We start from the raw sequence: 54447 nt of genomic DNA, 5'->3' as shown, positions 1-54447 counted from the left end.
TGGTATTGGAGACCCGCCATGCCCAAGAACACCTCCATCACCCTAGGCGATCAGTACGACGCCTTTATCCAGCGGCAGATAGCGAATGGCCGTTTTGGGTCGGCAAGCGAAACCGTTCGAGCCGGCCTTCGTCTTTTGGAAGAGCAAGAGCTAAAGCTGGAGCAACTCCGCTTTGCCATAGATGAAGGGGATATGTCAGGCGATCCAGAGCCGTTCGACTTCGACGCTTTTCTAGAGTCGAAGAAGCGTGGATGAAGCGAACCGTCAGGTTCTCGCCGAAAGCGAAAGCAGATCTCGACCAGATTTGGGATCACTCCCTGAAAGAATGGGGAGCCGAGCGGGCGGAGGCCTATATCCGCACCATTCGCTCAATCATAAATTTGATAGACCAATTTCCGGCGATGGCAAAAAACGCGGAGAATATTCGCCCTGGTCTGTTGAAGTATGCCGTTGGCTCTCATGTACTTTTTTTGCGAATTGCCGATCGATCAATCGACGTTGTACGCATTTTGCATCAGCGAATGGACTACCCAAGGCATCTTTAGAAGGTCGTCCTGATCTTCGTATTGGAATTCGCAAACACCTCGTCCGGCACAAAAAAGTCGCCGGCCAGCGGCCCGGTCGCGCCGGGCGCGTAGACCGAAAAGTCGCTGACGCCCTCGGCGCGCAGCACCTCCTCGTCGATGTAGAAATTGCCTGACGTCTCGCGTGACGGCCGCATGAAGATGGCGCGGGCGGCGTCGGCCATGATGTCTGGCGAACGGCTCATTGCCGCCACCGTCGCGCCGCCCAGAAGATTGCGCACCGCCGCCGTGTCGATGGTCGAGATCGGCCACAGCGAATTGACCGCGATGCCGTCTTTGGCGAACTCGGCGCTCATGCCCAGCGTGCACATCGACATGCCGAACTTGGCCATGGTGTAGGCGACGTGGTTCTTGAACCATTTGGGCTTCATGTCGAGCGGCGGCGCCAGATTCAGGATGTGAGGATTGCTGGCTAACTTCAGGTGCGGAATGCACATTTTAGACACCAGGAAGGTGCCCCGCGTGTTGATCTGATGCATCAGGTCGTAGCGCTTCATGTCGGTCTCCAGCGTGCCGGTAAGCTGGATGGCGCTGGCATTGTTGACGCAGATATCGATGCCACCGAATTTCTCCACGGTCTTTGCTACGGCCTCGGCCACCTGCGCCTCCTCGCGGATGTCGCACAGCATTGGCAGCGCCTTGCCGCCGGTCTGCTCGATCTCTTCAGCCGCGGTGTAGATCGTGCCCGGCAGCTTCGGATGCGGCTCGGCGGTCTTGGCGGCGATCGTCACATTGGCGCCGTCGCGCGCGGCGCGCAGCGCGATCGCCAGGCCGATGCCGCGCGACCCGCCGGAGATGAACAGCGTCTTTCCCTTGAGCGACATTTTTCCTCCGCCTGAACTGGTTCTTTTCACGATCCTTGCCTGTGGCGCGGCGGGATACAAGTGCTTGCCACGGAAGGCGATGGTGACGCTGCGGAGGCTAGTCGGATCATCTGTTGGATTTGGCGGAAGTCCGGTATATATTCTATACAAACAGGTAGAATATAGAATGGCGCTTTCGATCAAGAACATGGAAGTCGAGCAACTGGCGCGCGAACTCGCCCGCCGCCGTCGCGTGTCTGTGACAGAGGCTATTCGTCAGAGCCTCGAGCGTGAAGTGGCGCGCGAACGGCTGGTGCCGCGGGAAGAAACCAGCGACCTGTATCAGAGATTGCTTGCGATTTCCGAAAGCGCCGGAAAAATCCCAAAACGCGAAAATGCGATGACTGACGACGAAATCCTCGGTTACGACGAGTTTGGAATCCCGACGAAATGATCATCGACTCCTCGGTCCTGGTCGCCATTCTGCGTCTCGAGCCAGCGTATGAACGTTTCGTGCTCGCGATCACGCAGGCCAACAGACGGCTGTTGCCGGCCCCAACTTTTCTCGAAACGACCATGGTACTTGCGGGCGGCCGGCAAGATGAAATCCTGGATCGGCTCGACAGCTTCCTGCACACCGCCTCGATCGAAACAGTCCCGTTCACAGCTGACCATGCGGCTGTCGCCCGCCAGGCATTCCTCCGCTATGGCAAGGGCCGGCATCCGGCTGCGCTGAACTTCGGCGACTGCATCGCCTACGCCACAGCGCGGCTCGAAGCCATGCCGTTGCTTTTCAAGGGTGATGACTTCCGGCTGACCGACATCGAACCGGCGGTCTGAGCAATATCAAACCAGCACCAGCCCCTGCCGCATCGCAATGGCGATGGCATCAGTGCGGTTGGCCGCCCCTAGTTTGATCAGGATCGCGGCGACATGGAACTTCGCCGTGTGCACGGAAATGTTGAGCCGGCGTGCGATCACCTTGTTGGGCGCGCCTTCGGCAAGCAGCGCCAGCACTTCCGCCTCGCGGGGCGACAGCGCGGGCCGGGTGGCCTGCTCGTCCGCTTCATCCTCGAACGGCTCGCTCTCGCCGGCATGGAAATCCTCATGCCGTCCGCCCCTGCCATCGCCCGAAACGCGATAGCCGGCCGCCGCCAGCCGTGCCGCCGCGGCGATCAGCAAATCGTCCGCGTCCGTTGGCATGACGGCAAACACCTCGCCGGCAGGCCGTTCGCCGCCGGCACGTCCCGACAGCAGCACGCGCGGCATGGACGTTGGCACGGCATCTCCGCTCCTCTCGTCGACGATGGCGACATCGGCCCTGCCGCCGGCAGCCACCACCGGCAGCAGGTCATCGGAGGCGGCAAGCGAGGCGGCCAGATGCTCGGCGCGCGCGGCATCGGCAAGCGCGACCAGCACCACCAGCCGCCGCGAGGCGGCGCCGTCCGCCATGATCCGATCGCCGGCGAGCGTTTCCATCAATCCTCTCAGCTCAGCGGTTTTTCGCCGATGGTCAATGTCACATCGCGCTGTTCGCCGCCACGCACCACGCCTAGGGTTACAGAAACCCCGGCGCTGTCAGGCCCGAGCCTGCGGATCAGGTCGCGCGGGCCGTGCACGGTCTCGCCGTTCCACGCCACGATGATGTCGCCCAGGGACAGGCCGGCGGCCTTGGCGGGGCCACTGTCGTCGAGGCTCATAACCATCGCGCCCTTGGCGTCGCGGTCACGCACCGGATGCAGGCCGGCGCCGAGATAGCCGCGCGCGACATGCCCCTTTTCGCGCAAGGTGGCAACGGCTCGCTCGATCGTCTCGTAAGGCATGACCAGCGCGCGGCCGCGCGGCCCGAACAACAGCATGCCGATCAGCGCGCCCTTGGCGTCCAGCACCGGGCCGCCCTCGAAACGGCCGCCGGCGCCGATGGCCAGATTGATGCGCCGGTCGATCGTGCCGCCGCGCATAGAGCGCCAGGCCGGACCGACTTCGCCGACCGAGCCCGATACGGCGAGCGCCGAGCCCTGGCTGCTGCCGATGGCTATGGCGATGTTCCCAGGCCGAACGGCATCGGCCCTGGCAAGTACAGGCGTCGTGGCGGTATCTGCGGGCTTCAGCAACGCAACGCCCGTCGAAGGATCGCGGCCGACCAGCTCGGCCTTCACCGTCCCGCCTGAGGCCAGCGTCAGTTCGATCTCCTCGCCCGCCTCGACGGCCTCCTCGGCGGTGACGAAATAGCCGTCGCCCCAATGGAACGCGCTTGCCGTGCGGTGATGGTGCGTGGCGAAGCTCGCCATTGCCGGCGCCGCCTTGGCGGCGAGATCGGCAATGGCTTGAGAAAACGCACTCAGATTGAAATCGCTCATAATGGCCTCCTGGGTTCTTGCATGTCCCAGATATCGCGCGGCAGCACGCTGGAAGGTACTCGCCTGACGGCTAGTTGCCGGTTTGACTGGCCATCTGGTCAGGTCGCGGCGCTTCCGGCCGCTCCGCACATATAGTGCGTGTCGCCCAAAAGTGCTCAGCGGTTTCGGGAGAACGGCACCTAAAGGAAAAAGGCATCGCCACGCCTGAAAACACGGAGCCCTTCCATGGCCCTCGCCGCCGCCAAATTCGAACCCGACGATACATTGCTCGACGCCTATTCGATGACCGTCGCGGACGCGGTCGACCGCATCGGTCCGGCCGTCTGCCGCATCGAGCGGCTCGGCGGCCAAGGCGGCCACGGCTCCGGCTTCGTCATTGCGCCGGATGGGCTGGTCGTCACCAACTTCCACGTCGTCGGCGACGCCAGAACGGTGCGCGTCTCGATGCCCGACGGCGCCTCCAGCGAAGGCCACGTGCTTGGTCGCGACCCCGACACCGACATCGCGCTGGTGCGCGCCGACGGCAGCTTCGTCGATGTCGCGCCGCTTGGCGATTCCAAGCGGCTGCGGCGCGGCCAGATCGCCATTGCCATCGGCAACCCCCTGGGCTTCGAATGGACCGTCACCTCGGGCGTCGTCTCCGCGCTCGGCCGCTCGATGCGGGCCTCGACCGGCCGGCTGATCGACGATGTCATCCAGACCGACGCGGCACTCAATCCGGGCAATTCCGGCGGGCCGCTGGTGTCGTCGGCCGGTGAGGTCGTCGGCGTCAACACCGCCATGATCCACGGTGCGCAAGGCATCGCCTTCGCGGTCGCCTCCAACACCGCCAGGTTCGTCATTTCGGAGATCATCCGCTTCGGCCGCGTGCGCCGCGCCTTCATCGGCATCTCGGCCGACACCGTCAACCTGCCGCGCCGCGCGGCGCTGCTGTCGCAAGTGTCGAGCAAGACGGCGGTGCGCCTGCGCAGCATCGAGAAGGACGGCCCGGCGGCCAGGGCAGGCCTCAAGGAGGGCGACATCATCGCCGCCATCGATGGGCGTCCGGTCACTGGTGTCGATGACCTCGTGCGCATGCTCGACGCCGAACGCATCGGCCGCGAGACGCTATGCACCGTGGTGCGTCGCACCGGCATCAGCCAGGTGACGGTGACGCCGGTGGCGCGGGCTGGCTAGCGGCCTCACCTCCCCGCCGCGCCCTGCGCGTACTGTGCCAGGAATTCCTCGCTGGGCGGGATCGGCTTGATCACGTCGATCAGCACGCCATTGGGGTCTTTGGTGATGAAATGGCGCTGGCCGAAAGGTTCGTCGCGGAGCGTTCGCAGGATCGGCAGCCCGGCGGCAAAAATCCGCTCGTAGACCGCATCGGGATCGCGCACCTCGAAATTGATCAGCAGGCCTGATATGCGCCCCCGCCCCTCCTGCGGGATCGTCTCGTGGTCGCCCTGGACAATGCCGAGATTGACCCTGCTGCTCTCCACGGATTGGAGGTGCACGTACCAGTCGCTTTCAAACAGCGGCTTGAAGCTGAAATGCTCGACATAGAAGCCCGCCGTGCCGGCGACATCGCCGGTCATCAGCACCGGATAATAGCTCGTGGTCTTCATCTTTCCTTCTCCCGTCAACTAACATACAGTCTGCATGTAAATTGAATTAACATACAGGCTGCATGTATGCAACGAGAATCCGCGCACCGCTCCAACCGCGACCGCACCGAGGCGACGCGCGCCGACCTGATCGCGGCGTCGCGAAAACTGTTCACGGAAAAATCCTACGCCGAAACGGGCACGCCGGAGATCGCCGCCGCCGCCGGCGTGACGCGTGGCGCGCTCTATCACCACTTCGCCGACAAGCAGGCGCTGTTTGCCGCCGTGGTCGAGCAGGAGGCGCAGGCAGTGGCCGACGAGATCGATCGCGCCTCCCCTTCCTCGCTGGAAGCCCGCGATGCATTGATCGCCGGCTCGGACGCCTATCTCGCCGCCATGCGCGTGCCCGGCCGCACGCGGTTGTTGCTGCTCGACGGCCCTGCCGTGCTCGGCCGCGCCGCCATGGACGCGATCGACAACCGCCACGGCAACCGCGCGCTGCGCGAGGGCCTGGTTGCGGCGATGCGCGCCAACACGATGACACGACTGCCGGCGGAAGCACTGACCGCGCTGCTTGCTGCTGCGTTCGACCGCGCGGCACTTGCCATCGAGGCCGGCGCCTCGACCGAGGACTATCGCGCCGTTCTCATGGCGCTGATCGACGGACTGTCCCGCGCCTGACGCGATTCATCGTTTCCTTCGAAACAGCGGTAAACCAACGCCCGTCTCAGACCGGCAGCCCGAGTTGCCTTCTCAGGCTTTTGTCGAATGCGGATGCGGGGACGAAGCGGCGCAGCAAACTGACCTGGCGCGCCATCTTTCCCGCCGCATAGCGCTTTTTCGGAGCGGGATCGACCGCAGCGGCCAAGATCGTCGCCGCTACCACTTCGGGCGCATCGCCTTTTTCCATCGATTTCCGCACGGCCATGGTCATGCCGGAGCGCGCGGAGTCATAGATATCGAGCAACTGATCGGGGGCGGCGAGATTGTCCTCGAATGAAGTACGGGTGTAGGCCGGCTCCACCAGCGAAACGCGAATGCCGAACGGGCGCAATTCGTGATCGAGCGATTCGGAATAGCCCTCGATGGCATGTTTGGTCGACGCGTAGAGCGCGAAATAGGGGGCTGGGATGAACCCCTGTACCGAACTCAGATTGACGATTCTGCCCTTCCCTTGGCGTCGCATTGCCGGCAACACCGCGTTGGTCACACGCAAGACGCCGAAGACGTTCACGTCGAACAGCGCCTGGGCCTGGGCGGTCGAGGACTCCTCCGCACCGCCAAACAGACCCATGCCGGCATTGTTGACGAGCAGGTCGATGCGTCCGGCCTTGGCCAGGACGTCATCGACGAGTTTCGCGACAGACGCATCATCGGTCACGTCGCAGGTCAGCATGGTAACGCCGTCGGATTGCTTGGAGGCCGTGCGACGGCTGGTTCCGAATACGCGATAGCCCGCGCTTAGCAAGGCATCAGCCGTAGCGCGGCCGATGCCGGAAGATGCCCCTGTCACCAAGGCGACGCCGGGATTGATCTTGTTCATGGAATTCGCTTCTTTCTTTGAGTTGGATTTGTGTTCTTGAAATGCGGCATGCGCGGGCGCGGTCAGGGGCAATCTGAGCCGGAGGATCCTTCGGCGCTCGCGCTGGATGACTTGTCCGTCCAGCGCCGGAACAACGCACTGGCATTGACCCCTCCAAAGCCGAAGCCATTGCAGATCGCGTAGTCCATCTCCGTTGGCCGGGCTTGGTTTGCGACGAAATCGATCCCGTCGCCGGCCGGATCGGGGGCAGTCAGATTGAGCGTCGGCGGTGCGACCTGATCCCTGAGCGCCAGGATCGTGAAGATGGCGCCAAGCCCGCCGGCCGCTCCCAGCAGATGTCCGGTCGCCGCCTTTGTCCCGCTGACAGCTATGCTGAAATCCGCGCCAAAGACCCTTTTGATCGCCTCGATCTCCCCGGCATCGCCGACCGGCGTGGAGGTCGCGTGCGCATTGAGATGGCGGACGTCCCGTGCCGAAATGCCCGCTTGGCTGATCGCGATCTCCATGGCTCGGCGCGCACCGTCGCCATCCTCGGGACCCGATGTGATGTGATAAGCGTCCGCCGTCGTGCCGTAGCCGACGAGCTCGGCGAGCGGCTTGGCGCCACGCGCGAGCGCGTGGCTCAATGCCTCGACGACCAGGACACCGGCCCCCTCACCCATGACGAAGCCGTCACGCAACATGTCGAACGGACGGGAGGCCTGATCGGGACGGTGATTGAAGGATGTCGAGAGGGAGCGTGCCGCGGCGAAACCGCCGAGACTGACCGCGTTCATGCAGGCTTCGGTTCCGCCGCACACCGCGATATCGGCTTCATTGGCGCGGATAAGACGCGCCGCGTCGCCGATCGCCTGAATGCCGGCCGCGCACGCCGTCACCGGAGCGCCAAGCGGTCCCTTGAAGCCGTATCGGATGGAAATCTGTCCCGCGGCCATGTTCACCAGGAACGATGGCACGGTGAATGGCGACAGACGCCGAACACCGCGCTGATCGACGGTTCTCACAGCTTCGGTTATCGCCGGAAATCCTCCGACACCCGAAGCGATGATCGTCGCGGTACGGGCCTTGTCATCGTTCGAGACTGGTTTCCACTTCGCCTGGGACAGCGCCTCTTCCGCCGCCGCCAGTGCGAAGAGGATGAAGCGGTCTGCCCTGCGCTGTTCCTTCGGGGCCAGGACGGTGTCTGGGTCGAAGCCGGCTTCGGGGTCTTCCTGCAGGGAGGGAACCGTTGCGCCGATCTTTGCCGGCAGGTCTCCCACGACATCGTCCGCAAGCCTCCGGATGCCCGAGCGACCAGCCAAGAGGCGGGACCAGGAAGTCGCCACGTTGGCTCCGAGCGGGCTAACTGCTCCCATGCCTGTAATAACGATACGACGCATGTTTACTCCGGTTGTCATTCTGTTGGATCCCTTCGCGCGACAGCGTCGTGGCGACCACATCGCGATCACCGCTTGTTCATTTCGGCGAATGGCGCGCCGCGAGGTCGTCAAACGTGCGCAGTGCGTACCGGAGCGGAGCTATTCCCGCGAAGCCGCAATTTGCCTGACCTCGCCAGCGGCAGCGCTGAGAAAACGCCGCGACATCTCCTCATCTTTCAGTATGCGGGAGATCGTTACAGCACCCACCATGAGCGACAGCACCGCCATGGCTTTGCGATGGTCTCCCGGTCCCTCGGCCCCAGGTATCAATTGGTCGAGAATCTCGAGGTGAGCCGCGATGCCATCCTGGAATGGCTCTCTCACCTCCTCGCTTTGACGCGCCGCGTCCGAGCCAAGCGCCACCAATGGACAACCCTCGCCCTTCGTTTCGCGATGTCCGGGTGAAAGGTAGAAACCGATCACAGCCTCGAGCGGGTCAGGGCTTGCGGCGGCAGCGGCCGACCATCTCCGGGTCGCGTGCTCCATCGCCCGCCTCGATGCTTGTGCGGCCAGATCGTCCTTGGATTCGAACTGCTTGTAGAACCCACCCTGAGTGAGGCCGGCGCCCTTCATCAGGTCCTTCAGCCCGATGCCATCGAAGCCATGCTCTCGAAAAAGCCGGCTCGCGGCGTCGATCACCGCTTCGCGATTTGCTTCCGCCTGCGCACGGCTCACTCTCATGTCGACCTCTAATTTAGATTTCGTTCGACATTTATATCAGAGATAGAGTTCGATCGCAATCTATTTGAGGCGCCGGGTGCCAAGCCGGCTGCCAACAAGGGAACGGCAATGCCTTGTTGCGGCCTGACGTCCTGGTTCGGCCATCGCCGAGCTCACCCTTGCGCGTTGGACGTTTCCGGCTCTTCCGCGGGCACCTCACCCGGCTCGAACTCGTTGAAGCAGCCAAGCCCGCGCTTGAACCGCTCGATCAGCCAGGCGGCCGCCGGCTTCGGGCTGGTGTCGTTGCGATGCATGGCAAACAGCGGCGAGCGCACCTCGCTGAAGGGTTCAAGGTCGATTTCCACCAGCCGGCCGCTTGCCAAATCGTCTGATATCAGCCAACGCGGCAGACCGCCCCAGCCCAGCCCCTCGCGCATCAGCATGTGTTTGGTGCGCACATCCGTGAGGCGCCAGGTCCGGTAGGCGAAGACCCCGAAATCGCGTCCTTTGGTGCGCTCGGACTGGTCGGTGACGACAAGCTGGGTGTGTTCGCGCACATCCTCGAGCGCCAGCGGCTTCGGCAGCAACGCCAGCGGGTGGCTGGGTGCAGCGGCCAGCACGATCGACATGAAGCCGATGCGCACGAGATGTACGTCGACATCGCCCAGTAAGCCGCCAATGCCGAGGTCGGCCTGGCCGCTGACGACATGATCGGGGATCAGGCCGAGCGTGCCGATATGCAGGCGCAGCATCACGGTCGGAAACTGCGTCTCGAACGCCTTCAGCACCCGCACCAGTACCGACGAGGGCAACGACGCATCGACCGATAGCGCCACCTCGGCTTCCAGCCCGTGATGGTGGCCGTCGACGCGCGAACGCATGCGCTGCAGCACGCCGATCATGCGCCTTGCATCCTCCAGCATCGCCCGGCCGATCTCGGTCAGCTGCGGCTCGCGCGTGCCCTCGCGCTCGAACAGCTTGAGTCCAAGCTGCGCCTCGAGATTGGCGATGCCGTAGCTGATGACGGATTGAGCCCGGTTGAGCTTGCGGCCGGCGGCCGAGAAACTCCCGGTATCGGCAACGGCGACAAGGATCTGCAACTGGTCGAGTGTCGGATTGGGATGCATCGCTATATCTATTTTGTGGATGGATTGTATATAGAATATACCAGTTTATTCGATGGATCGATAGCCCCATATGTTGCGGGACAATTCATTCCACTGGAGAGACCCGCTATGTCCATTCTTCTCGTCACTTCGAGCCCGCGCGGCGCTGCCTCGCACTCGACCCGCATCGCCACCGAATTCGCTGAAAAGCTCGTCGCCGCCGATCCTTCGAACACGCTCGTCGTGCGCGACCTCGTCGCCAACCCGCTGCCCCATATCGATACGGACTATGCGACCGGCATCTACACGCCGGTCGAGGCCCGCACCCAGCGCCAGGCCGAAGTCGTCGGCGTGTCCGACGTTGTGCTCGGTGAGTTGTTCGCCGCCGACACGGTGATCCTGGCCACCGGCTTCATCAACTTCAACATCTCCTCGACGCTGAAGTCCTGGGTCGATCACATCGCCCGCTCCGGCAAGAGCTTTGCCTATGGCGAGAATGGCCCCAAGGGCCTCGTCACCGGCAAGAAGGTCTATGTCGTATTGGCTTCGGGCGGTATCTATTCCGAAGGTGCGGCCGTGCAGTTCGACCACGCCATCCCCTACCTGCGCGGGGTGCTCGGCTTCCTCGGCATGACCGATGTCGACGTCATCCGCATCGAAGGTGTCGGCATGGGCCCTGACGCGGTGACCGCAGCGCTCGCCAAGGCGACCGCCAAGGTCGATGCCGTGGTGGCGGCAAGCCGGGATGTCGCGACAGCCGCCTAGGGGAAGGCTCGAATTGAAGGGCAGACGCTTTGGCGCCTGCCCTTTCTCGCTGTCCAATGGCAGCCCTTCTCGCTCGCTTCGGATTTAGACAGGGCGGAGCGCCCGATCCTTGGCGCGCGGCTTGACGAACCGCCTGGGTTCGCTGACAATCAATGTGAACCAAGGTGAATCGTTGTCATGACAGCTTTTACCGTACGCCTCCCCGATGACACGGCAAATAGGCTGGACCAGCTCGCCGAAAAGCTCGATCGCTCGCGCTCCTATATGGCAGCCCAGGCCATCGAAGACTTTGTAACCCGACAGGAGTGGCAGCTCGCGGAGATAGAGGCCGGATTGGCCGAGGCCGAGCGCGGTGAATTCGCCAATGCCCAAGAACTCGCTGCCGTGATTGGAAAATATATCAAGCCCGCGCGCTGATTGTGGGCCGCAAGACAATCCGTTGGACCAAGCGGGCGCTGCGTCGGCTTGACGAAATCGGCGCGCACATCGAGAAAGACAACCCCGAAGCCGCTGCTCGTGTGATTGCGCGCATCTTGTCCGCGGCGGAGTTGCTCATCGAACAGCTGGCCATGGGTCGCGTTGGGCGGATCAAGGCGACGCGAGAACTCGTTTTGGTCGATATTCCCTATATCGTCCCCTATCGCGTAAGCCGAGATGCCGTCGAAATACTGACCGTCATACACGCCGCCCAACAGTGGCCGCGAACCCTGTGAGCGCACCGCTTTTTCTAGCCGATGAAATGCCTGAGCAGGCCCGCCGCGGCGACCCCGATCAGCACTGTCGGCAGCATGGACAGCCGCGTCGCGGCGACAAAGGTGATGGCCAGCGCCAGGAGATCAGCCGGATTTCGGGACACGAAGGCCGGCGCGATGACCGAGATCAGCACGCAACCGGGTGCCGCCTCCATCACCGCCGTGGCACGCGCGCCAAGCGTGCGGTTGCGCAGCACGAAATAGCCGCCGATCCGCGTCAGATAGGTGACGCCGGCCATCAGCACGATGGTCAAAAGGGTCGCCCCATCGATCATGCGTCACCTGCCATCAGCCAGGCCGCGACCAGCCCCGACACTGCACCCGCCGCGACGTACCAGGCGCCGTGAACGAAGAGATAGATGAGTGCGGCGACAACCAGGCTGACCAGCCAGGGCCGTGCCGCCGCCACTCCCTTCCACATGCCGCGCATCAGCACCAGGAAGACCGCCGGAAACGCCATGTCGAAACCGTAGGTCTCGACATGGCCAAGCATCGGGCCAAGCAAGGCGCCCAGCGTGGTGAAGGCCACCCAGGTCAGATACATCGCCAGTGCGGCACCCATGTAGTAGCGCGGGCTGAAGGCCGGCGTGATGCCGGCAGCAGTGCGCTGTCTGGCATCGGTCAAGCCCAGCGCCCAGCTTTCGTCACACATGAAGAACAGTGCCGGAAACACCTTGCGCCGCGGCAGGTCGCGCAGGAACGGCGCCAGCGCCGCTCCCATCAGCAGATGACGGCTGTTGACCAGGAAGGTGATGGCGACGATGAGCAGGATATGCGGCGGCGACGTCCACAACTGGATCGCCGCGAATTCCGAGCCGCCGGCGAAGTTCAGCCCCGTCATCATGGACAACTCGACCGTGCTCAGCCCTTTCTGCGTGGCCTGCGCGCCGAGCACCAGCGCATAGGGAATGGTACCGAGCAGCACCGGCGCGCAGGATGTCACGCCCCGGCGGAACTCCGATCCCGAACCGTCGCCCGCCGCTTCGACTGTCTGTGAAATGCTCATGTCCCGGAAATGCTCATGCCTTGCCGTCGGCCGGCCTCGCGGCCGCCGCTTCCCTGCCTTTGAACTCTCGTGATGCCAAGGGCAAAGATACCCACATCCCTCCGCAATTTGGTTGCGAACATCGTCGCATTCCATCTATTTTTGGCACTGAATGTCACGGATGCCAAAAAAGATGGAATTCGACACCATGAAGTTTGACGAGATCGATAAGCGCATCCTGCGCGCACTGCAGCGCGACGGCCGCATGGCCAACAACGATCTGGCCAATGAAGTCGGCCTGTCGCCCTCGCCTTGCCTGCGCCGCGTGAAGCTCCTGGAGGAGGCCGGCCTCATCGACCGCTATGTCGCCGTGCTCAATCCGGCCAGCATCGGCAAGGGCCTCACCTTCTTCACCCGCATCTGGCTGAAGGCGCAGGACGAGGACACGATCGAGCATTTCGCCACCCAAGTGGCCAAGCTGCCCCAGGTCATGGAATGCTACCTGATGCTCGGCGACTGCGACGCCATGGTGCGCATCGTGGCGGACAGCATCGACGACTATCGCCGCTTCCAGTCGGAGCATCTGAGCCGCATCAAGGGCGTCCAGAACGTCAAGACCGACGTCCCCAGCCAGACCATCAAATACACGCTGGAACTGCCGATCTGAGGTGCCCCGCAAGCGGGAGAATACCGGCATCAGCCCGTCGCGACGATGCCGCCTTGCCAATGTTCGTTGGGGACAGAAACCTCGCGCATGAAATCCACGAAGCTGCGCACGGTTTGCGACAACTCGCGCTTGCTCGGGAAGAGGAGATTGACCTCGACCGGTGCGATGTCCCAATCGGCGAGCAGCGGGACGAGACGGCCTTCGGCGAAATCGTCGACGCAGAGATAGGTGGAAAGCACGCCCAGACCCGCGCCGTTGCGGACGAGCTGATGAATGGTCAACGCATCGTTGACGCTGACCCGGTTGTGGACATCGACCGCGGCCATCTCGCCGCCCCGGTAAAAATGCCAGGTCCGCATCCGGCCATCGCCGCGGGGCATCTCGATGCATTCATGCTTTGACAAATCGGCCGGCGTCAGCGGTTTGCCGTGCCGGCTGAGATAGTCCGGCGCAGCGGCGAGGCAGCGGCGCACGCTGCCAAGGCGTGTCGCCACCAGTGCGGAATCCGGCAGCGGCCCCATCCGGATCGCCACGTCGACCCGCTCGGCGACAAGATCGAGGTCGCGGCTTGTCAGGTCGAGCGACACGTCGACATGGGGAAAGCGGGCAAGGAATTCGGGCAGGTGCCGCGACAGGACGTTAATGCCGAAGCCGATGCCGGCGCTGACCCGCAGCAGGCCGCGCGGCTCGCCGCTCAGGCCCTCGACATAGGCAACCGTCTCGTCAATCCGCGCCATCAGGTCGGCGCAACGTGCCTGCAACGCCTCCCCGGCGGAGGTCAGGATCACCGCGCGGGTGGTACGCTGGAACAGCCGCGCACCCAGTTGCTGCTCGAGCCTTGCGATGTTGCGGCTGACCGTCGACTTCGGCAGGCCGAGCGCGCGGCCGGCCGCCGAGAAACTGCTGGTCGCCGCCACTCTTTCGAAGACGCGCAAATCGTTGAGATCGATCATGCCGGCGACTGTTCCATCCGTGGGACAGTGAGTCCAGCCGGTCGAACGAGCTTTTTGGTGCTTTGGCACCAGCCAGCAGCTACCACTGACAGAAGGCTGGGAGCCTCGCCGACCCTGGAGATCAGACATGCCTGAATTTACAATCCCTGCCGACGATCCCAACCGCCAGTTGTCGATTGTCGATCCCGACGATCCGTCGCTCCAGCATCTGGCGGTGGTGGGCGACACCTACACCATCCTGCTTTCCGGCGCGCAGACGGCTGGGCGCTTCTGCCTCATCGACATGAAGGTTCCCGACGGCGGCGGTCCCGGTCCCCACCGGCACGATTTCGAGGAGACGTTTCATCTGTTGGAAGGCGAGATCGAATTCACCTTCCGTGGCCAAAAAAGCGTGGCCAAGGCAGGCATGACGGTGAACATCCCTGCCAACGCGCCGCATTCCTTCCGCAATGTCTCGGGCACGGACGTGCGCATGCTGTGTCTGTGCGCGCCGGCGGGACAGGAGAAGTTTTTCGCCCAAGTCGGCACACCGGTGGAGAGTCGCACTGCCGCCGCCCCGGAACTCAGCCCGGCGGAATTCGGCGCCTTCCTCGCCAAAGCCGCGGCGCTCGCGCCGCAATTCCGCACCGAACTTCTCAAGCCGTAATCCGGGCAGGCCCGTTATGAGCGTTGAAATCCACCCCGAGGACGAGCGCGACCGCGCGGTCATGCAGGCGATGCGCACGATGCTGTCCACGCTGCCCGCGCTTGAGTTTTCGCCGGTGTCGCGCCCGGCTTTCGAAGACCTGATGCAACACACGCCTGCCGCCGACGGCGTCAGCTTCGAGAGGGCGACGGTCGGAGTGGTATCGGGCTGGTGGTGCCGGCCAGAGACCGAGGCAACCCGCGCCGCGATCCTTTACCTGCACGGCGGCGCCTATGTTCTGGGCTCCGCCATCGGTCATCGCAACTTCGTCAGCCAGATCGTGCAACGCGCCGGCGCGCCGGCCTTCATTCCCGACTACCGGCTGGCGCCGGAGCATGCTTTCCCTGCCGCCATCGAGGATGCCCAAGCCGCGTTCACCGGCCTTTGCGACATGGACTACGAGGCGATCGCGATGGCCGGCGATTCGGCCGGCGGTGGCCTTGCCCTGTCTTTGCTGGCGCTGGCGGCCGCCAAAGCCAGGCAAGGCACCGGCGTCATGCCCCGTTGCGCAGCGCTGATGTCGCCATGGACCGACCTTGCGCTGGCCGGCGGCTCGATGCTGACGAGAGCAGAATCCGATCCGCTGGTGAGACGCGACGAGCTGAAAAAGGCGGCCGACCTTTGTCTCAAGGGCGCCGACCCTACCGATCCGCGCGCCTCGCCGCTCTATCAGCCTCTGGGCGGCCTGCCGCCGCTGCTGGTCCATGTCGGCTATGACGAGATCCTGCTCGACGATTCACGCCGCGTTGTCGAGGCAGCGTCGAACGCGGGTGGCGAGGCGGCGCTGCATATCTGGGAAGGCATGACGCATGTCTTTCCCTCCAACCTTGCCCAGTTGCAGGCAGCGCGCGAAGCCGTCGACATGGTGGGAGCCTTCATCCGCCAGCATCTCTAGGCGCCCCAGCCTGCCCATCACCTGATCCCAGAAAAAATTCCATTTGGAATGTCGATTTGATCGCGGCTCGGACGTCCTTCGGACGCAACCGGAATTGCCGGGCGGCATCGAAAGATCGATCCTGCTCCCGGCTGGGAGAAGAAACATGAGCCTTTCCTATCGTTGGGTCATCGTCGCGGCTGGCGCGCTGATGTCCTGTGTCGCCATCGGCACGATGTTTTCGCTGGCGATCTTCCTCGAGCCGATGGCGATCGACACCGGTTGGTCGCGCGCCGGCATTTCGAGCGCCATGACGCTCAACTTCCTGGTCATGGGCCTTGGTGGCTTCGCCTGGGGCGCCATGTCGGACCGCTTCGGCGCCCGTCTCGTGGTGGCGATCGGTGCGGTGCTGCTCGGACTGGCGCTGGTGCTGGCCAGCCGCGCCGGCTCCCTGCTGGCCTTTCAGATCACCTATGGCGTGCTCGTCGGTCTCGCGGCGAGCGCCTTCTTCGCGCCGATGATCGCGCTGACCACAGGCTGGTTCGAGACCAATCGCGGCCTTGCGGTTTCGCTGGTCTCGGCCGGCATGGGTGTCGCACCGATGACGATCTCGCCCTTCGCCCGCTGGCTCATCTCGGCCTATGAATGGCGCACCGCCATGTTCGACATCGGCATCATGGCCTGGGTGCTGCTGTTGCCGGCGGTGCTTTTGGTGCGCCAGCCGCCAAAACCCGCCCCGGCCGCCGCCGGCTCCACGCCGGTTGCCGAAGGCGCCGGCCTGACGGTCGGCCAGGCGCTGCGCTCACCGCAATTCATCGTGCTGGGGCTGACCTTCTTCGCTTGCTGTGCCGCGCACTCCGGCCCGATCTTCCACATGGTGAGCTATGCCATGCTGTGCGGCGTCGCTCCGATGGCGGCGGTCTCGATCTACAGCGTCGAGGGCCTCGCGGGGCTTGGCGGCCGGCTTCTCTACGGCGTGCTGGCCGACAGGCTCGGCGTCAAGCCGGTGTTGATCGCGGGCCTCGTGATCCAGGCGATCGTCATTGCCGCCTATCTCTCGATCAGCCAGCTCGACCAGTTCTATATGCTGGCGGTCATCTTCGGCGCCACTTATGGCGGGGTCATGCCGCTCTACGCCGTGCTGGCGCGCGAATATTTCGGCCAGCGCATCCTCGGCACCGTGTTCGGCGCCGCTACCATGCTGTCCAGCCTCGGCATGGCGCTGGGACCGCTCGCCGGCGGCATGGTGTTCGACGCCTATGCCAACTACCACTGGCTGTTCATCGGCTCGGCCCTTATCGGCCTCGGTGCCGCGGGCATAGCGATCGCCTTCCCGCCGCTGCCGCAAAGACAGCTCCGGACAGCATAGAAGGGCGGACAGGAACCGTTGCGGGGCGCTTGGCGAAGCCAGTCTTCGCCAAGGGTCTATGGCATTGTTATGCCGACTTGAGGACCGTGAATGGCCGTCTTTGGACGGCCCGGTTTGCCTGGACGTTTGCGGCGGGGACGGGGCGGCCGACATGGAAGCCCTGGACCTTGTCGATGCCGAACTCACGCATGAGGGCCATCTGCTCTTCGGTTTCCACGCCCTCGACCAGGATCTTGTGGCCGCGATTTCGCACCAGGGCAATAATGTCCTGCAGCATCGCCTTGCCGTTCGGCGTGGCGCAGTCGTGAAGGAACGAGCGGTCGATCTTCACAGTGTCGAAATCGATCAGGCGAAGCCACGAAAGGCCAGCGAAGCCGGTACCGAAGTCATCGAGCCAGATCTTGATCCCCAGCAGCTTCAGGTCGCTGATGCAGCGGAGGATATCCGAGTGCATCTCCATCTCCAGCCCTTCGGTGATTTCGAAGGCCAGCCTGTTGCCGGTCACGCCGGTCTCGCCCAGAATGGTCGCGACGGACGCGGCGAAGCCAGGTGTCTTGAGCTGGATCGGAGAGACGTTGACACTGACGAGACGGACGTGATCGTCCGCCAGGAGTTCGGCGCATACCGTCCTTATGGCCCAGCGTCCGAGTTCCAGGATCGACCCGGTCCGTTCCGCGACGGGAATGAACAGGCTCGGCGGAACCAATGTGCCGTCGAGCATCTTGAGGCGCATCAGCGCCTCCACGGCTTCAACCCGGCCTGAGGCGACGTCCTTGATCGGTTGATAGACGAGTGAAACGAGATCCTGCCCGATCGCGATCTTCAGCAAGGCCGCAAGGTTCTCGCTCTCGTCGCTGCTCTGGGGGTCCGTTGGATCGAACAGCCGGGCACAATTTCGACCGCCGGCCTTTGCCAGATAGAGCGCGCGATCGGCCTCGTGGATGATCTTCTCCAGCTTGGCGCCAGTCTGCTTCCTGGTGAAGGCGGCGCCAACGCTCGCCGTCACGATCGAGATGCCGTCTCGCCGCAGCTCGTGGGCAATCGCCAGGTTCTCCACCGTGCGGCAGATGGCTTCCGCAAGATCCGCGACCTGGTCTTTCTTCTCCATGCGGGCAAGCACGATGAATTCTTCGCCGCCATAGCGGCCGATCGAACCATTATAGTGCTTGATCATGTCGCTGAGGGCGTTGGCGACTTGGATCAGGCAGCGGTCCCCCTCCTGATGGCCATAGCAGTCATTGAATTTCTTGAAGAAGTCCACATCGATCAGGATCGCCACAAAACCGGTGCCAAGCTTTTGCCAGTCGTTCCAGTAGTCGCGCAGCTTCTCGTCGATCGCCCGCCGGTTCTCCAGACCTGTAAGCGGATCGGTCCGCGACAGTCTCAGCAGGGCCTTGCCGCGTTCGGTGGCTTCCTTGTGCTGAATTCTGGCTTCCAACGCGTTCAGGAAGACGTTGTAGCGCTCCTCATTCAGTTTCCAGTTCACATATGACGTGAATGCGAAACACGATATGTAGAAAGTCGCAAATACCATTTTGTACACAGGTGTAGAGGGCATGTAATAATTTACGACGTACAATATACACAAAATTGTAGTGGAGGTTATGATGGAGATCTTGAACCTGAATGTAAAAAATAGATTGGCGCTCATCATGAATATGGTGCCGAAGACCATATAGTAAGAGACGCTCTCCTTGTCTGCGCTCATGACTGCCGGGCACAACCAGCCAACATAACCAAAGATGATGGCCGCGGCGCAAGTCACGTCAAGCCATCCCGTCGCGGCTCGCCGGCGAAGCTGTCCTTCCAGGATCAGAAGCGCGGTCAAGCCAACCGCGAAGCGCGCCGCGATCGTACGGGCAGCCACATCCGGGATCAGCAGCAGATCCGTTAGGGAGAACAGGACGTAGATGGCAACAGCGATCCAAAGCCCTGGTCTGGCTTCCTTTCTTCGCTTCGCCTGGGCTTCGGTGCGGTAGAGGGTTCGGAGTTCGTAGGGGCCCAGTTCGTAGCGCGGTTCGAACGGCTCCGCATGCGCTATGTCGGCCAGTCCAGGCGACACGCGTTCGCTCGCGATCCCCCCCAGGGAAGGGGGGTCAAGCGTTCCGGCCTCTCTTCTCGTTTCTGCCCCCACGCGGGCCGGCTCCTTAGGACGCGACAGCGATTGCGATGCACAAAATCATGCAATCGTGCAGCACAAGTTTCGGTTAACTCAAACCCGGAATTCGACTTGGACGGCACCCAACGACCCAAGATGGTTAGCGGGAAATTAATCATAACCATAAAATGCCCGCGAGCCGACATTGGCAAACCAAGCATTCTACGTAATAAGTTAACTGACTGTTAACTATGGAGTCTTGGTGTGCAAACTGTGTTTGACGGCAAAAGCCTGATTACTGCCGAAATGATCGCCGGGAGCCTGCGCCGCGGAAGGCCCGAGCAGCATGGCGAAGCGTTCGAAACCGCTCGCGTCGAGCTGGCGCTCGTTCTCCACACGGCGCATCAGCAGATCGAACAGGGAAAAAATCCTGCCGAGATCATTCGCCGTCTGATGTCGCTTCTCGAAGCGATGCGTTCCAGGCTCCATCCCGACGTCTGGCAAGCCTTGATACCGGTGGCGCAGAACCATCCGATCCTGGAATATTTTCTCGAGGACCCGCTGACGCGGTGGTCCTTCAACAAGCCCAGGGGCTATGCCGGCGACGCGCAGTTGCTCGACTACATCTATTGTGATCCGCACGTGGCCGAGAGCGTGGCCAACGCCTCGGAGATCGGCAAGGCGCTATACACCCATACCCAGGACGTGCCGTCATGCGTCGCGGCACGGGAACGGCGCGATCTCTTGACCCGCTATGTCGACGAGATTGCAGCCAAGAGCGGACCGCAGACCGAGGTCCTGGCAATCGCGGCCGGTCATTTGCGTGAAGCCAATCGCTCCGTCGCCCTGGCCGAGGGCCGCCTCAAGCGCTGGGTTGCGCTCGATCAGGATCCTCAGAGCGTCGGGTTGATCGCGCGCGACTTCCAGGGCACCGCGATCGAAGCCGTCGACGGCTCGGTGCGGACCGTGCTCACCAGGGGCCACAAGATGGGCAAGTTCGACTTCATCTACGCCTCCGGCCTTTACGACTACCTCCAGCACAACGTCGCCGTGAAACTCACCAAGACCTGCCTTCAGATGTTGAAGCCGAACGGAACGTTCCTGTTCGCCAACTACGCGGAAGGCAACCCCGATGCCGGGTACCGGGAAATGTTCATGGACTGGGTGCTGCTGCTGCGCTCCGAGGTCGACATGTGGAACGTCGTCAACGCCAGCGTCGATCGCAACACGGTCGAGGCGCGGGTCTTCTTCGGCGAGAACCGCAACGTGCTCTACGCGGTCATCGAAAAGCGCGGATAGCAACCGTCTGGATTGCGCACCGGCCGGGATGAGACCTCGGCCGGTGTGTGTTTTGGCTGGGCGTGATGATGTTCGACGCTCACGCGAACGCGAACTGCCACTGGCCGTTCATCGGCCTCATCGTCCGTGGCGATCGCCCCGCCCGCGGTTCGGCTACTCCGAAAACCTCACGCTCACGCCGCGCTGCCTGAAATAAGCTTGCATCAGCTTGCGGCCCGATCGGTTGCTTTGCGCCAACTTGGTCGGATCGAACACCGCCTCTTTTATCCCCTCTCGTGTCAGCGCTGCCTTGAGCGTCGCGATATGCGCGTCGATTTCGGCATTGTCCGCCCGCAGCGAGGCATAGATATTTTCGGTCGCCTCGGCCACGGTCAGTTCGCTCACGGGTGTCGTCCTCTGGTTTGTTTGGCGGCGGCTTAGCACAGATTCGCGGCTCCGCCGACCCCGATGGGACCATCAGTGCACAGCGCCTAGATTTTGGTAGGTCCGTCCTGATTGGCCCGACGGCAACGCCGCGGTCTGCACCCTATCCGAAAATCCGCTCGCCCTGTTCATCGACCAGTTGGATGCCCTTCTTGATCGAGATGTCGACGGCGTCGTCGAGCCCGGCAAAGCGGTCGGCGCGGATGAACTTGTGTTCTTTGACCACGCCGTCGACCTCCTTGGAGACGACGCCGCAGGTCTGGTACTGGCCATCGGCCTTGTAGGGCGTGGCGCTGATCAGGAAACCCTTGTGCTCGACCTGCTTGGCCGGTGCCGCACTCGTGGGCTCGGTCGCCTCGCCCCCGCCGCCGAAAAGACGTTTCAGAAAAGACATCGATCAAATCTCCTTGTTCGTCCTGCAAACCGCGGCTTGTTCGCGATTCACGACGCTGTTGTCCCAGCATGCGCGAATGTGCCGCCGCGTTCCAGCCCCCTGATGAAGACGGAGACCAGAAGCTCGATCTGCCTGTCGATCTCGTCGGCCTGCCCGCGCACGGATCTCGCCGCATAGCCGCTGGTGACGATGCCATGCACGCTTGACCATAGTGTGCGCGCGGCAATGCGGCGCGTATCGTCGTCGAGGTCGAAGTCGCCGCCGGCGAGCACGCCGGCGATGATCTCGAACAGCTGGTCGAGCCGCGCTTCATAGGCATCCGGCTCGGTCATCGTCGGGCGACGCCTATTGAAGGCGAGCAGTGCCGGCCAACTGCCAGGATGCGCCTCGACAAAGCGCACATAGGCGCCGGCCAGCGCCAGCAGGCGTTGCCGCACATCGGTGATGCCTCGCTTGCCGAGATCGGCCATCGCCGCCGACCCCGCGGCGCCCAGTCGGTCGAGCAGCCGCATGTTGACGGCACGGTGCACCCCCTCGAGATCGGAAAACAGATTGTAGACCGAGCCGACCGAGATGCCCGCCTGCTCGGCCACGGTCCTCGCCTTCAGATTGTCCATGCCGCCTTCGTTGAGCAGCGCCTCGGCAATGGCCAGCACCCGCTCGCCCGTCTCTTCCTTGTCCAGTGCCATTTCAGTCCTTGTGAGTGTCCTGCGGAAGCAGCATGTTGTTTCGAACCAGACCTTCCCTCCGTTTACCATATTCGGGATTTTGTGAACAGCGTTCAAAAGCATCTTGAACAATGTTCATTTGCTGTTATGTTGGTTTCGTGAACGATGTTCACGCAACGCTTCGAAGGGAGAAGAACCATGCTTAGCCTGATCAGGACATTGCTCGACGGCGCCAGCGCACGGGCGGAGGACGGCCTCAAGGATCGCTTCGCCATCGACCTTCTGGCGCAGCGCATCCGCGACGCCGAGGCGGGACTTGCCGCCGCCAAGCAGACACTGGCCACGCTGATCGTGCGCCAGCGTGCCGAACAGGCCAGTCTCGGCCAGCTCGACCGCCGCCACGCCGATCTCGAAACACGCACGATCAGCGCGCTCGCCGCCGGCAACAACGGGCTGGCCGAAAGCGGTGCCGCGGCCGTCGCCGAGCTGGAGAATGAACGCGATGTCCGCCGCGCCACCGTGCAGAGCCTTGGCGAAAAGACGTTGCGGATGCGCGTTTCGGTGGAGCGGGCGCATCGCCGCATCATCGACCTCAACCAGCGCATGATCTCGGCCCGGGCCATCGATGCCGAGCGCAAGGCGCAGTCGCGCCTCGTCAGGTCGATCGGTCAGTCGGCGAGCCTCAACGACGCCGAGGAGCTTCTGGCCCGCATCAAGGCCGGCAGCGATCCGTTCGAGGAGGCCGGCATCCTCGACGAGATCGACGGCGAGCTGCGTCACGAAGCGATCCGCGACCGCCTTGCCGATGCCGGCCACGGCCCGGCGGTGAAGGTGCGCGCCAAGGACGTGCTCGAGCGCCTGAAGACCATCAACTGAAAAACAGCCTTCCAGACCTTGTTCCATCGACGTCACCAACCAATGGAGAACACCAATGAACGCCAATCAGACCTACATCATGTTCAACACCGCTTCGGTCGGTGCCGCCTATTTCATGCTCGGCCTGTCGCTCTGGCTGGCGCCGGTCGACCTGGCGACCAAGGGCTACTGGGCCATGGGCATCCTGCTGCTCACCGGCAGCCTGGTGAACCTGGTCAAGTACCGCACCGACGAACGCCTGTCGGCCGAGATGACCGCCAAGATCGAGAAGGCGCGCAACGAAAAGCTGATCAGCGAATATGTCGGCAAGGAATGATGCCGGCACATCTGACGAAAGAAGCCCGGTCACCCGGGCTTTTTTTGAGACTTTGCAGAACTTGGTTTCCTCGCCCCGATGTAATGGGGGAGAGGTGGCCGCGAAGCGGTCGGAGAGGGGGGCTGCGGCGTGGGCGAGTTTCCTCAGAATTCATTAGAGGTCGAGCCACTCCCCCTCCGTGGGGGCTTCGCCGAGCCACCTCTCCCCCGCTTTGCGGGGGCGAGGAACCCAATCCTCGCCAGGTCGGCGCCCGATGCCGCCCGATTACGTCACTTGTGCGACAGCGCCTCCAGCGCTTCCGCGGCGGCTTCGAGAATCGCGATCGCCTCGGCCTGCTTTTCAGCCGGGGCATCGACGATGTCGCCGAGCGCCGCCCGCAGCCGGTGGCGGATGGCGCGGAATTCGTCACGCGTTTCCGAGCGCTCACCACGCCCGCCGCGGCCACCGCGCCGATCCTCGCCATCGTCGTTCCAGCCGAACCAGTCGCGCGCCTTGGCCATCTTGCGGCCGAAGCGCTCGAGATGGTCGAGCACGCCGTCGATCATCTCGCGGTTATCGGCAAGATGCGCCTGACCGGCCTCGGTGATGGAAAACACCTTCTTGTTGCCTTCGCTCGACGAGATGGCATAGCCGGCCTCTTCCAGGAAGGTCAGGGTCGGATAGACCACGCCCGGGCTCGGGCTGTAGATGCCGCTGGTGCGCTCTTCCAGCGCCTTGATGATGTCGTAGCCGTGGCGCGGCGCCTCGGCCAGCAGCGACAGCGTGATCAGCTTGAGGTCGCCGTCGGCCAGCATGCGCCCGGCGCGGAACATGTCGCCCGGGCCGCCGCGCCCGCCACCGCGACCGCCATGGCCGAACGGGCCAAAGCCGCCGCCCCCTCTGCCACCAAATTTGCCGGCCATGTGCATGAACATGCGTTCGCCGAAATGACCGCGCCCGAAATGATTGTCTTTGTGCATTGATTGCTCCTTAAGTTCTATCTTACGATATATCTCAATTAGGCTCACGCCCTCGTGGAGTCAAGATATATCTTACGATGTATCTAAATGCGCCGCCAGCCTAATCTCTTCGGGTCAGGGCTGCGGCGTTCCGGGCGGCGACGGGAAATCCGCTACCAGCGGCCGTTGCGCCGGTTCCAGGCATAGAGCAAGCCGGCGAAGCGGTCGTAGGCAAACCGCGTCAGCGGCAAGGTCAACCGGTTGCCGAACAATCTCGCCAGCCAGCCCTCGCCCGGCGTCACCTGCCACACGGCAATCGCCACATCGGCGCCGACCAGCAAGCGGCCATCCGCGTCGATGGCGTGCAGCCGGCGGCGGATATCCTCCAGCGAGGCGCCAAATCCGGTGAGCGCCGCCGGTTCCAGGTTGACGTCGCGAAATTCGATCCGGCCGGCCTTGACCGCTTCGATCAGCCGGCGCTTCTGCCTGACGATGCCCGCATCGCAGACCGGGCAGCGCGTGTTGTACCAGACGGTCAGCAAGGGTGTGGTTCTATCATGGTCATTTGCCGCGCATGGCCGCCTTCGGCCCGACGCATTTGTCGTCGCGAAACAGCGCCCACTCCTCGCACAGACGCCCGTTGGGCAAGCGGCAGAATCCATACTCGTTGCCGGCCTTGTCCTTCCTGATTGCCAGGCGCCCGCCAACCTCCCCGCAATGGACGGATGCTGGATTGGCCATGCCGACCGGTTTTTGGGCGGCGGCGCTGGCATGGATCGGCATCAAGGACAACGCGGCAAGGCCGATAGCCAACATCGAAGAATTGCTCATCGCGATCTCCCTCGCCGCATTCTATCGCGGCGAGGCGTCCCGTCCTGCGGCAAAGCGCCGTCAAGCCGGCACCCGGTTATCGACTTCCGGAAACCCTGCCGGCCGCTTCATCCAAGCGAAGTGATGATCTCGCGATAAGCGAATTCAGGGAAGGCCTTCAGCGTTCGCGTCCGGATATTGCCACTCGCCGCCAACATCAGCGCGAAACGCGCCAGCACCGCATCGTCGGGCGCTTCGACCACCGCCACCATGTCGTATTCGCCCATGGTCAGGTAGAACGATTTGAACGATCCGCCCATCTCGCCAAGCTGCTTCCTGGCCGCGTCGAGCCGCTTGGGCGAGTCGCGAACGTTTTTCGCGCCCTGCTCGGTCCAGTTCATCAGCATGATGTAGGTCGTCATGGCACACCTCCCTCCGGGGCCACGGAGCACGGCGGCTTCGCCGGGGCGGGCATCCGGGTTGTCGCCCAGAAAATGCATCCGACGCGAAATTATCCTCCCGCAACGAACGTCCCGCAAGCACCTATTCATGCCATCATTTGCAGGCTTGAGGCGACAGTCGTCGGCGACCACGGAAAGCCGGCTCAAAAACCCGCCCGATTGCGGCAATCTCCTTCGCGGCCATGGCGGAAATCCCAGGCTGACATCCGAGACCGATCCACCGCCGGAGGGCTTCATGCGCAACCGCCTGAAACGAAAAAGGGCGCCAGTCGGCGCCCTCAATTCTTCGCGGAGATAAATCCCGACTCCCAGCTCAGCTGTCAAGGAAGCTGCGCAGCTTGCGCGACCTGCTCGGATGCTTGAGCTTGCGCAGTGCCTTGGCTTCGATCTGGCGGATACGCTCGCGGGTGACCGAGAACTGCTGGCCGACTTCCTCCAGCGTATGGTCGGTGTTCATGCCGATGCCGAAGCGCATTCTGAGCACACGCTCCTCGCGCGGCGTCAGCGAGGCGAGCACCCGCGTGGTGGTCTCGCGCAGGTTGGCCTGGATCGCCGCGTCGATCGGCAGGATCGCCATCTTGTCCTCGATGAAATCGCCCAGATGCGAATCCTCCTCGTCGCCGACCGGCGTTTCGAGCGAGATCGGCTCCTTGGCGATCTTCAACACCTTGCGCACTTTTTCGAGCGGCATGGCGAGCTTTTCGGCCAGTTCCTCCGGCGTCGGCTCGCGGCCGATCTCGTGCAGCATCTGGCGCGAGGTGCGCACGATCTTGTTGATCGTCTCGATCATGTGCACCGGGATGCGGATGGTGCGCGCCTGGTCGGCGATCGAACGGGTGATCGCCTGCCGGATCCACCATGTCGCGTAGGTCGAGAACTTGTAGCCGCGGCGGTATTCGAATTTGTCGACCGCCTTCATCAGGCCGATATTGCCTTCCTGGATCAGGTCGAGGAACTGCAGGCCGCGATTGGTGTACTTCTTGGCGATGGAGATGACGAGGCGCAGATTGGCCTCGACCATTTCCTTCTTGGCGATCGCGGCTTCGCGCTCGCCCTTCTGCACCTGGTTGACGATCTTGCGGAATTCCAGGATCGAGATCGCCGTTTCGGTGGCCAGGTGCTGGATCTCGGCGCGCAGCTCCTTGATCGCATCCTTCTCGTTCTTGGTGAATTCCTTCCAGCCGCGCGAGGTCAGATTGCCGATCGCGCGCGTCCAGTTCGGGTCGAGCTCGGAACCCTGATATTCCTTCAGGAACTCCTCGCGGCGCACACCGTAGCTTTCGGCGAGCCGCAACAGCTTGCCTTCGTTCTGCACCAGCCGCTTGTTGATGTCGTAGAGCTGCTCGACCAGCGCCTCGATGCGCGCGGTGTTGAGCGACAGCGACTTCACCGCCTTGATCAGCTGGTCCTTCAGCTCCTTCAGCCGGCGGTCCTGGCTGGGCGACAGCGTGCCGGCCGCGGCCAGACGGTTCTCGACCTGCTGGTCCTGCAGCTTGCGCAGCTTCTTGTAGGTGTCGGCGATGACGTCGAGCGTCTCCATCACCTGCGGGCGCAGTTCCGCTTCCATCGCCGCCAGCGACAGGCTCGCCTCGTCCTCGTCTTCCTCGTCGTCATCCGTCAGGCCGCGCGTATCGGCGCCGACATTGGTGATGTCTTCTTCCTCGTCGCGGCCGCGGCGCGGCTTTTCCTCGGCCTTGGGAGCCTCCTCGATGCGTTCGACCACCGGAGCCTGCTTGGCTTCGGGACCGGCATAAGTGGCTTCCAGGTCGATGATCTCGCGCAGCAGGATCTTGGATTCGTTGAGCTCGTCACGCCAGATGATGATAGCCTGGAAGGTCAGCGGGCTTTCGCACAGGCCGGCGATCATCGTCTCGCGGCCGGCCTCGATGCGCTTTGCGATGGCGATTTCGCCTTCGCGCGACAGAAGCTCGACCGAGCCCATCTCGCGCAGGTACATGCGCACCGGATCGTCGGTGCGGTCGGTCGGCTCTTTCTTGGTCGTGGTGGCGGCGACCGCCGTGCCGGTCTGCTCGGCCAGCTCGTTGGCGTCTTCCTCGGCATCGGCCGCGGTATCGCCGGCCTCGGCTTCTTCGCCCTGCTCGTCATCCTCGACGACGTTGATGCCCATGTCGGACAGCATCGCCATCGTGTCCTCGATCTGCTCGGAGGTCACTTCCTCGGAAGGCAGCACCGAATTCAGCTCGTCCATGGTGACATAGCCGCGCTTCTTGGCGGCCTTGATCATCTTCTTGACAGCATCATCGGAAAGGTCGAGCAGAGGGCCATCGGTGGCGCCTTCGCGTTCGGTCTCGACCTCTTCCTTTTCCTTAGTCGCCATAGTTTTTATCTTCTCCTAGCGGCCGGACATCGGGGCCGCGTAAGCTGTCGGACCAGTCAAATCGGATACGCTCGTTTTTCTAAACGTGCTTCACCGGGCCACGAACCGCATCAACTCTATTGTTTGGTGCATGCCGTTGTCCCAAAACCGGTTTCCTCTCTTGGGCGACCACTCTTGGGCGACATGCATTAAGTCCAGATTAACCCTGATATCTGTGGCAGGCGGCCTGCCTGTCCAGTGACCAGTACCTCACATCGCTGCATTCCCGTCGATGCGGGTGCGGGTTAACGTTTCGAATCGTCCTGATTCCGCCATTCTGTCCGAAGGTCAAGCGCCTGTCGCATGATTCGCATGAAAAAAGCGAATCAATTACCCGACTTAGCGCGCCCCGCCCCCTAAGGAGGCATGGCCGCGCTCTCATTCCTGCACTCAGATGCACTTAGGCTCGACCAGCCCTGCCCGAAGAGACGCCAAATCCTTCGATCAGCGCTTCCGTCGCTTGTACATCCCTGAATTGCGCCTGAATTTCGATCAGATGGCGGAAGTTTTCGTCCGAGGGATCCGCTTCGAGCGCCGCCTCCGCCTGTTTCAGCTCCTTATGTAAGGTGCGCGCGCTGCGCTGCAAGTGCAACGCCTGGTTCAGAGCGTCGCGGGCATCGTCGAGTGCGGCTGTCTCCAGCGCCGGCCATTGCCGCGCCCGCCGGATCAGGCCGACGGCACGCTCCCAGATCTCGGCGCAGCCGGCACGCTCGATCGTCGCCACCACGGCATGGCGGTCATTGGCCATGTCGTGCGCCATGGCGTCGAGGATGGCACCATGCAGCCGCTGCAGATCGGCATTGGCAAGGTCGAGGAACTCGACATGGGCGAAATTCTCGTCGATCAGCGGCGGATGGTTGACCAGCGCGACGATGATCGTCGCCTCGCGCACCGACATCCCCTCGCCGCGCTTGACCAGCGCCGACTGGCCGAGGCTTTCGGTGATCGCCATGCGGCCGCTGCCAGCCTTGGCGAACTGCCCGCCGGGCGCGGCCGTCTTGCCCTGCCCGGGTTTCCAGTCCTGACGGCTTTGCCGGGCACCGCGCTGGGAGCCGAAGAAACTCAGCACCCGCTCGCGCATCTCTTGGCTGTAGTGATAGCGCAGGCTTTCATCGCGGATGCGGCTGGTCAGTTCGCGCAGCGTCTTCTCGAGTTCGGCCCGCCGCTCCGGCGTGTCGAAGACGCCGCCCGCCGTCTCGCGCATCCACAAAAGGTCGACCAGCGGCCGCGCGTCGGCCAGTACCGCGCGGAATGCATCCGGCCCCTCGGCCTTGACCAGGTCGTCGGGATCCTTGCCCTCCGGCAGCAGAGCGAAGCGCGCCGAGCGACCGGCCTGCACCGATGGCAGCGCGAGATCGGCGGCCCGCCATGCGGCCTTCAGCCCGGCCTTGTCGCCGTCGAAGCACAGCATCGGTTCCGGCGCCATGCGCCACAGAAGTTCGAGCTGGTTTTCGGTGAGCGCGGTGCCGAGCGGCGCCACGACATTCTCGAAGCCGGCCTGCGCCAGCGCGATCACGTCCATATAGCCTTCGACGGCGATGACCGTGCCGCCTTTGGCGAGCGCCCCCTTTGCCATCGCTTGGCGGGCGCGGGCGAAATTGTAGAGCACATTGCCCTTGTGGAAGAGCTCGGTGTCTGGCGAGTTCATGTATTTGGCCACCGCGTCGGCGGCGAGCGCGCGGCCGCCGAAGGCGATGATCTTGCCGCGCGAATCCGGGATCGGGAACATGATGCGGTCGCGGAACCAGTCATAGGAGACCGGGATATCGTCGCCGTGGCGGACCAGCCCGCAGGCCTCGATGTCCGCCTTCGGCACGCCTTTTGCGGCGAGATGCTCCTTCAGCGCATTGCGGCTGTCAGGGGCGAAGCCGAGCCGGAACGAATGTTGCGTCGCCGGCGTCAGCCCACGGTCGCGCAGATAGGCGCGGGCTTTTGCGCCTTCCGGTCCCTGCAGCCGCTCCTGGAAGAAAGCTGTCGCCATCTCCATGACGTCGGTCAGGCTGGCGCGTTCCTTCTCACGCTGTTCTTCCCGTTCGTCGCGGACCGGCATCGGCACGCCGGCCATGTCGGCGATCTTCTCGACCGCTTCGGGAAAGCTCAGTCCCTCGAGTTCGGTGAGGAACTTGAAATGGTCGCCCGAGACCGAGCAGCCGAAACAGTGGTAGCGCCCCTTCTTGTCCTCGCAGTGGAAGGATGGGCTCTTCTCGCCATGGAACGGGCAGCAGGCCCAATAGTCGCCGCGCGACGTATTGGTTTTCTTGCGGTCCCACGCGACGCGCTGGCCGATGACCTGTGAAATCGGCACGCGGTCGCGGATCTCGTCGAGAAAGGCGGGCGGAAAGCGCATTTAGGGAACTCGTTTCGCCACCATATAATCATGCCGGCGAAATCCGACGACCCCCAATACGGGCCATACCCGGTTTCCACAGGGCAAAAAGAAAGGCGGCCGTTGCGGGCCGCCTTCCAAGTCCAGCGCTAGGTGCTTTACTGCGCGGCAAGCGCGCCGAAGATGACGCCGGAGAGGATGCCGACCAGCACATAGTCGTTGCCGACGCGGATCCATTCCTGGCCGGGACCCGGGCGGCGCAGGCCGTAGCGGCCGTAGTCGCGAACCGGCTGGTGCTGCCTCCAGCCGGAATATCGCTGGCCATTGCGCCAGTTGTTCCGCTTCACGATGACTTTCTTCTGAAAGACGCGCTTCTGGATGACGCGCTTCTTGACATCCCGGTGAGTCGGCTTCTGCCAGTCGACCTTGGTGTAATTCGACTGCGGCGCGACCGGTGCGTTGATCGGCGCGGCTTGGCCGGTGAGCGAGGTGGCGGCCAACATCGAGAAAGCAAGCGCGGAAAGGACAATGCGTTTCATGGGAAGTCTCCTTGGGTTGTCGATGTCCCGAGGAGTAGCGGTCAATGGATGAACTGAAACTGAACACCAGCATTACAATTATGTAATGAATTCGCTAGTTTAGAACGATGAGTTGAACAGCCCCGCAAAGACAGGCACCGAAAGCGCGGCAGAGCTGGCCGAACTGCCGTCCCGCCCGTGGGCCCGGAAATGCAACCAATTTCGCCTCCGTCCATTTTCCGACACGGCCCGTCGCGCCCCCGTAGGCCCTTGAAATCGACAAAATTTTATTACCCGGCTAAAATATTCCAGCTATTATCCCTGCTATCATCAGTGACTGCCATGACCATGATTCGTACCCCAGCTTTCCGCCCTGCCCATCGTGCTGTCCGCATCGCGGCCCGTTCCTGCGTGCAGGTGCCACGATGAGCGGTTCCGTCGTCCTTCTGCATCTGGCCGGCGCCGTGGCGCTGATGCTGTTTGCCACCCGCATGGTCAAGACCGGTGTCGAACGCGCCTATGGCGATGTGCTGCGCCACAAATTGCGCGCCACCATGCGCAATCCGATCATGGCGGTGCTGGCCGGCACTGGCCTTGCGATCGCCTTGCAAAGTTCGACGGCGGTCACCCTGCTGGTCGGTTCCTTCGCTGGTTCCGGCATCGTCTCGGGTGCGGCGGGCCAATTGGCGGTGCGCGGCGCCGAGATCGGCTCTGCGCTCGTGGTCAAGCTCTTGACCTTCGATCTGACGCTGCTGGTGCCACTCTGCCTGATCACCGGCACGGTGATGTTCATGGCCACCGAGCGGCGCGACTGGCGCCAGACCGGCCGCATCCTGGTCGGCATCGGCCTTCTGATCCTGTCGCTGGAAATGATCGGCCAGGCGTCGGAGCCGTTGCGCAACAGCCAGCTCATGCCGGTCATCATCAACTACTTCTCCAGCGATTCCATCACCGCCTATCTGCTGGCGGCGCTGATCACCTGGCTGTTCCAGTCCAGCATCGCGGCGGTCCTGCTGATGGCGACGCTTGCCGGGCGTGGCCTGATCAGCCCCGAACTCGGCGTCGTCCTCATCCTTGGCGTCAATCTCGGTTCCTCGACCATCGCGCCGATGCTGACCCGTTCGGCCGGGCCCGCCGTGCGCGTCGTGCCGATCGGCAATCTCCTGATGCGCGGGCTGGGCTCCCTGGTCATGCTGGTCCTGTTCATGATCTTCAGGCCGCATGTCGGCTTCCTCGGCGCGACGGCGTCGGACCAGATCGTCAACGCCCACATCCTGTTCAACGTGATCATCCTGCTGGCCGGCCTGCCGCTGGCCGGTTTCGTCTATCGCGCTTCCGAGAAGATCGTGGCGCTCGGCACCAAAGCCGCGCCCGCCGCCTCGCTCGACGTCGTCGAGCTTTCCGCGCTCAACGAAAGCGCGCTCGATGTGCCAAGCCAGGCGCTGGCCAACGCCGCGCGCGAGGTGGTGCGGGTGTGCGAGACGGTCGAGATCATGCTCAAACGCATCATCGAGCTCTACGAGAGCGCCGACGCCGACAAGATCAAGGCGCTGGCCGCGCTCGACGACCGCGTCGACCGTAAGCACGCGACCATAAAGCTCTACCTTGCCAAGGTCACCAAGAATCCGCTGACCGAGGACGAGGCGCTGCGCTGCCAGGAACTGATCGGCGCCTGCGTCAAGCTGGAGCAGGTCGGCGACATCATCGTGCGCAACATGCTGGTGCATGTGAAGAAGAAGTTCGACCGCGGCCTGGAATTCACCGACGAAGGCTGGAGCGAATTGTGCGCCTTCCACGGCTCGGTGCTGGCCAATGCCCGGCTTGCCTTCAACGTGCTGGTGTCGCGCGATCCCGAAACCGCCCGTCAGTTGGTGCTGGAAAAGGACCAGTTGCGTGACCGCGAGAAGGAAACCAGCGCCAGCCATTTCCTGCGGCTGCGCGAGGGTACCGCCAAGAGCGTCGAAACCAGCTCGATCCACCTCGACACCATCCGCGACCTGAAGCAGATCAACTCGCTGCTGGCGTCGATGGCCTATCCCGTCCTGGAAGAGCGCGGCCTGCTGACGGGATCGAGGTTGAAGGCCAGCTGAGGCGTTGAAGCTGCCAATCTCCCCACCTGTGGGGGAGATGTCCGGCAGGACAGAGGGGGCGCCGTAGAGCGCGGCCTTTGATCGCCTTTTGGTTTTTTTAAATCCGCCGCAGGCGTCAGTCCCCGGCGCAGAAAATTGATGGGGTGGCGGGACAGCGCCCCTCTCTGGCCTGCCGGCCATCTCCCCCACTTGGGGGAGATTGGCAGCTTCACTGCCTTGCACCCTTACTGAAGAAAACCTAAACCGGCGCCCACAATTTCTGGATTGCCCGCGCCGCCCATCCGTGGTTTGAGGCCGCTCCAGCCAAGGCTTGTCCCATGTCGCTTCCACTCATCGCCCTGTTCATCGCCGCTTTCGCCTTCGGCACCACCGAGTTCGTCATTGCCGGCGTGCTGCCGCAGGTGGCGCAGGGGCTCGGCGTCTCGGTCCCCACATCGGGTTATCTCGTCTCGGGTTACGCCTGCGGCATCGCCATTGGCGGACCGCTGCTGGCGCTCGCCACCAAATCGATCTCGCGCAAGGCCTTGCTGCTCAGCCTCGCCATCGCCTTCACCATCGGCCAGGCGGCCTGCGCGCTGGCGCCGGACTTCACCTCGATGCTGCTTCTGCGCATTGCCGTCGCGGTCGCGCATGGCGCCTATTTCGGCGTCGCCATGGTGGTGGCGGTCGGCCTGGTGCGCGAGGACCAGCGTGGCATGGCGGTCGCCGTCATCCTGTCCGGCCTGACCGTCTCCAACGTCATCGGCGTGCCGGCGGGCACCGCGATCGGCAACATCTGGGGCTGGCGCGCGACCTTCTGGGTGATGTGCGCGCTGGGCGTCGCGGCAACTTTTGCCATGGCGGCCCTTCTGCCGCGCACCACGGGATATCAAGCGAAGCATGCGGGCCTTGCCCGCGAGGTCCGCGTGCTGGCGCGCCAGCAGGTCTGGACCTCGCTGATCCTGATGCTGATGCTGATGATCGGCCAGTTCGGCCTGTTCACCTACATCACCCCGACATTGCTTGAGATCACCGGGCTGGACGAGGATCTGGTGCCCTGGGTGCTGCTGCTCAACGGCGTCGGCGCCACGCTCGGCGTCTTCCTCGGCGGCAAGCTCTCCGACTGGAAACTGATGCCCTCGCTGATCACGATGCTTGCCTTGCAGGCGGTGACGCTGGCGGTGATCTATGCCGTCAGCCCCTATCCCGTGCCGATGATCGTTGCGATCGTCATCTGGGGCGGCCTCAACTTCGCCATCGGCACGCCGATCCAGACCCGCATCCTGGCCTGGACCGCGGACGCGTCGAACCTCGCCTCCTCGCTGATCCCGTCCGGCTTCAATGTCGGCATCGCGCTGGCGGCGTCGCTGGGTGCCGCCATGCTGAACAGCGGCTTCGGCTATCGCAGCCTGCCGCTGCTTGGCACTTTCGCGATGCTGGTCGCCGTGCTCGTGGCACTCGCCTCGTATCTTTGGGAAGCGCGCAGCAACGCCACGCCGCCGCTGACGGCCGCCGCCGAGTAGCGCCTCAACCACCCCCACCCCATCCGTGCCCTGTCCGACCACGCGCCGTGTGCTGACGAGCACGGGTGAGGATGGCGCCGGCTACAGCTTGATCCGGAACCGCAAACTCTTCGCCCCGCCATAGGCGGCATCCTCGAAGAAGCGCTCGACCAGCCTGCCGCCATTGGCCAGGATCACCTTGTGCGACGCCGGGTTGCCCGGCTTGGCGGTGATCTCGACGTGAGCCAGGCCAACCGCCCTCGCCTCGTCCAGCATCAGCCGCAGCGCCTCGGTCGCGTAGCCGCGCCGCCGCTTCCACGGCACCACCGCATAGCCGATATGGCCAAGCACATGCGGCGGCAGGTCCGCCGTGCCCTTCTGCCAGCGCAAGCCGATCGAGCCCGAAGCCTCGCCGTCCCAGATCCAGCGGCGGAAACCCGGCAGGCGTGGCACTTTCATCCCGTCGGGCAAGGTGATCGGGCCACCTTTCGCCTCGGGATCGTCGAGACTGGCCAGGAATGCCACCGGATCCTCTTCTATCGCCGCAAGTTGTTCGCGCGTCGCCTGCAAGAGCCGCACATTGTCCGGCGACCAGCCGCGCTCTAGCGCCGCCTTGTAGGACGGCAGATGTTCAAGCGCGGGTTTGACGATCTCGACCATGATCCATGCTCTCTAACCGTGGCCGGGAGAACGCTCAAGCCGCCTGGAAGCGGATCTCGCCCTTGTTGAGGAAACACGCCTTGCTGAACAGCGACAGGTCCAGCGGGTTCGGCAACCGGACATCGCCGATATCGGGAAACGGCTTCGCCGATGGATCATATGAGCGGTCGATCTGCGAAATGAAGACCAGGATCACGCCGCTGTCCCGTGCGAAGGCCTTCAGCATGCGAACCTGGTCCATCAGCTCGGGATTCTCCCGCTTCTGGTCGAGCAGCTGCAGATAGTCGATGACCGCCAGCGTGCCGCGCGGCGCCGATCCCAGCACTTTGACGATATAGCCGGCGCTGATGGCATCGGAATTGTCGAACTCGAACAGTCCGCCGAACTGCTGCGGCTCGATGCCGATGGCGCGAAACCGGTCGAGCACATCGCTTTGTGTATATTCCAGAGTGAAGAACACGCTGCGATGGCCTGACTTCATGGCTTCGGCCGCGAGTTCGAGGCTCATCAGGGTCTTGCCGTGGCCCGGCCGCGCGCCGACCAGGACCAGATCGCCGGGCGCCAGCCGCGCAAACAGTCTGGCGGCGGGCGAGATTTCGGCCGCTTTTGCCGCGAGCAAGCTCCAGCCGGCAAAACCTTCGCGAGCGGCAATACGGTCAAGTGCCTGGTGGAGCGGGATTTTTGCCTTGCGCGACAACAGCCTGGCTTGACGCTTCAGATGGTAGATGGGCGCGATCATCGCAAAACCTCCTGGTGCGAGCAGTTTTCGCAACCCCTCCTCATGCCTTGTGCTCGAACAGTCGGTTCAGTGATCGGAGTGCCCCGCATGAACGAATGCTTTCCCGGCGGAGGGAGGAGGCACGGGCCGTGCCAGAATCAGATGATAGCGCAATCCCAAGGGATCGAAAATCGCGCACATCCCTGGATCCGCAGTCGAGCGGCGCAAGCCTTGAGCCAGCATCCCGGCCTACGGACGTTTTGCGCGCCGCCTTCGTGCCTATTTGACGGAGCGCTAAACAAGATGTTTTTCGCCGATTGGCGCGAGGCATTTTATGATCGGCTGCTTGCGGCAAGGATTCGCAAGGCTTCGACAGGAGAATTGAACCGGTGCGGTTGAGATCTGTCCCTTTGGGTATCGTCGCCGGCTTGTTGCTTGTCGTCATCGCCTTGACGGCCGTCCGGTCTTTCGCCGCACCATCCGATATTCCGGCCTGGCTGCAGGCTCATGTCGGCGACGGCGATGGCCAGATCTCGCAAGTGGTCCTGGAGCGGGCGCGCGCGCTTTACCGCAAGAAGGTCGCGCAGGGCGCCGTCAGGAACCCCTGCTATTTTGCCATGGACGCCACGCGTCCCGGCGATCTGGGCAACGGCGTGCTGGGGCGCCGGTATTACGTCGTGTGCGAAGCCAGCCAGTCGTTTCACGCCATCTCGTCGGGGCATGGCGGCGGCCGCGACCTGAAAGGCACGGTCGATTTCTCGAATGGCAGGCGCTGCGCGAAGAATTTCGGCAATGCCATGGATTCGGAACTGACCGCCGGCGGAGCCTACATGACCCGCGAGGCGAAAACCTCGTTCAAGGGCTACTACCGCACCGGCGCGAAGCAGGACGTGGCCTTCCAGCGCACCTTCATCCAGTTCGATGGCGAAGGCGAAGCCGCCAACGCCAGGCAGCGCGTGATCGGCGGCCATGCCGCGCAAGTGTTGCGCGGCATGTGCATGCGCAAAAGCCCGAACAGCTCCTATGCCGACCACGATGGCCTGGTGCCGTTCGGCAAGCTGGTGGACTATGCCGGCGGCCGCAGCAATGGCTGCACCAGCTGGTCGCCGGCGGATGCGCGGCAGATCATCTCGATGGTCAAGGACAACCCGACGACGCTCTACATCTATCCGGAATCGCGCGACATCGCCGCCGTCGCGCAAGCATCGGCCAAAAGCCACTCGCTGTCCGGCACAGATCTCTACTGGAACGCCTCCTGCCTGAAAGAAATCGGCGCGCCGAAATTCTGGCCGCGAAAAACCCTCGAGCCGATCATCGTGCAATACAAGAAAGACCATCCGGCGGCACCGTCGCAACCAGTGCCGATCTGCAAGGAGCCGTGAGGACCACTACGTCGCCAGACAGCAGACCACGGGAGTAGACTCTCGGTCAGCGCAGGAAATCGAGCACGGTTTTTATGAACTCCGCCGGATACTCCACATTCGACAGGTGAACCGCGGGCAGGACAACCAGCTTCGCGCCGGGCACCGCCGCGGCGATCAGTTCGCCGTGGCTGGCCGCCGTCACTGTGTCGTGCTCGCCGGCGATCACCAGCGTCGGCCGGTTGATCAGCGCCACGCTGCGGCGAAGGTCGGCATCGCGAACGGCGGCGAACAGACCCGCCAGGCCTTGCCGGTCGATCGTCAGCAGCATGGTGCGGAATTCCGCGATGATGGGCTCGTTGGCCGCCACCATCTTGGCGGGGAACCAGTTGTTGAGGAACATTTCGGCGGTTTCCGACATGTCGGGCGCCTGCTGTACCGAGACAATCCGCTCGTCGAAATAGCTTGCCGGCCCGAGATGCGACGAGGTGTTGCTCAGGATCAGCCGGTCGATGCGCTCGGGCGCGTGGACGCCGAGCCATTGCCCGACGAAGCCACCCAGCGACAGGCCGAGGAAATGCACGCGTCCAAGGCCGAGCGCATCGAGCAGCTCGATCACGTCGCGGCCGAGCCGGTCGAGCGAATAGGCCCCGATCGGAACGCTCGACCCGCCATGGCCGCGAAAATCGTAACGCAGAACACGGAAATGCCGGGACAACTCGCCGACCTGCCCGTCCCACATATGCAGCGTCGTGCCGATTGAGTTCGACAGCATCAGCACCGGCTTTCCGGCGTCGCCGTCGAAGCGGTAGGCGATGCGCGTGCCATCGCCGACAGTCACGAAATTCAGCTCACTCATGATGAAATTCCTTCTGGAACGTTGAATGAGGCTAAGCGTAGCTGCGGCCGGCTTTTGATGATATTACAAAGATAGGACAATCTCTGTAGTCAAAGCTGACATGGCCGAATTCACCTTGCACGACTTGCAATGTTTCGATGCCGTGATCCGCACCGGCGGCTTTCAGCCGGCGGCCGCCCTGCTGCACCGCTCGCATCCGGCGGTGTTCGCCGCCGTCGCCAAGCTCGAACGGCAGCTTGATCTCGTTCTCCTGGACCGCAGCGGCTATCGCGTGCGCCCGACCGAGGCAGGGCTGTCGTTCCACCGCCGCGCGCAAGCGCTGCTGCGCGAACTGGAAGGTCTGCGTGTCCACGCCGCCCAGCTCTCGATGGGCGAGGAAAGCGAAATCCACGTTGTGATTGGCGACCTCTGCCCGCGCCCGCAGGTGCTTGGCATGCTCGGGCGGTTCTTCGCTCAATGCCCCGGCACGCGCCTCCATCTGCACTTCGAAGCCGTCGGCGGTCCGTGGGAGCGCCTCTTCGATGACGAAGCCGATCTGATCCTGCACTGGGTCGATAAGGGCGATGCACGGGTGGAATGGGTCGATTTGTGCAAGGTGCCCTTCATTCCCGTGGTGGCGCCTGGCTTTCTGCCGCAGCGTATCAAGGAGCCGATCACTCCCGATCAGATGCAGGCACTCACCCAATGCGTGATGCGCGACAGCGCCCGCCATTCGCCACAACAAAACTATTCGCTGATCGAAGGCGCGCCGCAATGCCTCGTGGCCGACCAGGGCATGAAGAAGGAGATCATCCTGCAAGGCCTCGGCTGGGGCCACCTGCCCCGCTTCCTGATCGAGGACGAGTTGCATGACGGGCGCCTGCGTTCCATAGCCGGCCGGCATATGCCGGGCCGCACCGATGAGCTGGTGGTGGCGCGCCGCCGCGACCGCCCGCACGGCCCGGTCGCGAACCGGCTCTGGGACCATATCCAGCAGGAAGCGCCGGCACTACGCCGCGCGTTGGAGCCTCGGAGGTCCGCCGGAGAGATGCCGACCAACCAGTCGCGAAAGGTGCAAGTGGAAACCGGTCGTTAATGACGGGGCCGTGACTATCGGCATAGGCCGCGATTGGGATCATTTGCATCCTCGCCGCGTTGACCACCTGAGACGAGCGCACCATAGCGCGAACGGCAACGCCACAGTTGGGAGAGATGACAATGCCTGACAAGAAAATCATGGAGAAGGCCCGAGAGGACAAGCGCGAGGGCAAGTCGCCGAGCACGCAAGCCGGCGAGTTTGTGCGGGACGAAATCGAAAAGGTCCGCCAGGGGAAGCATGGCGCACGCTCGACGCAGCAGGCTATCGCCATCGGACTTTCCGAGGCGAGACGGGCAGGCGTGGACCTGCCCCCGCCCGAGAAGGGCAAGGTGAAGGAGAGCACGCGCAAGAGCGCCGAATATGCGTATGAGGCTGGCCAGGGCGAACGCAAGCCGAAACGCCGGCCGCGAGTCTCGAAAGCGGTCTCCAAGGTGCTTGAGCGCGAGCCGAAGAACACGGCATCGCACGAGGCGCTGTCGCAGCAGGCCAAGCGCGCGGCCTCGCGCCGGACGGCCGAGGAACGCTCGGCTGCCGCGGAGAAGGCGGCCGAGACGAAAGGTGCATCCGGTCGTTCCGCCGCCGCACGCAAGGCAGTGCGCACCAAGGGCACCCGCGGCAGGAAGCAGGCGGCGCGGAAGTCGGCCAGAACGCGGACACACCACGCGTAGGTCAAGATCGCATTTGTGCCTCGCGGACGGATCCAGCGGGCCGAAACGCGCCTGGCTGCGCTCCAGATTTGTCGATTGGAACCGACGGACTGCAATCCAGTTAGTAAGCCAGCCCAGTTAGTAAGCCAGCCCAGTTAGTGAGCCGGCCCAGTTAGTAGGCCGGCAAGTCTGGTTGCAGCCTTGCCGCGATTTGACCGGCGGTCTCAAGGCCGACCAGCTGAGCTTCGGAAGCGTGGAAAGCACGCTTGATGGAGAAAAATCATGAACCAGTGGTCAAACGCCAAGCTTTGTGACGTTGCAAATCTGATCCTAGGAGCAATCCTGTTCGTGTCTCCCTGGCTATTCGCCTTCGCGTCGGGAACGCAGTCCCAGAATGCCATGGGCAGCGGAATAGTGATCGTCGTACTTTCGATCGCCGCCCTCGCCGCCTTTGCTGTCTGGGAGGAGTGGCTGAACCTCGTTGTGGGCCTTTGGGTACTCGTGTCTCCCTGGGTGCTTGGATTCCAGGCAACCACGGCTATGAGCGTGCATGTTGTAATCGGCGTTCTGGTCGCGGTCCTGGCTGCGATCGAGCTCTGGATGATGCATCAGAACCCTCCGACGCAGTCCGCGGCCTAGCAGGACCGGCCTGCTCATCGCCGATGACGTTGGAAACGCCGGCTGGCGGATGATGGGTAAATGAGCGCGGAGCGCCGGCAACCGGCCGCTCCGTTGCTAACGGCAACCCGCAGCCGAGCCATGCGTGACAGAGAAGGTGTCGATATGAAAGCAGTTCGTATCCATGCTTTTGGCGGGCCTGAGGTTCTTTCCATCGAACAAGTCCCCTTGCCTCAGCCGCTTGACGACGAGGTTTTGCTCAAGGTCCGCGCAGCGAGCGTCAATCCGGTCGACTACAAGATCCGCGAAGGTTCGAGGAACCAGGCTCTGCCGGTCACGCTCGGGCGCGATGTGTCCGGCGCGGTGGAAATATGCGGCACGCGGGCGCACACGCTGAAGAAGGGCGACGAGCTATTTGCCATGCTTGGTCAGGACCGGGGCGGCAATGCCGAGTACGTCGTGGTCAAGGCGACGGAGGCGGCCGCCAAACCGGATCGTCTAAGCCACGTCGAAGCCGCGGCGGTGCCGCTTGCGGGCATCACCGCGTGGCAGGGCTTGTTCGACCATGGAAGCCTCAAATCCGGCCAAAGGGTACTCATCCATGGCGGCGCCGGCGGCGTCGGTCATCTGGCGATCCAGCTGGCCAAGGCCGCGGGTGCGTTCGTCGCGACAACCGTTTCGGCCGAGGATGTCGTCTTCGTCCGTGAGCTTGGCGCCGATCAGACGGTCGACTACAGGAACCAGCGTTTCGAAGAGGTCGTCGATGAGGTCGACCTTGTGTTCGACCTCATCGCGGGCGACACGCAGGACCGCTCCTGGGAGGTGCTCAAGCCAGGCGGGACACTCGTTTCCACGCTTTCCCAACCTTCGCAGGAAAAGGCAAACTTGCATCGGGCGCGTGGCGTCTCCTATGTGGCCGAGCCGAATGCGGCGCAGCTCGCGGAGATTGGCCGCCTTATCGACGCCGGCAAGGTCACCCCCTTCGTGCAGGCTACCTATCCTCTTGGAGAGGTCGCCACGGCCGAGGAGCGGCTGGAGAACGAGCATGTCCGCGGCAAGATCGTGCTCGAGGTGTCCGCGTAGCAGCCTGGCCGGGCCGCCGAGGCAATTTTATCGACGGACAACGAAACGATTGTCCCCAACCATCGTTTCGGGACCGGACATGAATTTGACGAGGAGGCGACGATGAGCGCTACCGGTTTGGATGTTTTCGACAGGACGCTGCAGACAACGAACATCTGGCTCGACGAGATCATGGAAGATCATGGGCCGGATCGGCGGATTGCCTGGCACATATTGGGTGCGGTCTTGCGGACCATAAGGGACAGGCTGCAGATCGGACTTGCGGCCAAGCTTGGGGCGGAACTGCCGCTCTTGGTGCGCGGTGCTTATTACGACCACTACCGGCCCGCAGCCGAGCCGGACAAGACGCGCTCCCTGGAAGATTTCTCGCAGCATATCGACGAGGAATTGAAATCGATCCGCCCTGTCGATCCCCAAGATGCCGCGCGCTCGGTGTTCCGGGTTCTTACCCGGCATATCGACCTTGGTCAGTCGGCCAAGGTGCGGGACGCGCTGCCGAAGGAAATCCAGGCGCTCTGGCCGGAGAGCGTCGGCGCCAAGTAGCGGCGTCACCGAATCCGGCGGCTCGCTAACCAGCCGACCCGGGACTGGCGCGCTGCCGGGCGTCAGTCCCGCAAACGGTTTGCGGCATGGTCCTGGCGCTGCTCGGTCGCGACCTGTTTGGAGTCCAGACCGCGTTCCCGGGAATGCTGTGCCTTCTCGCGATTGGAAAGGACCTGGTTTTCTTCCAGCTTGTCCTTTGGCGTTACAGTCATGGCACCTGTGCCAGACCCCTTTCCCTGTGAACCTGCTCCGATGTGCTTCTTGCTACCGCGTGCCATGGGCTGCCTCCAATTCATGCCAAGATGTTGCAGGGTTGGTGCCTAGTTGCGGTTCTTGTGATGGACGCTTTCCTGATTTTTGCCGCGAAGGATGTTGCGATCGTCGGGATCGACGAGATCAGGTGTGTCGGTCCTCATGTCCGATCCCTTGCGCAGCGCTTCACGTTCCGCTGGCGACCGTTTCAGGTCCGCCTTCGCATCGAAATCCTTGCTGGCGTTCTTGGTATTTTCCCGCTCTTCAATGATGCGCATCTGCTGATCGTGGGTTCTGCGTCCGGTCATCGCTTCCTCCGGCATGTTCGTGTTGGCGTCGCAGGCTGAGGAGATGACGCAGGGTCATCTGAGTGGTCCGTTGCGGCATCCCCAATCCGAGCCTGTCCTCATGGTGATAATGGCAAGGCGACGGGATCGTTCCGAAAGCTGCTCGCCATTTGGTGACTCGGCGGTATCCGAGTTTCAACTCCAAGACATGGGTTCGGAGGCGACCAAGTCGGGTCGGCTGAAATCGCTCCGGAGGTGGATGATGGACAGCGCCCCTACTGCAGCAGCCCCTTGACGATGCCGCTTGCCTTGCCGAAATCCATCTGGCCGGCATATTTCTGCTTCAGCGCGGCGATCACCTTGCCCATGTCCTTCTGGCTGGCGGCACCCGTGGCCGCGATCGCCTCGCGCGCCGCGGCCGCGATCGCCGCATCGTCGAGCTGCGTCGGCAGGAAGCCGCGGATAATCTCCATCTCGCCGCGCTCCTGCGCCGCCAGTTCCGGCCGCTTGCCGTCCTCGAACGCCTTGGCCGATTCCTCGCGCTGCTTCACCATCTTGGCCAGGATCTGCAGGATCTCCTCGTCGCTGGCCGGTTCCTTGCCGGCGCCGCGATTGGCGATGTCGCGATCGTGTATGGCGGCCTGGATCAGCCGCAATGTCGGCAGCCGGTGCTTGTCCTGGGCCTTCATCGCGCTCTTCAGGGATTCGGCGATTTTTCCGCGCATCATGCTTTCTCCTTCGGCCGGCGCGGACAATAACGCCGGGGACAAGCCAAGGCAAACCCTCATATCACGCGGCAAGCCTCTGATATTGCTAGATGAAATAAATCGCCGCCGCATTTCGCATGATCGTTGACCGCCCTGCTCCCTTCCCCTATGTACTCAGCCTTGCATGAACTGAAGCCTGACTGCGTGGGAGCCGCGAATTCGCCGCTTCGCGCCGTTTGCCGCGCGGATGGCCCAACGGGCCGGTTGCAAGCGCGCGGCCTGATAGGAGTGCCGACATGGCCGAGATGACGCCCGCCTGGGCAATCGAAAAGCCGACCGCCTTGCTGGTGCTGGCCGACGGCACCGTCATCGAGGGTCGCGGCCTTGGCGCCACCGGCTCGGCTGTCGCCGAAGTCTGCTTCAACACGGCACTCACGGGCTACCAGGAAATCCTCACCGACCCGTCCTATGCCGGCCAGATCGTCACCTTCACCTTCCCGCATATCGGCAACATCGGCACCAACGGCGAAGACATCGAGGATCTCAATCCGGTCGCACGCGCCGGCGCCGTGGGCGCGGTGTTCAAGGCCGATGTCACCAACCCGTCCAACTACCGCGCCGCCGGTCACCTCGACCAGTGGCTGAAGAAGCGCGGCATCGTCGCGCTTTCGGGCATCGACACCCGCGCGCTGACCGCGCTGATCCGCGAAAAGGGCATGCCCAACGCCGTCATCGCGCACGCGCCCGACGGCGTCTTCGACCTCGAAGACCTGAAGCGTCGCGCCGCCGCCTGGTCGGGCCTGATCGGGCTCGACCTTGCCAAGGAAGTCACTTCGGGTCAGTCCTCGGTCTGGCGCGAGACGCCCTGGGTGTGGAACGAAGGCTTTGGCGAACAGGCCGAGCCCTCCATGCACGTCGTCGCCATCGACTACGGCGTCAAGCGCAACATCCTTCGCCTGCTTTCCGGCCTCGGCGCCAAGGTCACCGTGGTTCCGGCCAGCACCGGCTCGGAAGAGATCCTCGCCATGCAGCCCGACGGCATCTTTCTCTCCAACGGCCCCGGCGATCCGGAAGCCACCGGCGACTATGCCGTGCCGGTCATCCAGGATCTGCTCAAGACCGACATTCCGGTGTTCGGCATCTGCCTCGGCCACCAGATGCTGGCGCTGGCGCTGGGCGGCAGGACCGCCAAGATGCACCAGGGCCACCACGGCGCCAATCATCCGGTCAAGGACCACACCACCGGCAAGGTCGAGATCGTCTCGATGAACCACGGCTTTGCCGTCGACGCCGACTCGCTACCCGCCGGCGTCGAGGAGACCCATGTCTCGCTGTTCGACGGTTCGAACTGCGGCATAGCGCTGGCCGGCCGCCCGGTGTTCTCGGTCCAGCATCACCCCGAGGCCTCGCCCGGCCCGCAGGACTCGCACTATCTGTTCCGCCGCTTCGTCAATCTGATCCGCGAAAAGCGCGGCGAGGAATTGCTGGCCGAGCGGGCTTAAGAGGCGCCACGGCGCCCGTCATTGCCCTGCCGGGCATTTCTCCCCGTATAGTGACGGGGAGAAAGACGCCGTCGCCAACATGTCGCCAATTATCGACGTTGCAAAAGAGGGCGGCGAGGTCACGGCGGATCTCCCTTCTCCCCGTCACTATACGGGGAGAAGGTGCCGGCAGGCGGATGAGGGGCAGCGCAAACATCTCGCAGCCTCGCTCCCCAAACACCCGATCCTAAGCCACCGGCCGGCCTTCGCTGGCTTCCAGTATGGCGAACCATTGCTGGCGGTCGAACACGATATCGAGCGCCTTGACCATCGCGGCCAAACGTTCTGGGTTCATCGAACCGAGCACCGGCACTGGCCGGGCGGGATGGCGCAGCAGCCAGGCGATGGCGACAGCGGCGAGATCGCCGGCGCCGATCTCGGCTGCCACCGCCGCCAGCGCCGCCCGCACCCGCGCCTCGCGCGCTTCCTTGCCGGTGAACAGCGAGCCGCCACCGAGCGGCGACCAGACCATCGGCGCGTAGCCGAGACGCTGCGCGTGGTCGAGGCTGCCGTCGGTCAGCGCGGACGTCTTCAGCACCGACATCTCGATCTGGTTGGTGGCCAAGGGAAACGGCAGCCGCGATGCCAGCAGGTCGAACTGCGACGGCGTGAAATTGGACACGCCGACCGCCCTCGCCTTGCCTGATTTAACCAGCGCGGCAAGTGCCGCCGCCGTCTCGTCCGCATCCATCAGCGGATCCGGCCGGTGCAGCAGCAACAGGTCGAGATAGTCGGTGCCGAGATTGGTGAGCGAACGGTCGACCGAGGCTGTGATATGCGCGGCGCTGGTGTCGTAGTGCTTCAACCGGTTTTGCGGCCTGTTGGCGGACGCCAGCATGATGTCGCATTTCGAGATCAACTCGATCTGCTCGCGCTTGCCTTTCCAGCGCGCCAGCCCGGCGCCGAACGCTGCCTCGACCTCGTAGTGCCCATAGATGTCGGCATGGTCGAAACTGGTCAGGCCGAGATCGACGGCGCTGCCGATCAGTCTTGCGACTTGATCGGCATCCGGGCGCACGGCTCCGCCGAGAAGGCGCCAGGCACCGAAGGCCAGTCGCGACAGCGACACGTCCTTTGTCAGCGCAATGCGGCTGTCATGGCTCATACCTGTGCTCCGTCTTCGGCGACGCCGGTGGTGACATTTATGCGCGCCGCCGGCCGTGCCACCTTGGTGACAAAGACGATGACCGCCAGCGTCAGGAAGCACGCACCGACCAGATAGGGCGCACCACCGAAAGTCACCGGCGCGCTTGGCCCGGTGAACCAGGAAAAGATCGCCGTATAGAGCAGCGGCGTGATGATCGAGGTGATCGAGAAGATCGAGGTCATCGCGCCCTGCAGTTCGCCCTGTGCCGACGGCGGCACCTTGGCGGCGGCGAGGCTCCGGAGCGGCGGGTCGGCGAGCGCTTCCAGGCAGCCGACGACGATCACCGCATAGACCATCCACCCCTGCGAGGCGAAGGCGTAGCCGAAGGCGCTCGCCGCCGTGAATGTCAGCCCGATGACCGCCGTCCTCCACTCGCCGAGCCTGGGGATGACGCGTGGCAGAACCGTGCCCATGATGATCGCGCCGCACAGCCCGAAGGCGCCGAGCGAGAAGCCGATCTGCTGCTCGCTCCAGCCATAGCGGTAATTGGAGACGAACGACCAGACCGCCGGGTACATCATGTGGCCGAGCGTCATCAGGAAGAAGACAAGCCCGATCCAGCCGATGCCATGATACTGGCGCATCTGCAGCAGCGTGCCGACCGGGTTGGCGCGTTTCCATTCGAAGCGGCGGCGATGCTTTTCATCCAGCGTTTCCGGCAGGAAGAACATCGCGATCAGGAAGTTCACGAAGGCAAGCCCGGCGGCGAAATAGAACGGCACCCGCGGTCCGAACGTGCCGAGCAATCCGCCCAGCACCGGCCCGATGACGAAACCGACGCCGAAGGCGATGCCCAACAGGCCGAAATTCTTCGCCCGGTTCTCATCGTTCGATATGTCGGCGATGAAGGCCGATGTCGTCGAATAGCTGGCGCCCGAAATGCCGGCCAGCACACGCCCGATGAACAGCATCGGGTAGGACCACGCGACCGCGCAGATCAGGTTGTCGATCGAGAAGGTCAGCACCGAGGCCAGCAGGATCGGCCGCCGTCCGAACCGATCGCTCAAGCCACCCATGATCGGCGCGAAGAAGAACTGCATCGCCGCATAGACGAAGAACAGCCAGCCGCCCTCGATCGCCGCGCCGCTGATGCTGACGCCGGTCAATTCCCTGAGATAGGCCGGCAGCACCGGCATGATCATGCCGAAGCCGATGATGTCGAGCAGCAGCGTGGTGAAAACGAGCGCCAGGCCCCGCCTGGCGGTTTTGGGATCGATCATGACGGGTCAAGCTCCTCTGTCCGCCCCGGGGCCTGGGCGGACGCACCTTATAGGCGAGACCGTAAAAAGGAACAATGCGGGAACAGGCAGGAATGTTTGATCCTGACATCCCCTGACGGCGTGTTCGCCGTCAGGCTACCGGCGTGAATCGAGTGCTCAGATTGCACCGCTCATCGTGTTGCAATCCGAAAGCTTGCCGCTCTTGTAGCCGCGCGCCAGCCAAGTCTGCCGCTGCTGCGAGGTGCCGTGGTTGAAGCTTTCCGGCACGACATAGCCTTGCATCTTCTTCTGCAGCGTGTCGTCGCCGATCTGCTTGGCGGCGTTGAGCGCGCTTTCGAAATCGCCCTGCTCCAATATGCCCTTCTGCCCGGTGTAGTGCGCCCAGACACCGGCGAAGCAGTCGGCCTGCAACTCGATGCGCACCGACAGCTGGTTGGAATCGGCTTCGCTCATGCCTTGCCGCATCTGGTTGAACTTGCCCATGATGCCGGTGAGATTCTGCACGTGGTGACCGACCTCATGCGCGATCACATAGGCCCGCGCGAATTCTCCGGAAGCGCCGAACTGCTGGTCGAGCTGCTGGAAGAAGGTCATGTCGAGATAGACCTTGTGGTCTCCAGGACAATAGAACGGTCCGGCAGCCGCCGAGGCAAAGCCGCAGGCCGAACGCACCTGGCCGGAAAACAGCACCAGCTTCGGGTCTTCATAGGTCAACCCTTGCGACTTGAAGATGCCGGTCCAGGTATCCTCGGTCTCGGCGAGCACAGTCGCCACGAACTGCTTCATCTCGTCATTGGCAGGGGCGGTCCCGCTGTCCTGGCCGCCGCTGTTGTCGGTGATCTGGCCACCGCCGCCGGGCAGCAGCCCACCGTCGCCACCGCCCAGTATCGCTGAGGGATCGAAGCCGAAATACCATCCGGCCAGCACCACCAGGATGACGAGGAAGATGCTGCCGCCGCCGCCGGTACGGCCGCCGATCGGCAGGCGGAACTGGCCGCCACCGCCGCCGAGCCCACCGCCGCCACCCCCGCTGCGGTCGTCCTCGATATTGTCACTCTGACGACGGCCTTTCCAGAGCATGGCAACTCCCCGTGATGTAAACGTCCTCGTTGCTCCGGTGCGGCCGGCTCAACCCACCAGACAAATATCCCAATGGTTGCGCCAAGTCACAGCATTTCTCAGCGGCCGAGGCAGCGCCCGCGTGACGGCTTCAGTGCACTGGCCGGGACCGGCGAAGGCCTGTAGCATCGCCGCAACGGAGGGGTGCGTGAGAGTGAAGACGATCGGTCGATTCCTGTCGCTGCTCGCGACCCTGCTCTGTCTTGGCGTTATGGATGCCGGCGCGGTGACGCTCGATTCCAGTGTTGCCGTCACCGATCCCGCCACCTTGCAGGCGCTGGAGCGCGACGGTCTTTCGATCAGCCGCCTGCTCGGACCGGCACTCGGCCTCACCCGCGAGGTCGACAATCGCGGCCTGTTTTCGGTGCCGGCGCTGGCCACGGTGCGCGACACGGTCAAGCTTGAGATCGCCGAGGAGCCGAAGACCAGCCCCGACCCCTATGTCGCCGCCATGGCGAAATCGAAGGACACCAGCCAGAAATTCAATCCGAAATACATCGACGACGACGGCTCTACGCTCGACCTGACCGGCATCGTCAACCGCATGGACCGCGGCTATCTCGGCCACACCGAATGCGGCGAGATCAGGCTGATCTACCGCTTCCACTATTCGATTGCGGAAAAGCCGGCCAAGGGCAAGCCAATCGGGGGGAAGACTGCGCAGCGCATTTCCTCGCGCCTGCCGTTGACCATGAGCCTGGTTTTCAACGCCAAGCCGAAGCAGGCGCAGGCCCGCGCCTCGAAGGATCTGCCTGATATCACCGATGTGTCCTGCGCCGACGTCGCCCGGCGCTGGCTGACCGCCGGGCAAAAGGACCTGCCGCCCGAACAGCTTGCCGCCTGGCTGCGCTCCGACGAAGGCCCTCTGTCGGGCGCCATGCTCAATTCCTCGCAGATCATGCGGCTCGAACTCAACATGCAGGTGCTGCGCCTGTCGGCCTCGACGCGGCGCGATTTCGGCGGTCACGCCGAGTATCTCCTGAAGATCTTCAAATGGAATCCGGCGACCTCGAGCTTCTACGAATCGAGGATGGAGAACCAGATCGACCGGGCGACGGTGCTGGCCGACAAGCCGGCCTTCGCCAAATGGCTGCTCACCGACCGCAACATCTACGACCTGGACCATGGCCGGCTGGTCATCGACGAAAAATTCCTGGCCAAAAGCGCCGTTTCGGTCGCGCCTGGAGGCCTCAGCCGGTCGCAGAACAACATCGCCTATGGGCTGGTCGACGATGCCGATATCGACAAGGCGCTGAAGGACTATGTGGCGAAGGGCAATACGCTCGCCACCATCAAGTCCGTGGCCGGCTTCGACTTGCGGCTGAACGAGATGAGCTGCACCGGCTGCCACCAGACGCACGGTATAGCCGGCTTCCACTACACCGGCGCCGACCCGGCCAGCGAGCCGCGCCGCAATGCCGTCTTCGTGCCTGGCTCGGCCGTCTTCTTCGCCGACCTGCCGCGCCGCCGCGCCATTGTCGAGCAGTTCGCCGCCGGCGGTCATCCGGATTTCACCAGGGGTTTCGCCGCCCGTCCCGACCAGAAATATGCCGAGGCGCTGAAAGGCACCGACCTCTACAATGGCTGGGGCTCGATCTGCTATAGCGGTAAGGACGCAAGCTTCAAGGACTGGACCTGCGGCGCCGGCCTGCGCTGCGCCGGCGTCCACGAAAGCGACATCCACCCGGGTTTCGGCACCTGCGTCAGCGAGAAGGGCACCGCGGTCGGCGACCCAGTCGAGTTCGGCGAGATCAAGATGTCGACATGGGGCAGCGACCAGTATTGCCGTCTCTCGCCGGCCACCGCCAAGGCTTGCGCCATCGACCCCGCGAAGGACAAGAAGCCGGTGGTCAAGCTCGCCGGATACGGTGCTGCGCGTCAACGCTACGACAACCCGCAGCAGAAGACCGGCGGCTTTCCCGGCGGCATGCTGCGCAAGGCGACCTGCGACAAGCTTCCCGACGAGGCCACCTGCGGCCGGCTGGCCAAGACCGGCTTCAACGACTGCATCGCCTCGGGCAAGGATCACAAATTCTGCACCAGGGAATTCACCAAGACCGCCGGCCTGCGCGCCTGCGACAAGGCGCATCCCTGCCGCGAGGACTATATCTGCACCGCCGGCTATGACGACCTGGCCGAAGCCAAGCCCGGCGAAGGCACCTGCATCCCGCCTTATTTCATCTTCCAGTTCCGCGTCGACGGCCACCCCCGTAGCTGGGTGCAGAATGTTCGCGAGTGAACCAACCCTGCATCGCGCAACGGACTTACCCCTTCTGCTTGGCGCCGGCGCTCTTGCCGTCCGAGCTTTTCGAACGCTCTTCGAAACGCGCCGCTCCCTTCTTCAGGGGGTGACCGATCTCGGCCTCGGTCTTGCGCTCGTCCTTCGCAGCCGCCTGCTTCAATCCGCTGGCCGCCTGCTTGCCCTTCGCCGTCGGTGCCTGTTCAATGCCCATCGCTTCCTCCCTTGGCGCGCGACATCGCGCGCTCCCAGGAGCAACGTGCATGACATCGGACGGTTCCGGCGGCTCGGGGAGCGGCTGGCGCGGCTCAGCGCGCCGTCATCGCCTTGCGGAACGCTTCCAGTGTCTCGGCGCTGACATGGTGCTCGATGCCCTCGGCATCGATGCGCGCCGTCTCCGCGCTGACGCCGAGCGAGCGCAGGAAAGCTTCCACTGTCTGGTGGCGGATGCGGCTTTCCTCGGCGACCTTGCGGCCGGCCTCTGTCAGGAACACGCCGCGATAGGGTTTTCTCGACACCAGCCCGTCGGCGCACAGCCGCGTCAGCATCTTGGCCACCGTCGGCTGGGCGACGCCGAGTCGTGCGGCGATATCGACCTGGCGCGCCTCGTTGCCGTCCTCGATCAGATCGGCGATCAGCTCGACATAATCCTCGACCAGCGCGCTGCGGCGCGCTTGGCGCTGCTGCCGGAATCCTTCCGAATGGACGTCGGCGTCAGGCAGTGGCTCGCGCGGGACCGGTCTGTTCTTCAGCGCCAATGCGCGCTCCTCCTCGGGAGTTTAGCCGTTGCTGCTTTATAGCACGGGCTCTGATTCTTCAGGCCGTTTATTTGCATTCCCCCACAGGCGCAACCGGCGTTCCCAATTGCGTCTGTCACCAGCGCTTCGGGGCATCGGATAAAAAGCACATACAATGAAATATAGCCTATTGCATAATGTTGAGCCATGGCATAGGTTATGGATATTCCCGGACGTGTCGGAAAGCCTTTCCATGTCAGAAGCAGAAGCCACAGCCTCCCGTTCCGCATGGCGGTTCGCCAGGCGCGACGAGGACGACCAGCCCAGCCTGCGCGAGGTCAATTCCTCGATCGCCGTGCCGAGTTCGGGCGTCTGGTTCCGCCGCCTGTTCGCCTTCATGGGCCCCGGCTACATGGTTTCGGTCGGCTATATGGACCCCGGCAACTGGGCCACCGACCTCGCCGGCGGCGCGCAGTTCGGCTACACGCTTCTGTTCATCATCATGCTGTCCAACCTGATGGCGATCCTGCTTCAGGCGCTGGCCGCTAGGCTCGGCATCGCCACCGGCCGCGACCTCGCCCAAGCCTGCCGCGCCTACTACCCGCGCCCGGTCAATTTCGTGCTGTGGATCGCCTGCGAGCTCGCCATTATCGCCTGCGACCTCGCCGAAGTCATCGGCACCGCGATCGCGCTGCAGCTACTGTTTGGCATTCCGCTGATCGGCGGCGCTATGCTGACGGCGCTCGACGCTTTCCTGGTGCTGCTCTTGATGAACAAGGGCTTCCGCTATCTCGAAGCCTTCGTCATTGCACTGCTGATCATCATCTTCAGCTGCTTCGCCATCCAGATCTTCGTCGCCGCGCCGCCGGCCGGCACGATCCTGCATGCGATGTTCGTGCCGTCCTCCGAAATTGTCACCAATCCTGCGATGCTCTACATCGCCATCGGCATCATCGGCGCCACGGTGATGCCGCACAACCTCTATCTGCACTCCTCGATCGTGCAGACGCGTGCCTATGAGCGCACCGAGAAGGGCAAGCGCGACGCCATCAAATGGGCGACGACGGACTCCACCATCGCCCTGATGCTGGCGCTGTTCGTCAATGCCGCGATCCTGATCGTCTCGGCGGTCGCCTTTCACGACACCGGCCACCACGACGTCGCCGAGATCGGCCAGGCCTTCGAGTTGCTGTCGCCGCTGCTCGGCCTCGGCATCGCCTCCATCCTGTTTGCCGTGGCGCTGCTGGCGTCGGGCCTGAACTCGACGGTGACGGCGACGCTCGCCGGCCAGATCGTCATGGAAGGGTTCCTGCGCCTGCGCATCCCCAACTGGGCGCGCCGGCTTTTGACCCGCGGCCTCGCCATCATCCCGGTGGTGGTCGTCACCGCGCTCTACGGCGAAAAGGGCACCGGCCAGCTGCTGGTGTTCAGCCAGGTGATCCTGTCGATGCAGCTGCCCTTCGCGGTGGTGCCGCTGGTGCAGTTCGTTTCCGACAAGAAGAAGATGGGCAACCTTGCCATTCCGCGCGCTGTCGCGGCCCTTGCCTGGGTGGTCGCGGCGATCATCCTGGTGCTGAACTTCAAGCTGCTCTACGACACGATGTTCGGGGTCGGCTGAGGTTTCACCGGCAGTTCGCACGTTCCTGAGCATGTAATCCGCGACAGATCGCCGGCCCGCGCTATCTCTGCATTGCCATGAGCAATATCGAGGATATCAGGAAATTCTACGCGCGGCTGATGGCGGCCAATGCCGCCTCGCCCGACCCGCGCCTGGGAGAGGTGTTCGCCGAGGTGCCGCGCGAAGCATTCCTCGGCCCAGGGCCGTGGACGATCATCGCCGGCAACGGCAAGGTCACGACGCCGAGCGCCGACCCGGCGCACCTCTACCAGAACGTGCTGGTGGTGCTCGATGCCGACAAGGGCATCAACAATGGCGAGCCGTTCCTGCACGCCATGTGGATCGGGAAGCTGGCGCCGAAGCCCGGTGAGGCCGTTTCTCACATCGGCGCTGGTACCGGCTACTACACCGCCTTGCTGGCCCGGCTGGTTTCACCTGACGGCACCGTCACCGCCTTCGAACTCGACGGCAGGCTGGCCGACCTGGCACGCAAGAATCTCGAAGCCTATGGCAACGCGACCGCCGTCCATGGCGATGCCGTGACCGCGCCCTTGCCGCCATCCGATATCATCTATGTCAACGCCGGCGTCGTCGCCCCTCCGGCCGGATGGCTGGAGGCGTTGCGCCCAGGCGGCCGCATGATCTTTCCCTGGCGCCCGGCCGAGCGCGTGCCGCTGGCGGTGATGGTGACCCGTACCGAAAAGGGCTTCGCCTGCGATCCCTTCATGCGCTCCTGGTTCATCCCATGCTTCGGTGCCTCGGTTGCAGAGCTTGCCGCAAAAATTCCGACCCGCGACGAGGCGACGCGCAGCCGCTCCATCTGGCTGACCAGCGACAAGACACCGGACCGCACGGCCACCGCGATCTTCAGCGACGTCTGGTTCTCGTCGAAAGGTCTCGATGCGGCACCACGCTCCAGACTCCGGAAATGACGGAGGGCCGCCAGGAATTTCGCGTGCCCTGTCGGATTGACCGCCGATCGCCCGTCCTTGGGGCTGGAGTCCGGCCACGACGGCATGGATTGGAGAAACGGGAGCATTCGAATGAGAAAGATCATCGCAGCCACCTTCGTCAGCCTCGACGGTGTCATGCAAGCGCCTGGCGGTCCGGAAGAAGATCCGGTCGGCGGCTTCAATTTCGGCGGCTGGACCTTCCATTACTTTGACGAGGTGGGGGGCGCGGCGATGGATGAACTCTTCTCCAAGCCCTTCGCCCTGCTCCTCGGCCGCAGAACCTACGACATCTTCGCCGCGTACTGGCCGTATCAGAAAGACCCGATCGCGGACGCCTTCAACCCCGCGACCAAATATGTGGCCACGCACCGGCCTGACACCCTCACCTGGCAGAACACGCAATCGCTTGGGGAAGACATCATCGCGACGGTGCGCCGCCTCAGCCAGGAGGATGGACCGGACCTGCTCATCCAGGGATCGGCCGATCTGATCCAGACCCTGCTCGCCAACGGGCTGATCGACGAGATCCGGCTGATGATCTTCCCGCTGTTGCTGGGCAAGGGCAAGCGCCTGTTCGGCGATGACGCGATGCCGGCCGCCTTCAAGCTTGCCAAGTCGCAGGCCACCAGCACCGGCGTCATCATCGCCACCTACGAGCGCGCGGGCGAAATCGAGGTCGGCTCGTTTGTCACGGGGGAGCCGTCCGACGCGGAGCTCGAGCGGCGGAAGAACTGGAAGTAACAAAACTTGGCACCTTTCCTCTCCCTCCGGAGGGGGGAGAGGTGGCGCCGCGCAGCGGCGACGGAGTGGGGGAAGCCCTCCGCGAAACGCACCACCGCAAGACAGGCACAATCAGGCGGGCAAGAAGACTGAGG

At 63.6% G+C, this 54447-nt stretch carries 62 protein-coding genes; 29 read left to right on the top strand and 33 right to left on the bottom strand.

Translation table 11 applies throughout. The features are described 5' to 3' along the window. Positions 1-18 precede the first annotated feature (18 nt). A complete protein-coding gene (locus LB568_RS17290; RefSeq protein WP_013893674.1) occupies positions 19-255 on the top strand; it encodes a type II toxin-antitoxin system ParD family antitoxin in 237 nt (78 codons plus the stop codon). Next, on the top strand, positions 252-545 hold the full coding sequence (locus LB568_RS17285; protein ID WP_013893673.1) for a type II toxin-antitoxin system RelE/ParE family toxin: 294 nt from the start codon (positions 252-254) through the stop codon (positions 543-545). Before LB568_RS17290 ends, LB568_RS17285 begins: the two co-directional genes overlap by 4 nt. Here the strand turns inward: LB568_RS17285 and LB568_RS17280 are convergent. Continuing rightward, positions 542-1408 (bottom strand): SDR family oxidoreductase, encoded by an 867-nt coding sequence (locus LB568_RS17280; RefSeq protein ID WP_224730732.1) that lies wholly within the window; start codon positions 1406-1408, stop codon positions 542-544. The genes LB568_RS17285 and LB568_RS17280 overlap by 4 nt on opposite strands. 166 nt (positions 1409-1574) lie before the next feature. Here LB568_RS17280 and LB568_RS17275 point away from each other — a divergent pair, with 166 nt between their 5' ends. After that, positions 1575-1841 carry a type II toxin-antitoxin system VapB family antitoxin gene (locus LB568_RS17275; protein ID WP_013893671.1) on the top strand — a complete coding sequence of 89 codons (267 nt, stop codon included), beginning with the start codon at positions 1575-1577 and terminating at the stop codon, positions 1839-1841. Further along, positions 1838-2227 (top strand): type II toxin-antitoxin system VapC family toxin, encoded by a 390-nt coding sequence (locus tag LB568_RS17270; protein WP_013893670.1) that lies wholly within the window; start codon positions 1838-1840, stop codon positions 2225-2227. Before LB568_RS17275 ends, LB568_RS17270 begins: the two co-directional genes overlap by 4 nt. A 6-nt stretch (positions 2228-2233) precedes the next feature. Here the strand turns inward: LB568_RS17270 and LB568_RS17265 are convergent, their stop codons facing one another. Both LB568_RS17265 and LB568_RS17260 read right to left on the bottom strand, forming a co-directional pair. After that, positions 2234-2866, bottom strand: a complete 633-nt coding sequence (locus LB568_RS17265; RefSeq protein WP_140572060.1) for a helix-turn-helix transcriptional regulator — start codon at positions 2864-2866, stop codon at positions 2234-2236. 8 nt (positions 2867-2874) lie between these two features. Further along, entirely contained in the window at positions 2875-3747 is an 873-nt protein-coding gene (locus LB568_RS17260) for a S1C family serine protease (RefSeq protein WP_013893668.1), read from the bottom strand. 225 nt (positions 3748-3972) lie between these two features. Here LB568_RS17260 and LB568_RS17255 point away from each other — a divergent pair, with 225 nt between their 5' ends. Further along, a complete protein-coding gene (locus tag LB568_RS17255; protein WP_224730731.1) occupies positions 3973-4923 on the top strand; it encodes a S1C family serine protease in 951 nt (316 codons plus the stop codon). 5 nt (positions 4924-4928) lie between these two features. Here LB568_RS17255 and LB568_RS17250 read toward each other — a convergent pair whose 3' ends face one another. After that, positions 4929-5354: a VOC family protein gene (locus tag LB568_RS17250; RefSeq protein ID WP_224730730.1), complete on the bottom strand. Its 426-nt coding sequence runs from the start codon at positions 5352-5354 to the stop codon at positions 4929-4931. A 66-nt stretch (positions 5355-5420) separates the two neighbouring features. Between LB568_RS17250 and LB568_RS17245 the strand changes: the two genes are divergently transcribed. Next, positions 5421-6014 carry a TetR/AcrR family transcriptional regulator gene (locus LB568_RS17245; RefSeq protein WP_140780170.1) on the top strand — a complete coding sequence of 198 codons (594 nt, stop codon included), beginning with the start codon at positions 5421-5423 and terminating at the stop codon, positions 6012-6014. A 46-nt stretch (positions 6015-6060) separates the two neighbouring features. Here LB568_RS17245 and LB568_RS17240 read toward each other — a convergent pair whose 3' ends face one another. The 4 genes from LB568_RS17240 to LB568_RS17225 form a co-directional block, all read right to left on the bottom strand. Then, positions 6061-6876 (bottom strand): oxidoreductase, encoded by an 816-nt coding sequence (locus LB568_RS17240; RefSeq protein WP_224730729.1) that lies wholly within the window; start codon positions 6874-6876, stop codon positions 6061-6063. Positions 6877-6938: 62 nt separating this feature from the next. Next, entirely contained in the window at positions 6939-8255 is a 1317-nt protein-coding gene (gene fabF / locus LB568_RS17235; RefSeq protein ID WP_140572053.1) for a beta-ketoacyl-ACP synthase II, read from the bottom strand. Between the two features lie 138 nt (positions 8256-8393). Next, the gene (locus LB568_RS17230; protein WP_013893662.1) at positions 8394-8975 is read right to left on the bottom strand and encodes a TetR/AcrR family transcriptional regulator; all 582 of its coding nucleotides are present in this window, start codon (positions 8973-8975) and stop codon (positions 8394-8396) included. Between the two features lie 152 nt (positions 8976-9127). Beyond that, positions 9128-10081: a LysR family transcriptional regulator gene (locus tag LB568_RS17225; RefSeq protein ID WP_224730728.1), complete on the bottom strand. Its 954-nt coding sequence runs from the start codon at positions 10079-10081 to the stop codon at positions 9128-9130. Between the two features lie 108 nt (positions 10082-10189). Here LB568_RS17225 and LB568_RS17220 point away from each other — a divergent pair, with 108 nt between their 5' ends. The 3 genes from LB568_RS17220 to LB568_RS17210 all read left to right on the top strand — a co-directional run bounded on the left by LB568_RS17220 (position 10190) and on the right by LB568_RS17210 (position 11538). Further along, entirely contained in the window at positions 10190-10825 is a 636-nt protein-coding gene (locus LB568_RS17220) for an FMN-dependent NADH-azoreductase (protein WP_224730727.1), read from the top strand. 177 nt (positions 10826-11002) lie between these two features. After that, positions 11003-11242, top strand: a complete 240-nt coding sequence (locus LB568_RS17215; RefSeq protein WP_224730726.1) for a CopG family ribbon-helix-helix protein — start codon at positions 11003-11005, stop codon at positions 11240-11242. A gap of 2 nt (positions 11243-11244) precedes the next feature. Next, entirely contained in the window at positions 11245-11538 is a 294-nt protein-coding gene (locus LB568_RS17210) for a type II toxin-antitoxin system RelE/ParE family toxin (RefSeq protein WP_224730725.1), read from the top strand. Between the two features lie 14 nt (positions 11539-11552). Here LB568_RS17210 and LB568_RS17205 read toward each other — a convergent pair whose 3' ends face one another. Together LB568_RS17205 and LB568_RS17200 are read right to left on the bottom strand one after the other, a co-directional pair. Next, positions 11553-11852, bottom strand: a complete 300-nt coding sequence (locus LB568_RS17205) for an AzlD family protein (RefSeq protein ID WP_140572049.1) — start codon at positions 11850-11852, stop codon at positions 11553-11555. After that, the gene (locus LB568_RS17200; RefSeq protein WP_224730724.1) at positions 11849-12583 is read right to left on the bottom strand and encodes an AzlC family ABC transporter permease; all 735 of its coding nucleotides are present in this window, start codon (positions 12581-12583) and stop codon (positions 11849-11851) included. Before LB568_RS17200 ends, LB568_RS17205 begins: the two co-directional genes overlap by 4 nt. Before the next feature lie 187 nt (positions 12584-12770). On the opposite strand from LB568_RS17200, the gene LB568_RS17195 reads away from it, so the two are divergent. Then, on the top strand, positions 12771-13229 hold the full coding sequence (locus tag LB568_RS17195) for an Lrp/AsnC family transcriptional regulator (protein WP_224730826.1): 459 nt from the start codon (positions 12771-12773) through the stop codon (positions 13227-13229). A gap of 29 nt (positions 13230-13258) precedes the next feature. Here the strand turns inward: LB568_RS17195 and LB568_RS17190 are convergent, their stop codons facing one another. Continuing rightward, positions 13259-14182 (bottom strand): LysR family transcriptional regulator, encoded by a 924-nt coding sequence (locus LB568_RS17190; RefSeq protein ID WP_224730723.1) that lies wholly within the window; start codon positions 14180-14182, stop codon positions 13259-13261. 127 nt (positions 14183-14309) lie between these two features. On the opposite strand from LB568_RS17190, the gene LB568_RS17185 reads away from it, so the two are divergent. The 3 genes from LB568_RS17185 (at position 14310) to LB568_RS17175 (ending at position 17110) form a co-directional block, all read left to right on the top strand. Then, positions 14310-14828, top strand: coding sequence for a cupin domain-containing protein (locus LB568_RS17185; protein WP_224730722.1), 519 nt, complete (start codon positions 14310-14312; stop codon positions 14826-14828). Positions 14829-14844: 16 nt separating this feature from the next. After that, entirely contained in the window at positions 14845-15762 is a 918-nt protein-coding gene (locus tag LB568_RS17180; protein WP_013893654.1) for an alpha/beta hydrolase, read from the top strand. Positions 15763-15907: 145 nt separating this feature from the next. Further along, positions 15908-17110: an MFS transporter gene (locus tag LB568_RS17175; protein WP_224730721.1), complete on the top strand. Its 1203-nt coding sequence runs from the start codon at positions 15908-15910 to the stop codon at positions 17108-17110. A gap of 67 nt (positions 17111-17177) precedes the next feature. On the opposite strand, the gene LB568_RS17170 is transcribed toward LB568_RS17175, so the two are convergent. Then, on the bottom strand, positions 17178-19244 hold the full coding sequence (locus LB568_RS17170; protein ID WP_224730720.1) for a putative bifunctional diguanylate cyclase/phosphodiesterase: 2067 nt from the start codon (positions 19242-19244) through the stop codon (positions 17178-17180). Between the two features lie 228 nt (positions 19245-19472). On the opposite strand from LB568_RS17170, the gene LB568_RS17165 reads away from it, so the two are divergent. Then, the gene (locus LB568_RS17165) at positions 19473-20507 is read left to right on the top strand and encodes a class I SAM-dependent methyltransferase (RefSeq protein ID WP_140572044.1); all 1035 of its coding nucleotides are present in this window, start codon (positions 19473-19475) and stop codon (positions 20505-20507) included. Between the two features lie 153 nt (positions 20508-20660). On the opposite strand, the gene LB568_RS17160 is transcribed toward LB568_RS17165, so the two are convergent. The 3 genes from LB568_RS17160 to LB568_RS17150 all read right to left on the bottom strand — a co-directional run bounded on the left by LB568_RS17160 (position 20661) and on the right by LB568_RS17150 (position 22013). Beyond that, a complete protein-coding gene (locus tag LB568_RS17160; protein WP_013893650.1) occupies positions 20661-20891 on the bottom strand; it encodes a hypothetical protein in 231 nt (76 codons plus the stop codon). A 142-nt stretch (positions 20892-21033) separates the two neighbouring features. After that, positions 21034-21324: an HlyU family transcriptional regulator gene (locus LB568_RS17155; protein WP_013893649.1), complete on the bottom strand. Its 291-nt coding sequence runs from the start codon at positions 21322-21324 to the stop codon at positions 21034-21036. Between the two features lie 47 nt (positions 21325-21371). Continuing rightward, complete coding sequence (locus tag LB568_RS17150; RefSeq protein WP_013893648.1) at positions 21372-22013, bottom strand: TetR/AcrR family transcriptional regulator; 642 nt, start codon at positions 22011-22013, stop codon at positions 21372-21374. Between the two features lie 177 nt (positions 22014-22190). On the opposite strand from LB568_RS17150, the gene LB568_RS17145 reads away from it, so the two are divergent. Continuing rightward, on the top strand, positions 22191-22868 hold the full coding sequence (locus tag LB568_RS17145; protein WP_224730719.1) for a PspA/IM30 family protein: 678 nt from the start codon (positions 22191-22193) through the stop codon (positions 22866-22868). A gap of 55 nt (positions 22869-22923) precedes the next feature. Next, entirely contained in the window at positions 22924-23184 is a 261-nt protein-coding gene (locus LB568_RS17140) for a YiaA/YiaB family inner membrane protein (RefSeq protein WP_023779112.1), read from the top strand. A gap of 269 nt (positions 23185-23453) precedes the next feature. On the opposite strand, the gene LB568_RS17135 is transcribed toward LB568_RS17140, so the two are convergent. From LB568_RS17135 to LB568_RS17105, 7 genes are all read right to left on the bottom strand, one after another. After that, positions 23454-24143: a PadR family transcriptional regulator gene (locus LB568_RS17135; RefSeq protein ID WP_224730718.1), complete on the bottom strand. Its 690-nt coding sequence runs from the start codon at positions 24141-24143 to the stop codon at positions 23454-23456. Between the two features lie 152 nt (positions 24144-24295). Continuing rightward, positions 24296-24664, bottom strand: a complete 369-nt coding sequence (locus LB568_RS17130; RefSeq protein ID WP_224730717.1) for a thiol-disulfide oxidoreductase DCC family protein — start codon at positions 24662-24664, stop codon at positions 24296-24298. Between the two features lie 19 nt (positions 24665-24683). Next, the gene (locus LB568_RS17125) at positions 24684-24953 is read right to left on the bottom strand and encodes a DUF333 domain-containing protein (RefSeq protein WP_224730716.1); all 270 of its coding nucleotides are present in this window, start codon (positions 24951-24953) and stop codon (positions 24684-24686) included. Between the two features lie 107 nt (positions 24954-25060). Continuing rightward, positions 25061-25354 carry a GYD domain-containing protein gene (locus LB568_RS17120; protein WP_224730715.1) on the bottom strand — a complete coding sequence of 98 codons (294 nt, stop codon included), beginning with the start codon at positions 25352-25354 and terminating at the stop codon, positions 25061-25063. 352 nt (positions 25355-25706) lie between these two features. Further along, entirely contained in the window at positions 25707-27731 is a 2025-nt protein-coding gene (rpoD, locus tag LB568_RS17115) for an RNA polymerase sigma factor RpoD (protein ID WP_013893641.1), read from the bottom strand. A 439-nt stretch (positions 27732-28170) separates the two neighbouring features. After that, on the bottom strand, positions 28171-30117 hold the full coding sequence (dnaG, locus tag LB568_RS17110) for a DNA primase (RefSeq protein WP_224730714.1): 1947 nt from the start codon (positions 30115-30117) through the stop codon (positions 28171-28173). Between the two features lie 137 nt (positions 30118-30254). After that, positions 30255-30635 (bottom strand): RcnB family protein, encoded by a 381-nt coding sequence (locus LB568_RS17105; protein ID WP_224730713.1) that lies wholly within the window; start codon positions 30633-30635, stop codon positions 30255-30257. Positions 30636-31039: 404 nt separating this feature from the next. Between LB568_RS17105 and LB568_RS17100 the strand changes: the two genes are divergently transcribed. After that, positions 31040-32704 carry a Na/Pi cotransporter family protein gene (locus tag LB568_RS17100; protein ID WP_224730712.1) on the top strand — a complete coding sequence of 555 codons (1665 nt, stop codon included), beginning with the start codon at positions 31040-31042 and terminating at the stop codon, positions 32702-32704. Between the two features lie 317 nt (positions 32705-33021). Continuing rightward, complete coding sequence (locus tag LB568_RS17095; RefSeq protein ID WP_224730711.1) at positions 33022-34206, top strand: MFS transporter; 1185 nt, start codon at positions 33022-33024, stop codon at positions 34204-34206. 81 nt (positions 34207-34287) lie between these two features. Here LB568_RS17095 and LB568_RS17090 read toward each other — a convergent pair whose 3' ends face one another. Both LB568_RS17090 and LB568_RS17085 read right to left on the bottom strand, forming a co-directional pair. After that, positions 34288-34845 carry a GNAT family N-acetyltransferase gene (locus tag LB568_RS17090; protein ID WP_224730710.1) on the bottom strand — a complete coding sequence of 186 codons (558 nt, stop codon included), beginning with the start codon at positions 34843-34845 and terminating at the stop codon, positions 34288-34290. A gap of 34 nt (positions 34846-34879) precedes the next feature. Next, positions 34880-35584: a DNA helicase gene (locus LB568_RS17085; RefSeq protein WP_224730709.1), complete on the bottom strand. Its 705-nt coding sequence runs from the start codon at positions 35582-35584 to the stop codon at positions 34880-34882. A gap of 368 nt (positions 35585-35952) precedes the next feature. On the opposite strand from LB568_RS17085, the gene LB568_RS17080 reads away from it, so the two are divergent. Continuing rightward, entirely contained in the window at positions 35953-36945 is a 993-nt protein-coding gene (locus LB568_RS17080; RefSeq protein ID WP_224730708.1) for a murein L,D-transpeptidase catalytic domain family protein, read from the top strand. A 46-nt stretch (positions 36946-36991) separates the two neighbouring features. On the opposite strand, the gene LB568_RS17075 is transcribed toward LB568_RS17080, so the two are convergent. Further along, complete coding sequence (locus LB568_RS17075; RefSeq protein WP_013893633.1) at positions 36992-37783, bottom strand: alpha/beta fold hydrolase; 792 nt, start codon at positions 37781-37783, stop codon at positions 36992-36994. Between the two features lie 100 nt (positions 37784-37883). Between LB568_RS17075 and LB568_RS17070 the strand changes: the two genes are divergently transcribed. From LB568_RS17070 to LB568_RS17050, 5 genes are all read left to right on the top strand, one after another. Then, on the top strand, positions 37884-38858 hold the full coding sequence (locus tag LB568_RS17070) for a LysR family transcriptional regulator (protein ID WP_224730707.1): 975 nt from the start codon (positions 37884-37886) through the stop codon (positions 38856-38858). 122 nt (positions 38859-38980) lie between these two features. Further along, complete coding sequence (locus tag LB568_RS17065) at positions 38981-39529, top strand: DUF6496 domain-containing protein (protein ID WP_140572031.1); 549 nt, start codon at positions 38981-38983, stop codon at positions 39527-39529. 261 nt (positions 39530-39790) lie between these two features. Next, positions 39791-40147: an SPW repeat protein gene (locus LB568_RS17060; RefSeq protein WP_140572030.1), complete on the top strand. Its 357-nt coding sequence runs from the start codon at positions 39791-39793 to the stop codon at positions 40145-40147. 60 nt (positions 40148-40207) lie between these two features. Further along, positions 40208-41209, top strand: a complete 1002-nt coding sequence (locus LB568_RS17055) for an NADP-dependent oxidoreductase (RefSeq protein ID WP_224730706.1) — start codon at positions 40208-40210, stop codon at positions 41207-41209. A gap of 102 nt (positions 41210-41311) precedes the next feature. After that, complete coding sequence (locus LB568_RS17050; protein ID WP_013893627.1) at positions 41312-41752, top strand: DUF2267 domain-containing protein; 441 nt, start codon at positions 41312-41314, stop codon at positions 41750-41752. A 62-nt stretch (positions 41753-41814) separates the two neighbouring features. Here the strand turns inward: LB568_RS17050 and LB568_RS17045 are convergent, their stop codons facing one another. From LB568_RS17045 to LB568_RS17035, 3 genes are all read right to left on the bottom strand, one after another. Next, on the bottom strand, positions 41815-42030 hold the full coding sequence (locus LB568_RS17045; protein ID WP_224730705.1) for a hypothetical protein: 216 nt from the start codon (positions 42028-42030) through the stop codon (positions 41815-41817). A 42-nt stretch (positions 42031-42072) separates the two neighbouring features. Continuing rightward, positions 42073-42312 (bottom strand): hypothetical protein, encoded by a 240-nt coding sequence (locus LB568_RS17040; RefSeq protein WP_013893625.1) that lies wholly within the window; start codon positions 42310-42312, stop codon positions 42073-42075. Between the two features lie 254 nt (positions 42313-42566). After that, positions 42567-43019 carry a GatB/YqeY domain-containing protein gene (locus LB568_RS17035; protein WP_013893624.1) on the bottom strand — a complete coding sequence of 151 codons (453 nt, stop codon included), beginning with the start codon at positions 43017-43019 and terminating at the stop codon, positions 42567-42569. Positions 43020-43294: 275 nt separating this feature from the next. Here LB568_RS17035 and carA point away from each other — a divergent pair, with 275 nt between their 5' ends. Then, positions 43295-44500: a glutamine-hydrolyzing carbamoyl-phosphate synthase small subunit gene (carA, locus tag LB568_RS17030; protein ID WP_224730704.1), complete on the top strand. Its 1206-nt coding sequence runs from the start codon at positions 43295-43297 to the stop codon at positions 44498-44500. Positions 44501-44726: 226 nt separating this feature from the next. Here carA and LB568_RS17025 read toward each other — a convergent pair whose 3' ends face one another. The 3 genes from LB568_RS17025 to LB568_RS17015 form a co-directional block, all read right to left on the bottom strand. After that, positions 44727-45644, bottom strand: a complete 918-nt coding sequence (locus tag LB568_RS17025) for an aldo/keto reductase (protein WP_224730703.1) — start codon at positions 45642-45644, stop codon at positions 44727-44729. Further along, positions 45641-46906 (bottom strand): TCR/Tet family MFS transporter, encoded by a 1266-nt coding sequence (locus LB568_RS17020; protein WP_140572026.1) that lies wholly within the window; start codon positions 46904-46906, stop codon positions 45641-45643. Before LB568_RS17020 ends, LB568_RS17025 begins: the two co-directional genes overlap by 4 nt. A gap of 156 nt (positions 46907-47062) precedes the next feature. Beyond that, the gene (locus LB568_RS17015) at positions 47063-47986 is read right to left on the bottom strand and encodes a neutral zinc metallopeptidase (protein ID WP_013893620.1); all 924 of its coding nucleotides are present in this window, start codon (positions 47984-47986) and stop codon (positions 47063-47065) included. A gap of 187 nt (positions 47987-48173) precedes the next feature. Between LB568_RS17015 and LB568_RS17010 the strand changes: the two genes are divergently transcribed. Beyond that, complete coding sequence (locus LB568_RS17010) at positions 48174-50264, top strand: hypothetical protein (RefSeq protein ID WP_224730702.1); 2091 nt, start codon at positions 48174-48176, stop codon at positions 50262-50264. Between the two features lie 25 nt (positions 50265-50289). Here LB568_RS17010 and LB568_RS17005 read toward each other — a convergent pair whose 3' ends face one another. Then, a complete protein-coding gene (locus LB568_RS17005; RefSeq protein ID WP_013893618.1) occupies positions 50290-50478 on the bottom strand; it encodes a hypothetical protein in 189 nt (62 codons plus the stop codon). A gap of 94 nt (positions 50479-50572) precedes the next feature. After that, on the bottom strand, positions 50573-51022 hold the full coding sequence (mntR, locus tag LB568_RS17000) for a manganese-binding transcriptional regulator MntR (RefSeq protein WP_013893617.1): 450 nt from the start codon (positions 51020-51022) through the stop codon (positions 50573-50575). Between the two features lie 232 nt (positions 51023-51254). Here mntR and LB568_RS16995 point away from each other — a divergent pair, with 232 nt between their 5' ends. The 3 genes from LB568_RS16995 (at position 51255) to LB568_RS16985 (ending at position 54313) form a co-directional block, all read left to right on the top strand. Further along, positions 51255-52619, top strand: coding sequence for an Nramp family divalent metal transporter (locus tag LB568_RS16995; protein WP_013893616.1), 1365 nt, complete (start codon positions 51255-51257; stop codon positions 52617-52619). Positions 52620-52696: 77 nt separating this feature from the next. Continuing rightward, complete coding sequence (locus tag LB568_RS16990; RefSeq protein WP_224730701.1) at positions 52697-53551, top strand: protein-L-isoaspartate O-methyltransferase family protein; 855 nt, start codon at positions 52697-52699, stop codon at positions 53549-53551. A 111-nt stretch (positions 53552-53662) separates the two neighbouring features. Next, entirely contained in the window at positions 53663-54313 is a 651-nt protein-coding gene (locus LB568_RS16985; RefSeq protein ID WP_140572022.1) for a dihydrofolate reductase family protein, read from the top strand. The last annotated feature ends 134 nt before the right edge of the window (positions 54314-54447 follow it).

This window comes from Mesorhizobium sp. B263B2A (genome assembly GCF_020165775.1).
Classification (GTDB): Bacteria; Pseudomonadota; Alphaproteobacteria; order Rhizobiales; family Rhizobiaceae; genus Mesorhizobium; species Mesorhizobium opportunistum.
This window is presented reverse-complemented; position numbering and strand designations above follow the sequence as displayed.

What these genes read in the sequence shown, in the direction of transcription:
- LB568_RS17290 (WP_013893674.1), top strand. Translation starts at nt 19, where the DNA reads ATGCCCAAGAACACCTCCATCACCCTAGGCGATCAGTACGACGCCTTT.
- LB568_RS17285 (WP_013893673.1), top strand. Translation starts at nt 252, where the DNA reads ATGAAGCGAACCGTCAGGTTCTCGCCGAAAGCGAAAGCAGATCTCGAC.
- LB568_RS17280 (WP_224730732.1), bottom strand. Translation starts at nt 1,408, where the DNA reads ATGTCGCTCAAGGGAAAGACGCTGTTCATCTCCGGCGGGTCGCGCGGC.
- LB568_RS17275 (WP_013893671.1), top strand. Translation starts at nt 1,575, where the DNA reads ATGGCGCTTTCGATCAAGAACATGGAAGTCGAGCAACTGGCGCGCGAA.
- LB568_RS17270 (WP_013893670.1), top strand. Translation starts at nt 1,838, where the DNA reads ATGATCATCGACTCCTCGGTCCTGGTCGCCATTCTGCGTCTCGAGCCA.
- LB568_RS17265 (WP_140572060.1), bottom strand. Translation starts at nt 2,866, where the DNA reads ATGGAAACGCTCGCCGGCGATCGGATCATGGCGGACGGCGCCGCCTCG.
- LB568_RS17260 (WP_013893668.1), bottom strand. Translation starts at nt 3,747, where the DNA reads ATGAGCGATTTCAATCTGAGTGCGTTTTCTCAAGCCATTGCCGATCTC.
- LB568_RS17255 (WP_224730731.1), top strand. Translation starts at nt 3,973, where the DNA reads ATGGCCCTCGCCGCCGCCAAATTCGAACCCGACGATACATTGCTCGAC.
- LB568_RS17250 (WP_224730730.1), bottom strand. Translation starts at nt 5,354, where the DNA reads ATGAAGACCACGAGCTATTATCCGGTGCTGATGACCGGCGATGTCGCC.
- LB568_RS17245 (WP_140780170.1), top strand. Translation starts at nt 5,421, where the DNA reads ATGCAACGAGAATCCGCGCACCGCTCCAACCGCGACCGCACCGAGGCG.
- LB568_RS17240 (WP_224730729.1), bottom strand. Translation starts at nt 6,876, where the DNA reads ATGAACAAGATCAATCCCGGCGTCGCCTTGGTGACAGGGGCATCTTCC.
- fabF (WP_140572053.1), bottom strand. Translation starts at nt 8,255, where the DNA reads ATGCGTCGTATCGTTATTACAGGCATGGGAGCAGTTAGCCCGCTCGGA.
- LB568_RS17230 (WP_013893662.1), bottom strand. Translation starts at nt 8,975, where the DNA reads ATGAGAGTGAGCCGTGCGCAGGCGGAAGCAAATCGCGAAGCGGTGATC.
- LB568_RS17225 (WP_224730728.1), bottom strand. Translation starts at nt 10,081, where the DNA reads ATGCATCCCAATCCGACACTCGACCAGTTGCAGATCCTTGTCGCCGTT.
- LB568_RS17220 (WP_224730727.1), top strand. Translation starts at nt 10,190, where the DNA reads ATGTCCATTCTTCTCGTCACTTCGAGCCCGCGCGGCGCTGCCTCGCAC.
- LB568_RS17215 (WP_224730726.1), top strand. Translation starts at nt 11,003, where the DNA reads ATGACAGCTTTTACCGTACGCCTCCCCGATGACACGGCAAATAGGCTG.
- LB568_RS17205 (WP_140572049.1), bottom strand. Translation starts at nt 11,852, where the DNA reads ATGATCGATGGGGCGACCCTTTTGACCATCGTGCTGATGGCCGGCGTC.
- LB568_RS17200 (WP_224730724.1), bottom strand. Translation starts at nt 12,583, where the DNA reads ATGAGCATTTCACAGACAGTCGAAGCGGCGGGCGACGGTTCGGGATCG.
- LB568_RS17195 (WP_224730826.1), top strand. Translation starts at nt 12,771, where the DNA reads ATGAAGTTTGACGAGATCGATAAGCGCATCCTGCGCGCACTGCAGCGC.
- LB568_RS17190 (WP_224730723.1), bottom strand. Translation starts at nt 14,182, where the DNA reads ATGATCGATCTCAACGATTTGCGCGTCTTCGAAAGAGTGGCGGCGACC.
- LB568_RS17185 (WP_224730722.1), top strand. Translation starts at nt 14,310, where the DNA reads ATGCCTGAATTTACAATCCCTGCCGACGATCCCAACCGCCAGTTGTCG.
- LB568_RS17180 (WP_013893654.1), top strand. Translation starts at nt 14,845, where the DNA reads ATGAGCGTTGAAATCCACCCCGAGGACGAGCGCGACCGCGCGGTCATG.
- LB568_RS17175 (WP_224730721.1), top strand. Translation starts at nt 15,908, where the DNA reads ATGAGCCTTTCCTATCGTTGGGTCATCGTCGCGGCTGGCGCGCTGATG.
- LB568_RS17155 (WP_013893649.1), bottom strand. Translation starts at nt 21,324, where the DNA reads ATGTCTTTTCTGAAACGTCTTTTCGGCGGCGGGGGCGAGGCGACCGAG.
- LB568_RS17150 (WP_013893648.1), bottom strand. Translation starts at nt 22,013, where the DNA reads ATGGCACTGGACAAGGAAGAGACGGGCGAGCGGGTGCTGGCCATTGCC.
- LB568_RS17145 (WP_224730719.1), top strand. Translation starts at nt 22,191, where the DNA reads ATGCTTAGCCTGATCAGGACATTGCTCGACGGCGCCAGCGCACGGGCG.
- LB568_RS17140 (WP_023779112.1), top strand. Translation starts at nt 22,924, where the DNA reads ATGAACGCCAATCAGACCTACATCATGTTCAACACCGCTTCGGTCGGT.
- LB568_RS17135 (WP_224730718.1), bottom strand. Translation starts at nt 24,143, where the DNA reads ATGCACAAAGACAATCATTTCGGGCGCGGTCATTTCGGCGAACGCATG.
- LB568_RS17125 (WP_224730716.1), bottom strand. Translation starts at nt 24,953, where the DNA reads ATGAGCAATTCTTCGATGTTGGCTATCGGCCTTGCCGCGTTGTCCTTG.
- LB568_RS17120 (WP_224730715.1), bottom strand. Translation starts at nt 25,354, where the DNA reads ATGACGACCTACATCATGCTGATGAACTGGACCGAGCAGGGCGCGAAA.
- rpoD (WP_013893641.1), bottom strand. Translation starts at nt 27,731, where the DNA reads ATGGCGACTAAGGAAAAGGAAGAGGTCGAGACCGAACGCGAAGGCGCC.
- dnaG (WP_224730714.1), bottom strand. Translation starts at nt 30,117, where the DNA reads ATGCGCTTTCCGCCCGCCTTTCTCGACGAGATCCGCGACCGCGTGCCG.
- LB568_RS17105 (WP_224730713.1), bottom strand. Translation starts at nt 30,635, where the DNA reads ATGAAACGCATTGTCCTTTCCGCGCTTGCTTTCTCGATGTTGGCCGCC.
- LB568_RS17100 (WP_224730712.1), top strand. Translation starts at nt 31,040, where the DNA reads ATGAGCGGTTCCGTCGTCCTTCTGCATCTGGCCGGCGCCGTGGCGCTG.
- LB568_RS17095 (WP_224730711.1), top strand. Translation starts at nt 33,022, where the DNA reads ATGTCGCTTCCACTCATCGCCCTGTTCATCGCCGCTTTCGCCTTCGGC.
- LB568_RS17090 (WP_224730710.1), bottom strand. Translation starts at nt 34,845, where the DNA reads ATGGTCGAGATCGTCAAACCCGCGCTTGAACATCTGCCGTCCTACAAG.
- LB568_RS17085 (WP_224730709.1), bottom strand. Translation starts at nt 35,584, where the DNA reads ATGATCGCGCCCATCTACCATCTGAAGCGTCAAGCCAGGCTGTTGTCG.
- LB568_RS17075 (WP_013893633.1), bottom strand. Translation starts at nt 37,783, where the DNA reads ATGAGTGAGCTGAATTTCGTGACTGTCGGCGATGGCACGCGCATCGCC.
- LB568_RS17070 (WP_224730707.1), top strand. Translation starts at nt 37,884, where the DNA reads ATGGCCGAATTCACCTTGCACGACTTGCAATGTTTCGATGCCGTGATC.
- LB568_RS17065 (WP_140572031.1), top strand. Translation starts at nt 38,981, where the DNA reads ATGCCTGACAAGAAAATCATGGAGAAGGCCCGAGAGGACAAGCGCGAG.
- LB568_RS17060 (WP_140572030.1), top strand. Translation starts at nt 39,791, where the DNA reads ATGAACCAGTGGTCAAACGCCAAGCTTTGTGACGTTGCAAATCTGATC.
- LB568_RS17055 (WP_224730706.1), top strand. Translation starts at nt 40,208, where the DNA reads ATGAGCGCGGAGCGCCGGCAACCGGCCGCTCCGTTGCTAACGGCAACC.
- LB568_RS17050 (WP_013893627.1), top strand. Translation starts at nt 41,312, where the DNA reads ATGAGCGCTACCGGTTTGGATGTTTTCGACAGGACGCTGCAGACAACG.
- LB568_RS17045 (WP_224730705.1), bottom strand. Translation starts at nt 42,030, where the DNA reads ATGGCACGCGGTAGCAAGAAGCACATCGGAGCAGGTTCACAGGGAAAG.
- LB568_RS17040 (WP_013893625.1), bottom strand. Translation starts at nt 42,312, where the DNA reads ATGACCGGACGCAGAACCCACGATCAGCAGATGCGCATCATTGAAGAG.
- LB568_RS17035 (WP_013893624.1), bottom strand. Translation starts at nt 43,019, where the DNA reads ATGATGCGCGGAAAAATCGCCGAATCCCTGAAGAGCGCGATGAAGGCC.
- carA (WP_224730704.1), top strand. Translation starts at nt 43,295, where the DNA reads ATGGCCGAGATGACGCCCGCCTGGGCAATCGAAAAGCCGACCGCCTTG.
- LB568_RS17025 (WP_224730703.1), bottom strand. Translation starts at nt 45,644, where the DNA reads ATGAGCCATGACAGCCGCATTGCGCTGACAAAGGACGTGTCGCTGTCG.
- LB568_RS17020 (WP_140572026.1), bottom strand. Translation starts at nt 46,906, where the DNA reads ATGATCGATCCCAAAACCGCCAGGCGGGGCCTGGCGCTCGTTTTCACC.
- LB568_RS17015 (WP_013893620.1), bottom strand. Translation starts at nt 47,986, where the DNA reads ATGCTCTGGAAAGGCCGTCGTCAGAGTGACAATATCGAGGACGACCGC.
- LB568_RS17005 (WP_013893618.1), bottom strand. Translation starts at nt 50,478, where the DNA reads ATGGGCATTGAACAGGCACCGACGGCGAAGGGCAAGCAGGCGGCCAGC.
- LB568_RS16995 (WP_013893616.1), top strand. Translation starts at nt 51,255, where the DNA reads ATGTCAGAAGCAGAAGCCACAGCCTCCCGTTCCGCATGGCGGTTCGCC.
- LB568_RS16990 (WP_224730701.1), top strand. Translation starts at nt 52,697, where the DNA reads ATGAGCAATATCGAGGATATCAGGAAATTCTACGCGCGGCTGATGGCG.
- LB568_RS16985 (WP_140572022.1), top strand. Translation starts at nt 53,663, where the DNA reads ATGAGAAAGATCATCGCAGCCACCTTCGTCAGCCTCGACGGTGTCATG.